General features: G+C 63.2%; 37 protein-coding genes and 1 pseudogene. 23 read left to right on the forward strand and 15 right to left on the reverse strand.

What is annotated here, in order from left to right:
* Positions 1-88: 88 nt before the first annotated feature.
* Positions 89-1,738 carry an asparagine synthase-related protein gene (locus HMPREF0058_RS06840; RefSeq protein WP_006549024.1) on the reverse strand — a complete coding sequence of 550 codons (1,650 nt, stop codon included), beginning with the start codon at positions 1,736-1,738 and terminating at the stop codon, positions 89-91.
* 117 nt (positions 1,739-1,855) lie between these two features.
* Here HMPREF0058_RS06840 and HMPREF0058_RS06845 point away from each other — a divergent pair, with 117 nt between their 5' ends.
* The 9 genes from HMPREF0058_RS06845 (at position 1,856) to HMPREF0058_RS06880 (ending at position 14,245) form a co-directional block, all read left to right on the forward strand.
* On the forward strand, positions 1,856-3,112 hold the full coding sequence (locus HMPREF0058_RS06845; RefSeq protein ID WP_248597010.1) for a glycosyltransferase family protein: 1,257 nt from the start codon (positions 1,856-1,858) through the stop codon (positions 3,110-3,112).
* A complete protein-coding gene (locus HMPREF0058_RS06850) occupies positions 3,109-4,518 on the forward strand; it encodes a glycosyltransferase (RefSeq protein ID WP_006549026.1) in 1,410 nt (469 codons plus the stop codon). The genes HMPREF0058_RS06845 and HMPREF0058_RS06850 overlap by 4 nt, the downstream gene beginning before the upstream one ends.
* Positions 4,515-6,677, forward strand: a complete 2,163-nt coding sequence (locus tag HMPREF0058_RS06855; protein WP_006549027.1) for a DUF6541 family protein — start codon at positions 4,515-4,517, stop codon at positions 6,675-6,677. Before HMPREF0058_RS06850 ends, HMPREF0058_RS06855 begins: the two co-directional genes overlap by 4 nt.
* Before the next feature lie 89 nt (positions 6,678-6,766).
* Positions 6,767-8,062, forward strand: a complete 1,296-nt coding sequence (locus tag HMPREF0058_RS06860) for a nucleotide sugar dehydrogenase (RefSeq protein WP_006549028.1) — start codon at positions 6,767-6,769, stop codon at positions 8,060-8,062.
* Positions 8,059-10,059, forward strand: a complete 2,001-nt coding sequence (locus HMPREF0058_RS06865) for a DUF6541 family protein (RefSeq protein ID WP_006549029.1) — start codon at positions 8,059-8,061, stop codon at positions 10,057-10,059. The genes HMPREF0058_RS06860 and HMPREF0058_RS06865 overlap by 4 nt, the downstream gene beginning before the upstream one ends.
* Before the next feature lie 85 nt (positions 10,060-10,144).
* Complete coding sequence (locus HMPREF0058_RS06870) at positions 10,145-11,995, forward strand: LTA synthase family protein (RefSeq protein ID WP_006549030.1); 1,851 nt, start codon at positions 10,145-10,147, stop codon at positions 11,993-11,995.
* Between the two features lie 146 nt (positions 11,996-12,141).
* The gene (locus HMPREF0058_RS11820) at positions 12,142-12,444 is read left to right on the forward strand and encodes an MBL fold metallo-hydrolase (RefSeq protein WP_006549031.1); all 303 of its coding nucleotides are present in this window, start codon (positions 12,142-12,144) and stop codon (positions 12,442-12,444) included.
* A gap of 174 nt (positions 12,445-12,618) precedes the next feature.
* Positions 12,619-13,617: an MBL fold metallo-hydrolase gene (locus tag HMPREF0058_RS06875; protein WP_006549032.1), complete on the forward strand. Its 999-nt coding sequence runs from the start codon at positions 12,619-12,621 to the stop codon at positions 13,615-13,617.
* 238 nt (positions 13,618-13,855) lie between these two features.
* Positions 13,856-14,245: a hypothetical protein gene (locus tag HMPREF0058_RS06880; protein ID WP_006549033.1), complete on the forward strand. Its 390-nt coding sequence runs from the start codon at positions 13,856-13,858 to the stop codon at positions 14,243-14,245.
* Between the two features lie 83 nt (positions 14,246-14,328).
* Here the strand turns inward: HMPREF0058_RS06880 and HMPREF0058_RS06885 are convergent, their stop codons facing one another.
* Together HMPREF0058_RS06885 and rfbB are read right to left on the reverse strand one after the other, a co-directional pair.
* Positions 14,329-16,194: an NlpC/P60 family protein gene (locus HMPREF0058_RS06885; protein WP_006549034.1), complete on the reverse strand. Its 1,866-nt coding sequence runs from the start codon at positions 16,192-16,194 to the stop codon at positions 14,329-14,331.
* Positions 16,195-16,232: 38 nt separating this feature from the next.
* Entirely contained in the window at positions 16,233-17,228 is a 996-nt protein-coding gene (gene rfbB / locus HMPREF0058_RS06890) for a dTDP-glucose 4,6-dehydratase (protein ID WP_006549035.1), read from the reverse strand.
* A 285-nt stretch (positions 17,229-17,513) separates the two neighbouring features.
* On the opposite strand from rfbB, the gene HMPREF0058_RS13365 reads away from it, so the two are divergent.
* The 5 genes from HMPREF0058_RS13365 (at position 17,514) to HMPREF0058_RS06925 (ending at position 26,219) form a co-directional block, all read left to right on the forward strand.
* A complete protein-coding gene (locus HMPREF0058_RS13365; RefSeq protein ID WP_006549036.1) occupies positions 17,514-20,279 on the forward strand; it encodes an N-acetylmuramoyl-L-alanine amidase in 2,766 nt (921 codons plus the stop codon).
* Positions 20,280-20,363: 84 nt separating this feature from the next.
* Positions 20,364-22,280 (forward strand): rhamnan synthesis F family protein, encoded by a 1,917-nt coding sequence (locus HMPREF0058_RS12095; protein WP_006549037.1) that lies wholly within the window; start codon positions 20,364-20,366, stop codon positions 22,278-22,280.
* 13 nt (positions 22,281-22,293) lie between these two features.
* Positions 22,294-23,127, forward strand: coding sequence for an NAD-dependent epimerase/dehydratase family protein (locus HMPREF0058_RS06915; protein WP_040319751.1), 834 nt, complete (start codon positions 22,294-22,296; stop codon positions 23,125-23,127).
* Between the two features lie 72 nt (positions 23,128-23,199).
* Positions 23,200-25,080, forward strand: coding sequence for a rhamnan synthesis F family protein (locus HMPREF0058_RS06920; RefSeq protein ID WP_006549039.1), 1,881 nt, complete (start codon positions 23,200-23,202; stop codon positions 25,078-25,080).
* Positions 25,044-26,219, forward strand: coding sequence for an acyltransferase family protein (locus HMPREF0058_RS06925; protein WP_244902006.1), 1,176 nt, complete (start codon positions 25,044-25,046; stop codon positions 26,217-26,219). The genes HMPREF0058_RS06920 and HMPREF0058_RS06925 overlap by 37 nt, the downstream gene beginning before the upstream one ends.
* 43 nt (positions 26,220-26,262) lie before the next feature.
* On the opposite strand, the gene HMPREF0058_RS06930 is transcribed toward HMPREF0058_RS06925, so the two are convergent.
* The 6 genes from HMPREF0058_RS06930 to HMPREF0058_RS06955 form a co-directional block, all read right to left on the reverse strand.
* Entirely contained in the window at positions 26,263-27,891 is a 1,629-nt protein-coding gene (locus HMPREF0058_RS06930; protein WP_211205891.1) for a glycosyltransferase family 2 protein, read from the reverse strand.
* 2 nt (positions 27,892-27,893) lie between these two features.
* A complete protein-coding gene (locus HMPREF0058_RS12100) occupies positions 27,894-28,943 on the reverse strand; it encodes a class I SAM-dependent methyltransferase (RefSeq protein ID WP_040319752.1) in 1,050 nt (349 codons plus the stop codon).
* 43 nt (positions 28,944-28,986) lie between these two features.
* Positions 28,987-30,183, reverse strand: a complete 1,197-nt coding sequence (locus HMPREF0058_RS06940) for an ABC transporter ATP-binding protein (RefSeq protein WP_006549043.1) — start codon at positions 30,181-30,183, stop codon at positions 28,987-28,989.
* A 1-nt stretch (position 30,184) separates the two neighbouring features.
* Positions 30,185-31,108, reverse strand: coding sequence for an ABC transporter permease (locus HMPREF0058_RS06945; RefSeq protein WP_006549044.1), 924 nt, complete (start codon positions 31,106-31,108; stop codon positions 30,185-30,187).
* A 127-nt stretch (positions 31,109-31,235) separates the two neighbouring features.
* Complete coding sequence (locus tag HMPREF0058_RS06950; protein WP_006549045.1) at positions 31,236-32,213, reverse strand: glycosyltransferase family 2 protein; 978 nt, start codon at positions 32,211-32,213, stop codon at positions 31,236-31,238.
* Entirely contained in the window at positions 32,210-33,358 is a 1,149-nt protein-coding gene (locus tag HMPREF0058_RS06955) for a glycosyltransferase family 4 protein (protein WP_006549046.1), read from the reverse strand. The genes HMPREF0058_RS06950 and HMPREF0058_RS06955 overlap by 4 nt, the downstream gene beginning before the upstream one ends.
* A gap of 68 nt (positions 33,359-33,426) precedes the next feature.
* Between HMPREF0058_RS06955 and HMPREF0058_RS06960 the strand changes: the two genes are divergently transcribed.
* The 5 genes from HMPREF0058_RS06960 to HMPREF0058_RS06975 all read left to right on the forward strand — a co-directional run bounded on the left by HMPREF0058_RS06960 (position 33,427) and on the right by HMPREF0058_RS06975 (position 38,823).
* Complete coding sequence (locus HMPREF0058_RS06960; RefSeq protein WP_006549047.1) at positions 33,427-34,554, forward strand: glycosyltransferase family 4 protein; 1,128 nt, start codon at positions 33,427-33,429, stop codon at positions 34,552-34,554.
* A 141-nt stretch (positions 34,555-34,695) separates the two neighbouring features.
* The gene (locus tag HMPREF0058_RS06965; protein WP_040319754.1) at positions 34,696-36,120 is read left to right on the forward strand and encodes a sugar nucleotide-binding protein; all 1,425 of its coding nucleotides are present in this window, start codon (positions 34,696-34,698) and stop codon (positions 36,118-36,120) included.
* Positions 36,120-37,682, forward strand: coding sequence for a DUF2142 domain-containing protein (locus tag HMPREF0058_RS12105; protein WP_141560507.1), 1,563 nt, complete (start codon positions 36,120-36,122; stop codon positions 37,680-37,682). Before HMPREF0058_RS06965 ends, HMPREF0058_RS12105 begins: the two co-directional genes overlap by 1 nt.
* Positions 37,682-38,419 (forward strand): glycosyltransferase family 2 protein, encoded by a 738-nt coding sequence (locus tag HMPREF0058_RS06970; protein ID WP_006549050.1) that lies wholly within the window; start codon positions 37,682-37,684, stop codon positions 38,417-38,419. The genes HMPREF0058_RS12105 and HMPREF0058_RS06970 overlap by 1 nt, the downstream gene beginning before the upstream one ends.
* A complete protein-coding gene (locus tag HMPREF0058_RS06975; RefSeq protein WP_006549051.1) occupies positions 38,416-38,823 on the forward strand; it encodes a DUF2304 domain-containing protein in 408 nt (135 codons plus the stop codon). The genes HMPREF0058_RS06970 and HMPREF0058_RS06975 overlap by 4 nt, the downstream gene beginning before the upstream one ends.
* Positions 38,824-38,833: 10 nt before the next feature.
* On the opposite strand, the gene HMPREF0058_RS06980 is transcribed toward HMPREF0058_RS06975, so the two are convergent.
* The 4 genes from HMPREF0058_RS06980 to HMPREF0058_RS06995 all read right to left on the reverse strand — a co-directional run bounded on the left by HMPREF0058_RS06980 (position 38,834) and on the right by HMPREF0058_RS06995 (position 43,693).
* On the reverse strand, positions 38,834-39,943 hold the full coding sequence (locus tag HMPREF0058_RS06980) for a glycosyltransferase family 4 protein (RefSeq protein ID WP_006549052.1): 1,110 nt from the start codon (positions 39,941-39,943) through the stop codon (positions 38,834-38,836).
* A 45-nt stretch (positions 39,944-39,988) separates the two neighbouring features.
* Positions 39,989-40,852 carry a LicD family protein gene (locus HMPREF0058_RS06985; protein WP_006549053.1) on the reverse strand — a complete coding sequence of 288 codons (864 nt, stop codon included), beginning with the start codon at positions 40,850-40,852 and terminating at the stop codon, positions 39,989-39,991.
* Between the two features lie 64 nt (positions 40,853-40,916).
* Positions 40,917-41,870, reverse strand: coding sequence for a DMT family transporter (locus HMPREF0058_RS06990; protein ID WP_006549054.1), 954 nt, complete (start codon positions 41,868-41,870; stop codon positions 40,917-40,919).
* A gap of 2 nt (positions 41,871-41,872) precedes the next feature.
* The gene (locus HMPREF0058_RS06995) at positions 41,873-43,693 is read right to left on the reverse strand and encodes a phosphotransferase (protein ID WP_248597016.1); all 1,821 of its coding nucleotides are present in this window, start codon (positions 43,691-43,693) and stop codon (positions 41,873-41,875) included.
* A 269-nt stretch (positions 43,694-43,962) separates the two neighbouring features.
* Here HMPREF0058_RS06995 and HMPREF0058_RS07000 point away from each other — a divergent pair, with 269 nt between their 5' ends.
* The 3 genes from HMPREF0058_RS07000 to HMPREF0058_RS07010 are packed head-to-tail and all read left to right on the forward strand — an operon-like array spanning position 43,963 to position 46,969.
* A complete protein-coding gene (locus tag HMPREF0058_RS07000) occupies positions 43,963-44,802 on the forward strand; it encodes a LicD family protein (protein ID WP_006549056.1) in 840 nt (279 codons plus the stop codon).
* Between the two features lie 7 nt (positions 44,803-44,809).
* A complete protein-coding gene (locus HMPREF0058_RS07005) occupies positions 44,810-45,703 on the forward strand; it encodes a glycosyltransferase family 2 protein (RefSeq protein ID WP_006549057.1) in 894 nt (297 codons plus the stop codon).
* A gap of 12 nt (positions 45,704-45,715) precedes the next feature.
* Positions 45,716-46,969, forward strand: coding sequence for a lipopolysaccharide biosynthesis protein (locus HMPREF0058_RS07010; protein ID WP_024036833.1), 1,254 nt, complete (start codon positions 45,716-45,718; stop codon positions 46,967-46,969).
* A gap of 212 nt (positions 46,970-47,181) precedes the next feature.
* Here HMPREF0058_RS07010 and rfbA read toward each other — a convergent pair whose 3' ends face one another.
* The gene (rfbA, locus tag HMPREF0058_RS07015; protein WP_006549059.1) at positions 47,182-48,054 is read right to left on the reverse strand and encodes a glucose-1-phosphate thymidylyltransferase RfbA; all 873 of its coding nucleotides are present in this window, start codon (positions 48,052-48,054) and stop codon (positions 47,182-47,184) included.
* Positions 48,055-48,167: 113 nt separating this feature from the next.
* Between rfbA and manA the strand changes: the two genes are divergently transcribed.
* Positions 48,168-49,358: a mannose-6-phosphate isomerase, class I gene (gene manA, locus HMPREF0058_RS07020; RefSeq protein ID WP_006549060.1), complete on the forward strand. Its 1,191-nt coding sequence runs from the start codon at positions 48,168-48,170 to the stop codon at positions 49,356-49,358.
* 11 nt (positions 49,359-49,369) lie between these two features.
* Here the strand turns inward: manA and HMPREF0058_RS12715 are convergent.
* A pseudogene (locus HMPREF0058_RS12715) lies at positions 49,370-49,646 on the reverse strand (hypothetical protein); the annotation flags it as partial.

Genomic DNA, 49,646 nt, shown 5'->3' on the forward strand with positions numbered 1-49,646 from the left:
AGCTACCACGAGGTCTACGCCGGCCTCCTGGCCGGGGCCTGAGCCAGGGTGTGCTCGGTCTAGGCCTCGGCCGGGCTGACAGGCGGGGTCACTCCCCCTCGACCACCGGCAGGTTGCAGAAGAGGCGGGCGCTGCGTGACCACGAGTCCGCCAGGAAGGCGCGCGTCCAGAACCCCAGGGTCTTGCGCCCGGCCATGAGCTCGAGCGCGGCGCGCGGGCGCGAGGTGTCGGTGATGAGGGCGTCGAAGGCCATTGAGGAGTGCAGCGAGGACCAGGTGGAGAAGCTCCGCTCTGCCGCGCCCAGCAGGTGCGTGGCGGCCAGGGCCTGCTTGAGACGCGAACGCGTGGCCTGGGACACCTGCGTGACCTCGTAGTAGTCGTCCTGCCCGCTGGTGGCGGAGCCGGTAGCCTCAGCCCACAGTCGGTCGATGAGCGCGCGGTACAGGTTGCGGTCCGCGGTCAGGCGGGCCGAGCCGGCGGACCAGGCCTGCCACACCTCGTGGTCGAGCATGGGCAGGGCCCAGTCCATCCCCAGGTGCTCGTAGGTACGCATCGAGTTGTTGATGTACTTCGTCTGGCGCTCACGCAGGTTGTACCCCTCCACGGCACTGCGCAGGCTCCGCTCGCTGGTGTCGTAGCCGGCCAGCGTGAGGGCCTCACGTACTCCCTGGGTGACCCAGTGGTCGTGCCAGGCACGCTGCGGGTGCCCCTGAAGGTTGTGGTGGTACCACACGACGGCGCGGGCCACCTGGCTGCGGGGCAGAGGGACCTCGTCCAGCAGCTCGAGGTTGTGCATGTTGCCGACCACCGTGTGACCGGGCAGCAAGACGTCGCCCTCGCGCACCACGCCCTGGTCGCGCAGGGTCGACAGGGCGTACCAGTCCTGGATGTGCGGCAGCGCGGACCACTGGTGGGCAGCGTCCAGGAAGCGGCCGGTGGCGGGGGAGTGCCAGTGCTCGAGCACCGCACGGCGCTCGTAGGGCACGGTGTGCCACTCCAGACCCACCTGCTGGGCCACCTGACGCGAGACCTCCACCTCACGGGCCCCCGGGACGCCGTAGGTGAAGGCCAGGGCGCGTCCGGGACGGATCTGGTCGTGCAGGGCCAGCCAGGCCACGAGCAGGCGCGAGTCCAGGCCACCAGACAGCGGGATGACGAGGCGGAGCCCCTGGCTGGCCTCCACGAGGCGGGTCATCGAGCAGTCCAGGGCCGCCAGGAAGCGCTCAGCCATGACCTCGGGGTCGTCCAGGGACTCAGAGGTGTAGGTGAAGAAGGAGTAGTCCTCCTGGTGCGCCTGGCCGGTGGCGCGGTCGATCCGCACCACGGCGCCCTGGGGGACCTGGTGGACCCCGGAGAGCAGCGTGCGCGCCCCGGAGACGAAGCCGGCGTCCGCCAGCTCACGACGCGCCGGGGCCAGCAGGGCCGGGGCGTCCAGGGAGCCGAGCAGCTCGGAGGGGGAGTCGGTGACCAGCAGCCGCGAGCCGAAGTCGGTCAGTGCCCAGAACAGCGGCCACGAGCGCAGGCGGTCGACGGCGAGCTCCACGGTCGAGGCCGTCACCCGGACAGCCGCCAGGCGCCCGGGGTGGGAGCGCAGGACCTGTGGGTCCGTGGGGGCCGGGCACGGGTAGTCGGCTCGCACGTGCACGGACGACTCCGGGGCGACGGCGCAGGGCCCACCACAGTCTGTGGGCGTCAGGGCCGCCCACTGCGGCGCACGCAGCGCCAGGTCGATCTTCACGGCTTCCTCCCTCGGGTGGCGAGCTGGTGCTGCTAGTGTGTCACACGGCCTGAAGGGTACTGACGGCCTCATCGTCCACCAGGGCAGCTCCCGCAGCGTGGGGCGGAGAGGTGAAGCGTGAGCCAGCGAGAGACGAGGCCGGCAGCCACCAGTACGCAGCGCCCTCTTATGGTCTTCCACGCCCCCTACCCGCTGGTGGAGCGTGCGGCCGCCTCCCGGCTGCGCCCGGTGCGCATGCGTCAGGCCTTCGCGGCCCTGGGCTACGAGGTGGTCGAGGTGACGGGCTACGCCGCCGCCCGGCGCCGTGCCATGAGGCGTGCCGAGGAACGGCTACGTCGCTACCAGGCGCAGCGCGAGGCCGACCCGACTCTGCCTCCGGCCTTCATCTACTCCGAGAACGCCACCATCCCCAACGCCCTGACCGAGCCGCGTCACCTTCCGCCGCACCTGCTCATGGATGCCGCCTTCTTCGCCCGTGCCCGCAGGCAAGGCGTGCGCACCGGCGTCTTCTACCGCGACCTGTACTGGCGCTTCCCACGCTTCCGTCAGGACATCAACCCGTTGGTGGACCGGGCGCTGAGCGCGCTGTACCTCACCGAGCTGCGCCAGTGGAAGCGGGCAGGGGTGAGCGTGTACCTGCCTAGCGCCGCGATGAGGGCGCATATGCCGGTCCTCGCCCCCGAGGCGATGAGCGCGCTGCCGCCGGGCGCGGACCCGGCCGCCGTGCGTACCCCCTCGCGCTCCGCCCTCGAGCGCGACCCCGGTGCCGGGATCGACCTGCTGTTCATCGGCGTGCTCGGCGACAACTACCACCTGGAGGCTGTGTGCCAGGCTGTGGGCGAGGTCGAGGGCTGCCACCTCACCGTGTGCACCCGCCCCGAGGCGTGGCAGGCCACCGCCGAGCACTACACCCCGCTGCTGCCTGACGGGAGGCACGAGGTCCTCCACGCCTCAGGTGCCGACCTCGAGCCGCTCTACGAGCGGGCCGGCCTCGGGGTGCTACTGGTCGAGCCTAACGAGTACTGGGACTTCGCCGTGCCCTACAAGCTCTACGAGTACCTGGCGCACGAGCTGCCCGTCATCGCTACGCAGGGCACCGAGGCCGGCAGGATCGTGGCCGAGCTGGGGATCGGCTGGACGCTGCCCTACGAGGCCGGCGCCCTGGCGGCGCTGCTGCGGCGCCTGGGCGCTGACCCTGGGGAGCTGGCGCAGGTGCGCGCTCGCATGCGTCAGGTCCTGCCTGGGCAGACCTGGTCGGCCCGTGCTCGTCAGGTTGCTCACGATCTGTCAGGACGTGAGGTGCCACCGTCTACCATCGGGGCAGCAACACGGGGCGAGGCGCACGACGAGCCTGTCGGGAAGGACCAGGGATGAGCACAGCGAGGCTGCGGGACCGAGTGCGCCAGGTGCGCCGGCAGCTGACCACCGCTCCCGACCTCGCCCGCCGCCGTGGAGTCCTGCTCGCCACCCGCATCCACCTGCCCGAGGCTGCTGCCGCCTCCTTCCGCCTGGACGGCGTGGAGAAGGCGCTCGCGGGCCACGACGTCCCGGTCCGGGTCCTGACGACCACGCCCCCGGCAGCCGCCGGAGCCGGCAACGGCACAGCCAAGGACAGCCAGGAGGCGCAACCCGCCTACCGTGACCCGGAGGGCGTGAGCGTCTCGCGGTGGCCGGCGCTGCGTGACGCCTCGGGCTACCTGCGCGGCTACGTGCCCTACATGTCCTTCGACGTCCCGCTGCTCGGCCGTCTGCTGGTCCAGCCTCGCCCTGACGCGGTACTCGTCGAGCCGCCGCCCACTACTGGCGTGGTCGTGCGCGTGGCGGCAGCCCTGCGAGGCCTGCCGTACGTGTGGTACGCCCCGGACGTGTGGTCCGTGGCCGCGACCTCCACCTCCGCTCCCGGGGTGGTGCTCGCTGCTGTTCGCGCCATGGAGTCCTTCGCCGTGCGCGGCGCCCAGCGGGTGATCGCCGTCAACGAGGAGGTGGCGGACAAGGTCCGTCAGCTCGGTGCCCACGACGTCGAGGTGGTGCCCAACGGCATCGACACCTCCGTCTTTGACACGGCCGGGGACCTGCCCCGCGCCCAGGAGCGCCAGGAGATGGGGATCACCGGTCCCTACGCCGTCTACGCCGGCACCGCCTCAGAGTGGCAGGACGCCGGCGTCTTCGCCCGCGCCCTGGCCGCCGTGCGCCGCGACCACCCGAGCGCTCAGGTCCTGTACCTGGGTCAGGGCTCGGACTGGGAGGCCATCGCGCAGGCAGCGGCCCAGATTCCGGCGGGGGCGGACGGTGCCCCCGCCGTCGTCATGCACGGGCTCATGCCGCCGGAGCAGGCCGCTCGCTGGCAGCGAGGCGCAGCCTGCGCGCTGGTGTCCATCAAACCCGGACTGGGCTACGACTTCGCCTACCCCACCAAGGTCCTGGCCGCACTGGCGTGCGGCACCCCGGTGCTCTACGCCGGCCCCGGACCGGTCACCGACGACGTCGCGGCGCACGACCTAGGCTGGGTCGCCCGGCACGAGGACGGCGACGTCGCCCGGGCGCTGAGCGAGGCCTTCGCGGCTGACGCCCGCCTGGACCCGGCCGGCCGCCAGGAGCGTGCTGCGAGGCTCCACGGCTGGGTGGAGGCCCACCGGTCGCTGCGCGCCACCGGGGAGGCCGTGGCCCACCTCATGCGCGAGGTCGTCCTGGAACGGCGCGCCCGCCCCGACCTGCTGACCCGGCTGGGAGAGCGCCTGCGGCAGGTGCGGCAGGCTCGCGACGTCAGGGAGCGCCGGTGACCGTCTGGGCCCAGGCCGTGCCCACCCTGGCGATGCTCGTCGTCGTCACCTGGGCTCCCGGCCTCGTCATCCTGCTGGCGGCTGGTGCGCGTAGCCGGCTGGCACGCCTGGCCTGTGCGCCGGCCCTGACCTTCGCCGTCTACGGCGTGGGCGCGATCGTCTTCGAGAAGCTCGGCGTGTGGTGGCGGGTGCCGACGGTGGCCACCTACGTCCTCGGCCTGGCTGCGCTCATCGCGGCCGGCCGGCGGGGAGTCCTGGCTGCGCGCGGGCGCCGGCTGACCTGGCGGACCTGTCTGGCTGTACCGCTGGACCGAGCCGGGTACCCCGAGCAGGGCAGCAAGGGCGGGGCTCCTGGAGAGCCGACCGGCTCCATCCCCGCGCTCGCCGGCCCCAGGTGGCTGCCCACGCTTGCCGTGGTGGTCACCTGGTTGGTGATGATCAGCCCGATCCTGCCGGGCACCGGGCCCTCGGTACCGATCCAGTCTGCGGACTCCATCTACCACTACAACCAGGCCTGGCTCATCGAGCACACCGGCAACGCCTCCTCGCTCAACGGCAACGCCGGCATGTACGGCCTGGACGGGCGCTACGCCTTCTACCCGCTGGTGTGGCACGAGATCACCACGCTCGCCTCCTTCGGCTGGGACCAGGTCGTGATCTCCACCAACACCATGCTCCTGCTGGTACCGCTGGTCTACCTCATAGGCCTGGTCTACCTCGTGCGGGTCATACTGCCCGAGATCCGCGGCGCGGCCTGGACGGCGCTGGGAGCCAGCGCCCTCATCCCCATCTACCCGATGCGGCTGCTCATGGACACGGCCGTGTGGCCCTACACGCTCGCCCTGGCGGCGTGCCCGGCGATCGCCGCCAGGACGATCGCCCTGTGGCGGCGCGGCCTGTGGCTGTGGAGAGCCCACCGGCGCCGCCGTGCCGTCGTGGCCCTGGCCGCGGTCGCGCCAGCCTACCTGGGACTGCTCCTGACCCACCCCGCGACCCTCATCATCATCGGCTGGCCGCTGGCCGCGGTGGCCTGGACCGGCCTCCTCCTGGCCGCGTGGCGACTGTGGCGCCACGGTGGTAGCCAGCAGCGTCGGTTTGCGGTGGCTCTCCTTGCCCTCACCGTGCTCGCCGTCATCGCCTTGGCGGTGGTCGTCCTGGGGCCGGGGCCGCAGCAGGCGCACTTCGGACGCCGCCCCTTCCGCACCTGGGACTACAGCTGGAAGAAGGTCGTCTCCGCACTCGTGCTGTTCTACGGCGGCGGCGGCTGGACGATGAAGGCCACCCTGGTCGCCATGGCCCTGCTGTGCCTGGGTGGCGTGGCCGTGAGCATGAGGCGGGCGCGTCACCGTGGCGCCGTCGTGGCCTGGCTGGCGTGCCTGCCACTCATCATCGCGGCGATGGCTCCCGTTCCCGTGCTCTCGGCGCTGACCGGCGTCTTCTACAACAACCCGCACCGTATCAAGGCGATGACGGCTGCCCCGGCGCTCCTCCTGGTCACCATCGGTGTGTCCGCCCTCGGCCCCTGGGTCGTGGTGCACGGCCAGCGGCTGGTGGCCTGGGGCGTGACCCGCGTGGCCGCGAGGACGGGGCGCCGCCCTGACCTTCGTGCCTGGGAGCCCAGGACGAGGGCGTGGACCGGCTCGGTACGGGCCGCGGTCACCGGTAGTCTCGTGGGCCTGCTCGTGGCGACGACGGCGACCTGGCCGGGCGTGAGAGCAGACGTCAGAGGTGCCTTCGCCCCACGGTCCTCCAACCAGCGTTACGTCGCCTCCGTGTACGAGAAGGAGATGATGGACCGGCTGGCGGACGAGCTGCCGCCGGACGCTGTCGTCATCGGGGACCCGGTGGCCGGGACCGCGATGCTTCCTTTTATGGCCGGTGTGCGCTCGGTGTGGATGTTCGCCGGGCAGGCTGAGTCCGATGAGGACGGTCTGTACCTGCGTGAGCACTTCCGTGACATCCACACCGACGCTCACGTGTGCGAGATCCTCACCAGCCACCGCATCCGCTACTACTACGAGGACGCCTCGACCTTCTTCAACGGTGCCTGGCTGGCTGGCCTGCGCCCCGGTCTGTACTACGTGGACACCCGTGAGGGGTTCCATCTCGTTGACGTGGGGGGTGCTGCGCGAGTCTGGGAGATCACGGCCTGTGACTAGGGCGGCCTGTAGCCTGCGGCCCTGGCACTGGCCGCTATCCTGGTGGCCGTCAGGCAGAGCGCCTGACGGCCTGGAGACAAGGAGCTCGGATGCGTATCGCCGTCGTCGCCCTGGGAAAGATCGGGCTGCCCCTGGCCGTCCAGTACGCCGAGAAGGGCCACGAGGTCATCGGGGTCGACGTCTCCGAGCGCACCGTCAGGCTCGTCAACGAGGCGACCGAGCCCTTCCCGGGTGAGGCCTTCCTCCAGGACAAGCTCAGCGAGCTGGTCCCGGCCGGCCGCCTGCGTGCCACCACGGACTACTCCGAGGCCATCCCCGGTGCGGACGCGATCGTCCTCGTGGTCCCGCTCTTCGTTAACGACGAGACCTGGGAGCCGGACTTCGCCTGGATGGACGCCGCCACACGCTCGCTGGCCGAGCACCTGACGCCGGGAACCCTCATCTCCTACGAGACCACCCTGCCCGTGGGAACCACCCGTGGGCGCTGGAAGCCCATGATCGAGGAGATCAGCGGCCTGCGCGAGGGCAGCGACTTCCACCTCGTCTTCAGCCCCGAGCGGGTGCTGACCGGCCGCGTCTTCGCGGACCTGCGCCGCTACCCCAAGCTCGTGGGTGGACTAACCGAGGCTGGCACCCAGGCCGGTATCGCCTTCTACGAGCAGGTCCTTGACTTTGATGAGCGCCCTGACCTGCCCCGCCCCAACGGCGTGTGGGACATGGGTACGGCTGAGGCTGCTGAGATGGCCAAGCTCGCCGAGACCACCTACCGCGACGTCAACATCGGGCTGGCCAACCAGTTCGCCGTCTACGCGGACAAGGCCGGCTTTGACATTGAGCGTGTCATCGACGCCTGCAACTCCCAGCCCTACTCCCACATTCACCGCCCTGGTATCGCGGTCGGAGGCCACTGCATCCCGGTCTACCCGCGTCTGTATCTGTCCACGGACCCCGACGCCTCGGTGGTGCGCACGGCCCGCCAGTTCAACGCCACGATGCCGGCCTACGTCGTCGACCACGCCGAGCAGGTCCTGGGCTCGCTGGAGGGCCTGCGTGTGGTGGTGCTGGGCGCCTCCTACCGCGGCAAGGTCAAGGAGACCGCCTTCTCCGGAGTCTTCCCCACCGTGGAGGCCCTGCGCGCCAAGGGCGCCGAGGTCCTGGTCCAGGACCCGATGTTCTCCGACGACGAGCTGGCCGGCTTCGGCTGGACCCCCTACCACCTGGGTGAGGCGGTGGACGTGGCGATCGTCCAGGCCGACCACCCTGAGTACCGGACCCTCACGCCGGCAGACCTGCCCGGCGTGCGCCTGCTGCTGGACGGTCGGCGCGCCACGGACCCGGCGCTGTGGGTGGGCACCCCGCGCTTCGTCATCGGCGGAGGCCGGTGACGACGGCGCTAGCCTGCCTCACCGCCCTCCTGCTCCTTGGAGGGCCCGGGGCCCTGATCGGGCGTGCCAGCGGCCTGCGCGGCGCGGTGCTCGCAGCAGCCAGCCTGCCGCTGAGCTGCGCCGTCATCGGCCTGGCAGAGATCACCGCCGGATACCTTAGGCTTGCCTGGCTTCCTTGGGGCTGGGAGGTCACGGTCGTGCTGGGCGTGGCCCTGACGGCCCTGACCTGGGGGGTGCTACGCCTGCCTGCCTGGCTGCGACAGGGGAAGATCCAGTTGGACAGACCTGCGCAGACAGCCTCCGTCGGCCACGCGGTCGTCCTGGATGGAGCCGCTCCGTCCTGGGCACTGCCGCTGGCCGCAGCGGCAGCCGCCTGCCTCGTGGGGGCAGGGCTGCTCGTCGGCGGAGGCGCAAGCGGCCCAGCTCAGGCCTTCGACGCGATCTTCCACCTCAGCGCGGCCCAGGAGATCCGCCAGGGTGGTAACGCCTCGAGCCTGGGTGGGCTCGCTGCGCTCTACCACGGGCAGAAGGTCTACTACCCGACGGTGTGGCACGGCGTCGTTGCGCTGCTGCCGGGCACGGTCCCTCAGGCTTCCAACGCACTGGTCCTCATACTCGCCGCAGTGGCATGGCCCGTGGGAGTGGGCGGACTCGTGACGGCGGTGCTAGGGCGTAGGCAGTGGGCGAGTGTGGTGACGATGCTGGCGGCGGCAAGCACCGTGGGTGCACCGACCGTGCTTCTCACCACCCTGAGCGTGTGGCCCTACGCGCTGTCCGTGGTCTGCCTGCCTGGGGTACTTGCCCTTGTCGCGTGGGCCAGGCGCTCAGCACAGTGGGGCCCAGGGCTGGTCCTGGTCGCGGAGGCGGCTGCAGGCACTGTGCTGGCACACGGGTCCGGGGCCTTCAACCTCCTGGCGCTCGCGGTGCCGGTGGCGACGACGGCGACGGTACGGGGTGCGCGTCGACGCCTCCGTGTGACGGCGGGACTGGTGAGCCTGGCGCTGGCGCTGGCGCTGGCGCTGGTGAGCGGCGTCTGGGCGATGCGTGCACCGATCGCGTCCCTCCTCGGCTACGAGAGGCCTGGAGGTAGCGCCGTAGGCACCCTGGCCCAGGCCGTGGCTGACGCGCCGATGTACGGGCCGCTCGCCTGGCACGGTGTGCCGACGGGGCTGGTGGTAACGGCCCTGGCCGTTATCGGATGGCGTCACAGACGATCGCGCGCTGGTGTGGTGACCTGGACGGCAACGGCGCTCACGGCCCTGGCACTCGTGACGTTGGTCGGCGGTCCGCAGTGGGGTGGACGCCAGATCGGCAGTCTGTGGTACCTGCAGAAGTCGCGGGTGGAGCCCTTAGTCATCATCCCGGGTCTGGTTGCGGCCGGGCTCGGGATCCAGGTACTGGTCGCGCGTTGGCGTGACCGAGGACGCGACACACGGTGCGTGGCCGCCGTGCTGTGCGCTGGTGCGCTCGCGATGGGGGCAGCCCGCCTCCCGCTGACAACGGGGTTGAGCCAGAGCGTGCACGCAGAGGACCAGATCGCCTTCGGCACCCTGACCACGCGGGAGGAGCTGGCCTTTTACGACCGGGTCGCTGACAAGCTGCCCGAGGGTGCCGTGGTGGTCGGAGCGCCGTCGCTGGGCGCCTCCTACCTGTGGTCGCAGGCGGGGGTGCGGGTGGTGTACCCCATGAGGTCAGGACCGGAGGACGGTACTGCTGAGGACGTCCTGGCGGCGGCTGAGCCTGAGCTCGTGCCGGGGTCACGCACCTGCGAGGCCCTGACTGGGCTCGGAGCCCGCTACTACCTGCGCGTTGAGCGTGAGAGTGCTGGTCTGCGCTACGGCAACGCTCCCCTGCGCTGGGACAAGAACCTGGCCGCCTGGCCCGATGACGGTCTGAGGCTGGTCGACGCCCAGACCACCTCCCGAGGTCAGGTGAGCCTGTGGGAGGTCACAGGATGTGACCGGGGACAGGGACCACAGGGCCCACAAAGGCCGTAGCAACAGCCGTGACAGTGACGGGTTGCCCCGTGCTCAGCTAAGGTTGACGCAGATTTTACGGCGGACAACGGAACGGCTTGAGCTGATGGCGCTTCTCATTCAGCTGGTGGTGGCAGCGGTGTCTGCCGCTGCTCTCGCTCCGGTCCTGCGGATGCGGCGCTCGTGGGAGGCTGCGGTCCGTCGCTCCGTGACGACCTCATTGGCTGCAGCTGTCGTCGTCACTCTCATAGTGGCCTTCGGTGCGAGCGACCATCTGCTCTACACCGCGAAGCGGCTCCCGTACGTCTACAAGTACACGGTGGTGTACCTGGCGGTGTGGATCCCTCTTGCTCTGTGGTCACTGGCCTTGGGCGGGGTCCTGCGGCTGCGTCGAGACCCGGAGGGTCTTGTGTGGTGGAAGCGTGTGCTGTGGGCGGTCGGCAGCGCGCTCGTGTACGCCGTGGCCGGGCTACTGGGCTTCGGCACGAGGTGGGTCTCAACGTACTTCGGTGAGGTTGATGCCGACGAGGTGGTGTTCACCCTCACCACCGGGCGGACCAACTCGACGTCTGAGGTGACCAGCCAGGTCATCAACTACGTGGTGGCGCCCACCGTGTGCGCGGCTGCGATCGGTCTGGTGATCGGGTTGTGGGACATGCGTCTGGTGCTGCGCAGCGCGACGGGGCGTGACAGGGTCATGCCTGCCAAGGCGGTGCGTCGCGTGGCGGCTGTCACCGGGGTCCTTGCGGTGGCAGCCACCGGCACCTGGTTTACTCGGGCTCTTCCGGTGAAGGAGATTCTCTTCCCGGCAGCGCCGTCGACCTTTATCGAGGACAACTACGTCGACCCGGGCTCCGTGCAGCTGTCCTGGCCGACGCAGAAGCGAAATCTCATTCAGATCTTCCTTGAGTCCTATGAGAACACCTTCTATAGCACTGTTCAGGGTGGCGGGATGCCAGTGGACCTCATGCCTGATCTTGCGGAGCTGACGGAGGAGAGCATCAGCTTCTCCAACACCGAGCTCAAGGGAGGGTTTCACCAGCTGCCTGGAGCGACCTTCACGGTCGGGGGCCTGCTTGCCCAGACCTCAGGTGTGGCCTTGAAGTCGCCTGTCCTGGCAACTGATATCCAGCAGTTCAACTTCCCTGACTTTGCGACCGTTGGTGACCTGCTTAAGGAACAGGGGTACACCAACGAGATCATGATGGCTGCGAACGCTGACTTTGGTGCCAAGCGCGACCTGTTCCAGGATCATGGAGCCTTTAAGATCTTTGATCACGTCTATGCGACCCAGAACGGTTACCTCCCTGAGGACTACTCCGTGTGGTGGGGGTACGAGGACGACAAGATGTATGAGTTCGCCAAGCAGGAGCTCACACAGCTGGCGGCTCAAGGCGATCCCTTCTATTTCATCCTCGAGAACGCGGACACGCACTTCCCCGACGGTTATCTCTCCGAGGAGGTGACGGAACGGCCCCATGCCGAGCAGCTGTCTAACGTGGTCCTGCACTCTCAGCAGCAGGTGACGGCTCTGGTTCGGTGGATCCAGGAGCAACCCTTCTACGACAACACGACCATTGTCATCACTGGTGACCACCTTTATATGGATGACTCCTACTTTGAACGCGTAGGGGTGAGCGCAGACTATGATCGGACGGTTGTCAACCTCATCGTCAACCCTGCGCCCGGAGTGACGGCGGAGGGGCCAGTGACTAACCGGAGCTTTACCTCGGTCGATATCTTCCCCACGACCCTGGCCGCGATGGGGGTGGGGATCAAGGGTGATCGTCTGGGCCTGGGGACCAATATGTTCTCGTTGAGCCAGACCCTGGCCGAAGAGCTTGGTGTTGACACGCTTAGCGAGAGGCTCAATGACTCGTCCGAGTTCTATAACGCGCACATCAAGGTCAAGATCGTTCCCAGCGCGGATGAGGCACAAGGCACGATAACCGGCTAGCGGTGCCAGCAGTCTGTAGGAAGAAATCTGGTTCCCCAGCCGACCTGATCCCGACAGTGCTCTATGGTTGCGGACCTTGTCGCGTCATTGTTTGTCGTCTTTCCTGCGCCTGGGGCTGTAGCAGCCAGCGGGAGGCGATTCATGTCATGGCCTTCGCGGGATCTGATGCCATCATCCTGGAGAGTAACGGCCGCTTTGCGTTTGTGGACTCGGGTGAAGATCGTGACTATCCGAACGGCTCAGATCCTCGCTACCTTCTTCGTCCGCATACCGTCACCTCGGGCCCGGACTATGAAGGAGAGCCCTGGCGGTACCTAGGACAGATCGGCGTCAACGCATCAGATGCCGACTTCTATATCGGTACGCATCCTCACTCGGATCATATCGGCACGGCAGACACCGTCATCGAGCGATACAGGCCGAAGAGGATCTACGCTCCTGAGTACTGACCTATGGATCTCCGACTCGGCGCGGCTGTGGGACAAGCAGTACATCTACGACCAGCTCGTCGAGGCAGGGAGCAAAGCGGGGAAGGATTATGGTGCCTTGCTGATCCAGCGGCGCCGGTTGTCCCTGATCCTTCTGCGTTCCATACTGCTTTCCCGGTCTTTGAGCTCGGAGACATGCAAGTCGAGATCGTCAGCTACTCCGAGGACTACAAGTATCCCGGCGCGTTGTCGGACGCCAATCTCATGTCCTGGGGCGTCAAGGTCACGGCGCACGGCAAGACGGCATTCTTGTCGGGCGATATCGAGAAGACCGATGGGGATGAGAGCCGTCTAGCAACTGAGATCGGGAAGGTCGACTTCCTCAAGCTCGGGCACCACGGTCTCGCCACCTCAAACAGTGAGGAGTTCCTCGAGGCTCTTGATCCGGAGTTTGCTGTTCAGACGGGCTCATACTCCTACATGTTCAGCGACACGGTTGATGTCCTCAATCGTCGTGGTGTCAGCTGGTACCCGGCAGACGAGATCCGCTCGAATGGCAGTAAGGCCGTGGTCCTCACCATGGATGAGAGCTCTGTGGCTATCGCTGGGGTCAAGACGTCTCTCGTCTATCGCTGGCGAGCCTCGCCGGGACCTCATGTCACGGCCTATCTAGGAGGAAAGGCCGCTCCTCAACAGGGATGGAAGAAGCTCTGGGGGCAGTACTACTGGTTCAACGGCAAGCCTGACGCAAGTGAGAACACGTGGGTCCAGGACCAGGGACGGTGGTACTACCTCACCGACACCGGCGTGATGGCGACTGGGTGGGCCAAGGACGGTGTGACGTGGTACTTCTTCGAGGCCTCTGGCGCGATGCGCTCCGGCGGTTGGATGAAGCAGGGAGGTACCTGGTACTACCTGGGCGCTGACGGCGCTATGAGGACTGGGTGGCAGGATATCGGTGGGGCTCGTTACTACCTGCAACCCAGTGGTGCGATGGCGACCGGTTGGGTGAAGGTGGACGGTGCCTGGTACTTCCTCCATCCCAATGGTGCGATAGCAACCGGGTGGCAGAGTGTCGCTGGCACCTGGTACTACCTGGGTACGGATGGTGTGATGGTCGACAAAGACACCGTCGTCATTGATGGCCGTGAGTCTCGTTTTGCTAGCAGTGGAGCATGGCTCGGGTATGCCTGATGTTGTTTTGGACGTGAAGTCTAGGCACCGACCGGCTTCAGGACGCTAGCCTCGAGTTGTGAGGCATCATGTTCTTTCCGCAGCCCTTAGCGTCGCACTTCTCGTCCTTGGCTCTGCAGCCTGCACAAGTCCCGGCTCTGATCCGGTAGGGGCTCAGCGGCCAAGTGCAGCCTCCTCGGCGGCTCCTGTTCCATCCGGGCCTCCCCAGACCATCGCACCGACGAATGGATGTGCTGCGATGGATTCGATTCTCGCTGAAGCCCTCTCGACGACCTCGGAGGGCCAGGCATTTTCAGCAGATGTTGCCGCTGGACAGGACTCGCAGTCGCACTGGCTGGCCTTCGTGACACTGGTTGACGGCCAGTACCGGTCGCAGCTGGAGGACGCGGCTGGAGGTGATGAGACCGCACAGGCCGCCATCCAGGCTCTCGATGACTATGTCATGATTACTACGCGCCTGTCTCAGGGGGAGATCCCGGAGTTCGCTGATGAACGAGAAGCGGAGATGGCTGTCAAGGAGGGGCGAGACCCGGAAGTGAATCCGGCACATCAGGAAGCCGCTGACACCCAGGTCGCCGCACACACCACCTTGACGGCCTGCATGCCGTCCTGGCCTGTGGTCTTCTAGACGACGTGAACGAGAAGTGCTATGAGGGGGCTGTCCGGAAAGCTCCGGGCAGCCCCCCTCATAGCATTGTGGGTGCGCATGGATCACGGGAAGGGACGAACCACCTCCGGGGCAATGGCTCCCCAGGAGTACCCTGCAGTGACGTTGTCAATTCGTGCAGGCCGCCCCATGTAGTCGGTGTGGATCACCTGGTCGTTGCCAAGGTAGATCGAGACATGGACGACGGTCCCTCTGCTGCGATAGAAGACGATGTCCCCGCGCTGTCGCTGACTGAAGGGGACGTGCATGAACCCCTGGTAGGCGTAGAGCTCGCGGGACGTGCGGTAGGCCGGCCACGCGTGCTTGATGACGTTGATGGGCTGAGGGTCCATGCCACCGTGGTACAGCGACTGGAGCACCAGTCCGGAGCAGTCAAAGCCAAGACCGTAGGTACCCGCTCCGCCCCACGTGTATGAGGAGCCGAGCTGGTTCCAGGCATAGCCGATCATCGCCTCGATGCGCTCACTCCTGGTCGCGCTCAGCCCGATCGGTGTGGCCTGGTACTGGTCCACCCACCAGGAGAAGCCGGTTCCCATGGCGTTCCAGGTCTGCTGGTCAACAACACCAGTCTGAGGGAGCCCTGCTCGCCTCTGAAAGTTTCGGACAGCATTCTGAAAGGTCCCGTTGGCGGTTGCCAAGGCGCTTCCATTACTAATGCCTAGACGCTGCTGGACGATACGGACCTTGACACCGTTCATCCCCGGCGTCAGCTCGTTCGTGGCCCAGCCAAGGGGAGTAATACGATCGGTCGGCTGCAGATAGCCAGCAGGAGCGGTGTACCCGATCCACGCCCCGCTCGGGCTCAGGTTGTAGGTCCCGCCGTTTACGGTGATGGTGCCGGTGGCCATCTTGCCGGTGGTGGGGTCGAGGTAGTACCAGGTGCCGCCAAGGTCCAGCCAACCTTTAGCGAGATCCCCCGAAGAGGTGTAGTAGTACCAAGCACCGTCGATCTTGGTCCACCCGGTAGCCATGGCGCCTGAGCCGGTGAGGTAGTAGGTCTTGCCGTCCACGGTGATGGTGCCGGTGGCCATCTTGCCGGTGGTGGGGTCGAGGTAGTACCAGGTGCTGCCGAGCTGGAGCCATCCGGTAGCCATGTGACCGTCACCGTGGAGGTAGTACCAGGTGCTGCCGAGCTGGAGCCATCCGGTAGCCATGTGACCGTCGCCGTGGAGGTAGTACCAGTGCGAGCCCACCTTTGCCCAGCCGCTGTGCATGTGTCCGTCGGAGGGGTCGAGGTAGTACCAGGTGCTGGCGACCTTGGCCCATCCCCTCGCCATGGCGCCGGAGCCGGTGAGGTAGTACCAGGCGTCACCATCCTTGAACCAGCCGGTGTGCATGGCTCCGGAGGCGGTGAGGTAGTAGGTGCTTCCGCCTGTGTCGAGCCAGCCGGTGGCCATCTTGCCGGTGGCGGGGTCGAGGTAGTACCAGGTGCTGGCGACCTTGGCCCATCCCCTCGCCATGGCGCCGGAGCCGGTGAGGTAGTACCAGGCGTCACCATCCTTGAACCAGCCCGTCCGCATCCATCCGGAGCCGTCAAAGGCGTAGAGGCTGCCCTCAACCTCGCCCCACACGCCGTGCGGGTACGAGCCGTCATTGTCTCGCCACCACCAGCGACTGCCTGAGGCTATCCATCGGCCTTGCCCGGTCAGCCTGACGGGTGACTGGGCGCTACCGTCAGCCTCAGGGGCCTGGGACGGGACCGGAGGCTGAGAAGTACTGTCCGATCCAGTGCCGACCGTCTCCTGCTGCTGGGGGGAGATGGTGGTCGTAGGCATCGGTGTGGACGCCACGTCATCGGCGTGCGCCGGGATAGCGACGCCGAGGGCGAGGGTGAGGACAGCAAGCGGGACGTACGCTGTGCGCAGGCGTCGAGACGATAATGTCACTATATCGGGCGTGATTGTCATCATGCAGTAATTCGGGGCGTCTCCTGACAGGCCTGGAGCTGTTACTGTCCCTGTGCGGCGTACTTGGCTTCGACCTCGGCCTTGAGGGGGCGCCACCAGGCCTCGTTGGTGGTGTACCAGTCGATGGTGGCCTGGAGGCCGGAGCGGAAGTCGGTGTACTTCGGTGACCAGCCGAGCTCCTCGACGAGCTTGGAGTTGTCGATGGCGTAGCGCATGTCGTGGCCGGGGCGGTCGTTGACGTGCTCGTAGTCGTCCTTGTCGTAGCCCATGAGCTCGAGGATGAGCTCGACGACCTCCTTGTTGTTCTTCTCGCCGTTGGCGCCGATGAGGTAGGTCTCGCCGATGCGGCCCTTCTCGATGATGTCCCACACGGCGTCGTTGTGGTCCAGGACGTGGATCCAGTCGCGGACGTTCTCACCGGCTCCGTAGAGCTTGGGCTTGACTCCGTCGATGAGGTTGGTGATCTGGCGGGGGATGAACTTCTCGATGTGCTGGTAGGGGCCGTAGTTGTTCGAGCAGTTGGAGATGGTGGCCTCCACGCCGAAGGAGCGGACCCAGGCGCGTACGAGCAGGTCCGAGCCTGCCTTGGAGGAGGAGTAGGGGGAGGAGGGGTTGTAGGGCGTGGTCGGCTCGAACTTGGCCGGGTCGTCTAGCTCGAGGTCTCCGTAGACCTCGTCGGTGGAGATGTGGTGGAAGCGCACCTTGTGGCGGCGTACTGCCTCCAGCAGGGTGAAGGTGCCGACCAGGTTGGTACGGATGAAGGGGGAGGGGTCCAGTAGCGAGTTGTCGTTGTGGGACTCGGCGGCGAAGTGGACCACGACGTCCGCCTCGGCGACCAGCGGGTCGACGGTGTCAGCGTCGGCGATGTCGCCGACGACGAGGGTGACGCGCTCGCCCAGGTCCGCCAGGGATCCCTTGTTGCCGGCGTAGGTGAGCTTGTCCAGGACCGTGACCTTGGCGTCTGGGTGACGTACGAGGGTCTGGTGGACAAAGTTGGCACCGATGAAGCCGGCACCTCCGGTGATGAGGACGTTCATGTACAAGCTCCCTGAACGATCGGGTACGGCGCAGCAACGCCGTTCTGCCGCTCGCCATGATGCCACAGGGGCCGTGTCCGGGGTGGAGTGCTGCAGGTGGGTTGATGGTCGATCCTGTCATCCGGTACATGAGCATGAACAACATGCATGTAGTTACGTGATCCTCCTCAATTGGCCGTTTCTTGCGGTGGAATCTCAGTATCGTTCCCACTAGTCACATCAGTCACGGCTGCCCCACACGTCTCGGCGATGTGGGAACTCCTTCACGTGCCGAAAGGACCCTCCATGCCGGCGTCTCGTTACCTCCGTGTCGCATCCGCTATCTCCCTGGTACTCGCGGGTGCTGGACAGGTTGCCGCGGTTCAGGCTCAGCCGGCTGCTGGCGAGGCAGCCCCCGCACCGGTCCAGCTCATCGAGCTCACTACTGCCAGTGGTGAGACCACTGAGCTGGCGCAGGCGGGGCTGAGTGAGGAGGAGCCGGGCTCTGGGGCCGGTGCTGAGGTACCTGCAGGGACGGTCGAGGGAAACGGGGTCGCTCCTGCCCGCGCATCTCTGCTGGCTGCAGCCACAGATGCTCCGGACCTGGAGCGGGACGCTGATCTCCTCACTGAGCCTCTGGAGGTTGACGGCTTCCTCGTCGCAGGCTTCACGTGGAGCGGTAGTGAGGCCCTTCCCACGGGGACGCAGATCTACCTGCGAGTGCGTGAGAGCGGTGTCTGGTCATCCTGGTACCTCAATGAGGCTGCCGATGCTGGTCCGGATGACGCTGAAGGCAACGGAGGGACGGATGAGTTCGTGACCGGCGGTGCTGATGCGATTCAGGCGGCGGTCGTCAGTGGAGGCCGTGCGCTGCCCACGGACCTCACTCTGGCGCTCGTTCCGGCGAAGCCTGCTGGCGAGGAGGTTCTGTCCGACGATGACGTGACAACTACTCAGGCGGATCCGACGGAGATTGCTCAGGACACTGCGGTCACGCAGGAACAGCTGGTGGATCGGTTGGTGGACGCCACTGCGCCGGTTGGCTCTGAGGACGGGACGACCGCCGATGAAGGAACGGATGTCTCTGAGACGACTGGTGCGACTGCTTCTGCCGCGACGAGCGCAGGTCATGGTGTCAATCTCGACCTGCCAACGGCGTTGGCTGCGACAACGACCGCCAACGGCTTGCCGGTGCCCGTCGTGACGCGCGCCGAGTGGGGAGCCAATCAGGCCTACATGACGTGGTCCCCCAAGTACGCCAACGCTGCGCACGTGGTTGTGCACCACACGGCTGGAACCAACAACTACACCGCAGCGCAGTCAGCGTCGATCGTCGCAGGAATCTACTACTACCATGCCGTGACGCTGGACTGGGGGGACATCGGATACAACTTCCTCGTCGACAAGTACGGCCAGGTCTTTGAAGGCCGCTATGGCACCCTCTCATCGGCCGCCGGGAAGATGGTCATCGGCGGGCACGCACGTGGCGTAAACACGGGCACCATGGGCATCTCCATGATGGGGAACTACGTCTCGACAAGCCCCACCGACGTGCAGATTGACCGCGTAGGGAAGATGGCTGGTTGGTTCCTCAAGCGCTCTGGCGTCACCAACGCGTCAGCGTCGGCGAGCTTCACGATCCTGACGACGGAGAAGTACAAGGCTGGTCAGGTGGTGAACCTGCCCAGGATCCTTGCGCACCGCGATGTCGGGTACACAACCTGTCCGGGTGACGGGGGCTACTCCAAGATGGGGCAGATTCGCTCTGTCGCTCAGAGCCAGATCAGTAGTGGATCGACTGGTGGCGGCTCATCGACTCCTGCCGCTCCCACGTGGAGGCTTGTTGACAAGACGTGGTACCTCTACGGCGCGGACGGCGCACGGCTGACTGGCTGGCAGAAGGTCAACGGGAGCTGGTACTACCTCTCGCCGGTCAATGGCGCTATGGCCACCGGATGGCAGGCAATCAGCGGAAAGTGGTACTACCTCACCGGGTCTGGTGCCATGACGACCGGCTGGGTTGAAGTTAGCGGCAGCTGGTACTACATGAGTGACTCCGGCGCGATGGTGACGGGGTGGCTGCACCTGGGCTCGACCTGGTACTACCTGCATCCCAGCGGTGCCGCAGCGCTCGGGTGGCAGTTGATCAACGGCACCTGGTACTACTTCAGGCCAGGCAACGCCATGGTTGTTGGTTGGGCTCATGTCAACGGACGCTGGTACTACCTCGGCTCCTCTGGCGAGATGATGACCGGCTGGCTGAGTGTCAACGGCACCTGGTACTACCTGGATCGTTCTGGCGTAATGCTCACTGGCTGGCAGAAGATCGGTGGCTCGTGGTACTACCTCAACGCCTCCGGAGCGATGTCCACGGGGTGGATCAATCTCTCCGGCACGTGGTACTACCTGCGTGGCAGCGGTGCCATGGTGACTGGTACGCAGCTGATCGACGGTCGGTACAGCGAATTCGCTCCATCGGGAGCCTGGAAGGGCTACATCTCTGAGGCGGAGGCCAAGGGACTGCACCTCGTGATGGCCGCACCGACGAGCACACGATCAGTGACGGTGGCCAAGATGGTGGCTGCCTACCAGCGCTCAGGAGAGACCTACCCGGCCTCTGTGCTGGGACGTGGTGGGGCCAGCACGATCTCAGCTTTCGCCGGGCTTGCCTATGACGAGGCTGCCGCCGAGGGCGTGAGTCCTGAGCTTCTCTTTGTCCAGGCGATGAAGGAGACCGGCTGGCTTCAGTACGGCGGGGACGTCAAGGCCACTCAGTTCAACTTTGGTGGACTCGGTGCGACTGGTGGAGGTAACCCGGGAAACAGCTTCGCGAGCGTCCAGATCGGGCTGAGGGCACAGGTACAGCACCTACGGGCGTACGCCGACCCGACTGTGACGACGGCCAGGCTGGCCCATGACGTGGTCGATCCTCGTTTCTCCTACGTGAAGAAGGGGAGCGCCCCCTACATCGAGTACCTGGGCACCCAGGAGAATCCGAGTGGTGCTGGGTGGGCCACGGCGAAGGGGTACGGAACTGACCTGATGGCGATGGTGCGCAGCCACTTCGGCTGAGAGACGGAGCTGCCTTATGCTGCCGATGGTGTCCGGAACCTGACGGTTGGACACCGTTACTCTCAATCGCGTGGATAGGTGAGCATGAGCGGAGCTGAGGTCGAAGGTCTCTCGAGTGAGCTCAGAGCGTGCCGGCGAGCGGGTATCTACCTCTTCTATGACCGAGACGGTGTCGTTGATGACTACGTGGTCCAAGTGATCAGGAGCTTGCTCCCCTTTCTTGACCACATTCTCGTCGTCGTTAACGGTGCTGTGTCAGTGGCTGGCAAAGCACGGCTGGATGCGGTTGCCCATGATGTGCTCGTACGCGGTAACGAGGGCATGGACGTCGGCGGATATCAGGACGGCTTGGCTCACCTCGGTTGGAACCAGATCGGAGACCTTGATGAGCTTGTACTGCTTAACAACACCTTCTTCGCGCCGGTGCGTCCTTGGGAACCGGTCTTCAAGGAGGCTGCTGAACGGGTAGAGGCCTCGTTCTGGGGACTGACGGAGCACGCGGAACAGCGTCCTCACCCCTTCTTAGGTCAGGCAGTGATGCCTCGGCATCTACAGTCTCATTTCCTCGCTGTGCGCTCGCCTCTGCTGAGGGATCCGGCTTTCCGCCGCTACTGGGAGACCATGCCGCCTGTCAGCAGCTATCACGACTCCATCGCACATCATGAATCGCGTTTCACGCCATATTTCAACGCACGCGGGTACAGCTCCTTTGCGGTGTACCCGGCGGAAGAATTCGCCAGCCTCAATCCGTCTCTCGAAGAACCCATGGCTTTGCTCCAGGCGGGCTGCCCGGCACTCAAACGTCGCATCTTCTTCCACGACCCGCTCTATCTGGACGCCTGTGGTGCCAACGGTGCCGACATCCTGAGGACGGTGAGTCAGACTCCGGACAGCGCGGTGAGTGAGTCCATGATCCTCTCCGGCCTGGTCCGTTCGAGCGAACCACGCACTCTGCTTGCGAACGCTGGGCTCACTGAGCAGCGTCCAGACGACGTAGCCTCACCCGAGGTTGAGATGCCCTTCTACGCGCACCTTCATGTCGGAGATGGGGCGTCAGCTGAGCAGATTGTCGCGAGGCTGAGGGTCCTCAGCGATGCCCGCACATGCGTACGCGTGATCCTCACCGTCGATTCCCGCGTTGAGAGTGAGGCAGAGGCTGCTCTTTCACAGGTCGGAGAAGACCTGCGCGGGCGGGCGGAGCTGCGTGTGGCAAGTCAGCCGGATCTGGGCGCGCTCGCAGCGCTCCTGAGCGACGCTGCCGACCTTCTGGATGATGACGAGAAGGATCGTGTGCTCCTGCGCCTGACATGCGCTGGGGGAGAAGAGACCCCGGAAGAGTGCACCGCACAGGTTCCTGACGGGGAGGGTGAGCAGCCGGTCACTCGTGATCTGGCTATCCTGCTGGCGGCGCGATCGTTGTTCTACCAGCATCCGAGCCTGGGCGGCCTGGGCCTCCCAAGCCCCGTGCGTGGCAGCTCAGCGCTGGGACACGGCTGGCAGGGCCTCCGGGATGCTGCTGTTGACTGCGCTTCGGCGCTGGGCCTGAGCGTTCCGTTGGATGCTCACAGCCCAGTCAGTGCCTATCGCGCTCCTATCCTTGTGCGTCCAGCAGGTCTGACAGTGCTGCGTTCCTGTGATCTGTCTGCGCTGAGGACCGCATACGGTGCCCGCGATGCTGGTCAGCTCCTTGAATTCCTTGAAGTCCCAGCCCTCCTTAGTACGGGTGCCCACTATCGTCAGCTTCTGACCGGCCGAGCTCAGCAGGATTACGCTCTGCTTGAATATCGTTACCAGGCGCTCGCTGCCTTGCTGCCCGAGGATGTTGAAGAGGCCCAGCGCTATCTCGCTTCCCGCAGCGGTCCGCAGGCGAGCCTCGGCGCGATGGTTCGACGCGAGCTTGAACACCGCCTACCAGGTCTCGCTGAGACTCTCAAGCCTGCCTACCGACGTCTAAACGGTGGTATCACGCGACTCCTCCCCAAACCGCGCCGCCGCCCCTGATACGATCCTGGCCGTGGGAAAGTCTGTTCTTGTGACTGGTGCTGGGGGATACATCGGTCGGCATGTGGTGACGGCGCTTTTGGACCGTGGCCTGGAGGTCACTGCTGTTGACCTGCGGCTCGACGGCGTGGATGAGCGAGCGGACCGTCTGCCTCTTGATCTTTTCTCTGGTGGTAAAGACATCTATGACCAGATGGGACGGCCGGATGCTGTGCTCCACATGGCCTGGCGTGATGGCTTCAAGCATGGATCTCCCGCTCACATTGACGACCTTCCGAGACACTATGAGCTCATTGAGAACCTCTACGCAGGAGGTCTGAAGCAGCTCGCTGTCATGGGCACGATGCATGAGGTCGGCTACTGGGAAGGCCCTATCACAGAGGACACTCCGTGCTCGCCGGCGTCCTTGTACGGCATCTCAAAGAATGCTCTGCGCGAGCTTGCTTTTCTCTCGGCCCAGGCGCACGGTGGCATTCTGCAGTGGATCCGTGCCTACTACATCGTAGGGGATGACAAGTTCGGCTCCTCGATCTTCTCCAAGCTGCTTGACGCCGCTGAGCAGGGGCGTAAGACCTTCCCCTTCACCACGGGCAAGAACAAGTACGACTTCATCTCTATCGATGAGCTGGCCCAGCAGATCTCTGCCATCCTCGCTCAGGAGGAGGTCAACGGCATCATCAACGCCTGCACAGGCCGTCCGGTGGGCCTCGCTGAGCGAGTCGAGCGCTACATCGCTGAGAACAACCTCAATATTACCCTTGAATACGGGGCTTTCCCGGACCGGCCCTACGACTCGCCAGGCGTGTGGGGTGACCCGAGTAAGATCAACGAGATCCTCGCTCGCTGACCTTGTGACCGAGCCCTAGGGTGCTTCATATGTGATTCCCTGGGGTCCTGTGCTGAGTACGAAGGGCTGTCCATGATCCTCGGTACTGATTCTCGCCGTCTAGGAATCTTCTTCTTCTACGACGGCGAAGGCATCGTGGACCGTTACGTCGAGGTCATGCTGGAAGGCATGAATACCCAGCTTGCCGAGCTCGTCGTCGTCGTCAACGGGAAGCTGACTGATCAGGGTCGTGTCGCCCTGACCCGCTATGCCGATCATCTTCTTGTGCGTGAGAACAGAGGTCTGGACGCATGGGCGTACAAGGCCGCTCTTGACCACTACGGGTGGTCCGCCTTGACGCAGTTCGATGAGATCGTCCTCTTTAACGCCACCATCATGGGGCCGGTGTACCCCTTTGAGGAGATGTTCTCCGAGATGGCGGGCCGAGACCTAGACTTCTGGGGCCCCACATGGTTCCACGCCGCGCCGTCGGAGTATCGCGGTGAAATTGACGAGCTTCACCACCCTCGCCACCTGCAGTCCCATTTCCACGTCTACCGCCGCTCCCTGGTGCAGAGTCAGGCATTCCAGGACTACTGGGACAACCTGCCGGAGATGGAGACCTACCTCGACTCTGTCACCAAGCACGAGATTCCCTTCACCCGCTACTTCCAGGACCGCGGATTCAAGGCAGAGGCGTACGTCAACACAGACGACCTCGAAGGTTTCACCTACCAGCCTATTGTCTTTGCGCCGGTCACCCTGATCAAGGACAAGCGCTGCCCGATCTTCAAACGCCGCTCTTTCTTCCACGACTACGGCGATGTCCTGGACCAGTCTGTTGGCACCACCACGCGCGAGCTCTACGACTACCTGCGCGACCACACCGACTTCGACACGGACCTCATCTGGGAGAACCTGCTACGAACCAACAACCTCGCAGATCTCGTCAAGAACCTTGAGCTCACCTACATCCTGCCCACACAGGCGGTCGCGGTGCAGCCCGAGGAGAGCAAGATCGCGCTGGTCATGCACGTCTACCACATGGACCTGCTGCCCCAGCTTCTTCACTACGCCGCTTCCATGCCGGCTGGCTGCGACCTCATCGCCACTGTTGATACTGAAGCGAAGGCGCAGCAGGTGCGCGAGGCGACAGCAGGTCTTTCACTCAATGTTGAGACCATCCTCATTGAGAACCGAGGGCGCGACGTCGCTGCGCTGCTCGTGGGTGCTCGCCCACGCCTGCTGGACTATGACCTCGTCTGCTTCATCCATGACAAGAAGGTCACGCAGATCCGCCCCGGTTCCGTCGGTGAGGGCTTCGCGAAGCGCTGCTTCGAGAACGTCCTGGCAACGCCAGAGTTCGTCTGCAACGTTATCGCTACCTTCCAGGCTGAGCCCAGGCTGGGTGTTCTCACCCCTTCGGCTCCCCACCACGGGGACTACTTCCCGATCTCGGCCTTTAGCTGGGGCCCCAATGACAAGAACACCAAAGAGCTCTTGGCGTCCTTCGGGCTGCACGCTCCCATCGATCCGGACAAGGAGGCGATTGCTCCGTTCGGCTCAGTTTTCTGGTTCCGCCCGCAGGCCATTCGACCACTCTTGGAGCGTAAATGGCGATATGACGACTTCCCGGCAGAGCCACTTCCTATTGACGGTACGATCAGCCACGCCATTGAGCGTGTGTACTGCTACATGGCACAGGCTCGGGGCTACTACTCCGGCTGGCTCTTCTCCGACTCGTTTGCCCGCGCTGAGCTCACAGCCCTGGCGTATTACACGCATTCTTTCGCACGAGCGATAGCGAAAAGATGGGGAGGCAGGACAGCGATGGAGATGCTCCTTCGTCTCAACAATATGCGTAGTACACGCCAGATCGTCAAAGCCCAGGTGGCCGTTCTGGTACCGCAGGCGATGCGTCCGAGAGTGCGAGCGCTGTGGCGGTCGGCAAGTTCTATGTGGAGGAAGAGATGATGGGGGACACCGTGAGCGAGACCATGAGTTCGCGAGAAGCAGAGGTGTCCGTGGCCCCAATTGCGGCTGTTACGCAGATGATGAAGCGACGCCCACGCTTGTTCTATCTGGATCTCGTACGTGCGTTGGCAACTTTGCTCGTTGTTCTCTCGCACTTCAATAACCCCTTCTTGAGTGACGGACGCTACCTGCTCACTAACCAGCCTTTTGGTATCTACGTGGGCGACCTCGGTGTGTCCCTCTTTCTTATCATCTCTGGTGCTGCGCTGGCCTATACCTACGAGCGCCCTGTCGATCTTCGTCGCTTCTATTGGAAGCGATTTAAAGGAATCTATCCGGCATTCTGGATCGCCTGGCTACTGGGGACGCTTTACTTCTTTGTGGCCCTCAATGGTGTACCACCGAACGCGGCTCCGGCACGTTCTCTTATCTGGACGCTCCTGGGCGTCGATGGCTTGGCAAGCGTCCTCGGATTCACGACGGCCTATTTGCTGGGTGAGTGGTTTCTAGGTTTCATCATCCTGTTCTATGTGGTGTTTCCCCTTCTATTGTGGTGCGTGGATCGCTTCCCAAAGACGTCAGCAATGAGCCTCCTCCTCATCTTCGCTGTCACCTTCGTCGTGATGAAGACCTATTTCCCGTCAATCCCGGGTTCGGTGATCCTTACGATGCGCCTGCCAGAACTCGCCTTCGGTATCTATCTCGTTCGTCATATTCGCCGAGTCCACCCGTTCTCAGCCATAGGTGCCGGCCTTGTCCTCCTGGCAAACTCGCTGTGGCCTGCGGTACTGCCCAAAGATGTGGGTACGGCGCTCGTAGGTATCTCGACTTTCCTGATCCTCGTCGCCGTGGCCCGATATGTGGCCATTGGTCCAGTCCGCCTCCTCATTGAGTGGGGGGCAAAGTACTCCTACCCGATCTTCCTGGTACACCACGTCGTCATCATGCGTTTGTTTATGGTGATGGATACCAGCGCTTTCCTCCCCATTCAGTTCGCCATGATGTTCCTGGCCTCCCTGATCATCATCGCGGCTCTGGCTGTCGCCCTTGATCACTTGGTCAAGGCCGTCGTCGCTTTTGTCACCAAGGCCTTTGAAGGTCGGTGGTGGAGACCTCTCGATAGGGCTGTGCTTTCCTAGGCCACTGAACTCATCCCCTTGAAGCGATGCACGACCCTCTTTCCTATTGAGGGCCGGCGGCCCCTGTCAACAGTCGTAACGCCTTTTGAATCTCCGTCAGTTCTGTGGTCGCGAAAGGCATATAGGGGTCAGTCTTTGGCTGCTCCCAGCGATCCAGAATGAACTGGTGCTCCCATCCGTGCACTGTATTGACCCGCGACTTGGATTCAAAGTGATAAGCTTGCACGTCGTGGAGCCATATCATGCGCTTACCCTTATGCTGCAGTTTAAAGGCAAAGTCAACGTCGTTGAAGTTGCTTGGCAGGTCAAGCGTAAATCCTCCGATCTCCTCGAAGGTTTCGCGACGTGTAGCCACAGCAGCACCGGTCAGGCCGCTGACTTCGTGATCGACACATAGTTCAGCAAAATGACCGGGATCTGTCTTTTGGGCGCCGAGATAGGGGTGAACGAATTCGTTGTCTTGGAATCCAAGGCCTGCGTGCTGAATCGTGGAGTCCTCATAGAAGAGCAGAGCACCTGTTGCTGCGACATCTTCTTCAACGAGCGGGGCACATAGTTCCTCAACGAAGCGATCAGAGATGATCTCCGTGTCATCGTTCAAGAAGACAACAACATCACCTGAGGAGGCGAGGAAGCCTCGGTTGCACTTGTCGGAGAAATTGAAGGGAGCATCGTAAGGAAGCAAAGTGAGCGAGGCGCCTGCGACTTCTTTGAGCTCAGTCAGGACTTCTTGGGGGGTGTCGAGGTCATAGACGACGACGATCTCCAGCTGCTCATGCGAGGTATGAGTCAGCAAAGAGCGAATAGCGTCGACGACGAGGACACGACGCTTGCCCCAGATCCTGCCTTGTGTTCCGCGCGTTGGAATGACCACGCTTACGAGCGTGTCTTCAGGAAGCTCACGGTGCAGGTTATAGGTGTATGGAATTGTAGGGTGTGGTTCAGCGGTCATCGTTGCATCCAGGCCTACTCGCTCCAAGTGTGCTTGGACTGCCTTCAGCCCTGCTACGCTGGCGTAGTCCTTGGCGGTGGAATCTCCAGCGGTGGAGCCAGGGACGATACGCCAGTGATATAGGGTGCGGGGGACATGGACCACTTCCTCGCTGATCTCGGTCACGCGTAAGGCGAGATCATGGTCCTGAGAGCCATCGAACCCTTCATGAAACCCTCCGACCTGTGTGACAAGATCGTGGCGGAGTCCTGAGAGATGTCCGAGATACATCTGGTGACGTAAACGTTCTGGCGACCAATCTGGCTTGCGAAATTCCTGTGACAGGTTGCCGTCGTTGTCGATTTTGTCTTCATCGGTGTAGATGTAGCCCGCTCGAGGATGAGCGTCAATGGCTGCCTTGATGACCGTCAAAGAGTCGGGAACAAGAAGATCATCATGATCGACCAGGATTATCCAGTTGCCCTTGGCGCGGGCAAGCGCATCATTGGAAGCAGCGACGATATGACCATTCGTCTCTCGCTCGACGACGTGAATGCGCGGGTCACGCTGTGCCGCTCGGCGAAGCACCTGAAGGACTGCCTGATCTCCTGAGGCATCATCGACAAGGATCCACTCCCAATCCTCACAGGTCTGGGACCGGACAGACTCAATAGTCAGTTCCAGGTGATCGGGGCGTGGCTTGTAGACCGGTGTAAGGATGGAGAAAAATGGGGCGCTCATGTTCACTCGCCCTTCTTAAACCTACGCAGAGTCTTGCGTACTGCCCGATAGGTAACGCCCTCAATGGTCCTGTCTAGTCGAGAGTGAGCACGCACGAGCTGATCGTGCAGCGCAATGGCCTCGATCTCGCGGTCATTAAGCTGTTTCTTGAGCAGAGCAACCTGAGCCTGAAGACCAATGATTTTGTCGCGAGTCGTCAGCGTGTCGTATCGCTGCTGGGCTGTTGTCTCAAACAAGTGCTCACGGCGCTGGCTCACAAGGTTTTGATGGGCTTCGAGGCGGTGGCGTTCAGCATGTTGGTCATAGGGGCGCGACGCAGGTGCCTCGCGGATGACAGCAGGCAGGGGAGCATTAGGTGGTGTCTGAGGTGAACAGGTGAAAACGTACTGATAGTCGCTTGTCCCGTCCTGGTTGCGAACCCATTCAACAATCGACCCGGGCAAGCCTGCGTCGTCAATCAAGACCTCGGTGTCTAAGACCTCACGGCTAGTCGCCTTGATCTCACTAATCCCCAGGCCGCATGAGCGGATGAGCTCAGCAGCTGAATTCAGCGTGAAGAAACGCGTGTGAGTGCTATCAAGCAGTCCCTCCTCAGTATATCTCCACTGGCCCTGAAGCAGAGAGAGACGCAGCGCGCCGTGAGCAACATTTGGCACTGAGATCAGAACAACACCCTCAGTGGCTAAGAACTCAAGGGCCTCACGAAGAAAAGTAGCAGGCTCGGTGAGCTGGTCGATAAGGTCTCCCAGACAGATCGCGTGAAAGGACTCGTTGGGTGCCACATCACGAAGTGCTCCCACCCACGAGCGCTCCGCCAAATCTGCCTCGAGGGTGCGTGCCATGCGGTCCTTAGCAATTGCGAGCGCCTCAGCGTCTCGATCGATACCTGTGACATGAAAACCTTGCTCAGTGAGAGCCGCGCCGAGGTCTCCTGCTGCACAGCCAAGATCAAGGACGCGGGCTCCCCGCGGGCACAGGGCGTCAATCTGTCTGGCGATGATGGCTTGACTCGAATTCGGTTCGCTGAGGTCGACAATTGTGCGGTATTTCAAGGTGGGCTCCTAATGAAGTGTTCAAAAGATCGTAGGAGAAATATCAGGCTGGTGAGACAGACAGCAACGGAATTGAATTGATATTTCCGATCGTGAGGCCTGGTCCGTGCACAACGAAACTCAGGGCATCGTTTGCTTCGGCGATGGGAGTCATCGTCTGGTCGAGAACAGCGAGGGTTACCTTGTACTCGCCGTCACTGAGCTGAAGATCTTGGAGAACGACCTCAAAACTGCCGCTCTCGTGGAGCCGGGGCAAGCGGTGATTGAGCAGCTGTGAGTTTGTGCCAATCACGGAGGCGCCCTCCGTGTTGGATACCATCATTGACAGCACCCAGCCTTCAGGTAGACCGGAAGGCGCAAGAATCGTGCCGCGGATGATCAGCGGATTTCCTGGTGCAATCTGTCGCCTGCCGTGCGGGTCAAGAGTTGCGTCGATGTCGACGTTTTTGAAACTCAGACCAGTGGAGGATCTGGTGACAATAGGTGCCACTGTCCTGTTAGCCTCGATGATCTGCTGATACTTATTGCGCAGGCTTGCCATCACCATGTTGGTAGAGCCATCCTGAACAACATGACCGTGATCGAGCATAATTGCGCGATCGCACACCTCGCGTACTTGCTCCTCGGAGTGAGAGACTAGGACGATGGTGCGTCCTTCTTGCTGGAACTGCCGGATCTTTTCGAGGCACTTACGCTGGAAAGGCTCATCGCCTACCGCAAGAACCTCGTCGACCAATAAGATATCTGGGTCGACATGGATAGCGACTGAGAAGGCCAGGCGTACGTACATGCCGGAGGAGTAGAACTTCACCTGGGTGTCGATGAACTCTTCGATCCCGGAAAAGTGGACGATCTCATCAAAGTGTCGCTGAGTTTCTGCTTCCGACAGGCCCAGGATTGCTGCGTTGAGGTAGATGTTCTCGCGGCCAGTGAGGTCTGGGTGGAATCCGGCCCCAAGCTCTAGCAGTGCGGCTAGACGACCTCGCAGGCGTACCGAGCCACGATCGGGGGTGAGAATGCCCCCGATCACCTTGAGCAGAGTCGACTTGCCCGAACCATTAGCACCTACCAACCCCACGCTCTGGCCTGCAGCGATCTCGAGAGAGATGTCATCGAGGGCCCAGAAGTCCTCACGATGTCTCCGTGAGGCCCGGGCGTTGACAACACGTTCTTTGAGGGACTTGTCCTTATGGACGACGAAGCGTTTTCCAATGCTTTCTGCGGAGATGACAGTGGTCATGTTAGAGCTCCTGAGCAAAGTTGCGCTGAAGGACGGCGAAAAGACGCTGCGCCAAGCCGAGGCTGATCAAGCCGATTACCAGGCTAACGCTCATGCGAGTAAGGAGGTGCGGCGCGAGAACCTGGTCTGCCCCCGCTCCCCACATGGAGCGTTGGAAGCCCATGACGACTAGGGTGACAGGGTTAGCGAGGTAGAGACCCTCAATCCAGGACGAGCCGTGTGCCACCTTTGTCACCATCTCCCAGGAGTAGACGATAGGAGAGGCCCACATGCCGACTATGAGAGCAATCTCGACGAGGTACTGAATGTCTCGCAGGTAGACATTAAGAGCAGACAGGGCTAGGCCCAGGGTGAGGGCCCAGACAAGTAAAAGCACCAGAGCGTAAGGCAGGTAGAGGAGATTGGCTCCAAGCTGTGGTGGCGTCGCATTGCTGGTGAGAGGCAGGATCGTGACGGCGAGAACGAGGATCATGAATTGCATCAGGAAGTTAAACAATGAGGCGCCGGCCGCGGAGATTGGAAAGATCTCCCTGGGGAGCTGAATCTTCTTGATGATCCCTGAGTTATTGATAATTGAGGCAGTGGAGGTCGAGATGATGTCTGAGAACAACTGCCATGCGGTGAGACCGGTGAAGACATAGATAGCGAAGTCTGGGATAGAGCGCTCGGCACCCATAATGCGCCCTAGGACCAGGACGTAGATGAGGAGGTTGACGAAGGGCTTGAGAAGGCTCCACAGGACACCGAGGACTGAGTCTTTGTATTTGGCCCGAATCTCACGTCGAGTAAGGCGTCGAATGAGATCTCGGCGACTCCAAATATCATGAAGGGATTCACCAGTACCCTTGAAGAAACCTGCTGGAGGGGTTGCTGCACGCATTGGCTCCAGTGCTAAACGCTCAGCGCGTTCCGAGGCGGTGGTCACCTGCGTTCCTCCTTGACCTGAGCTTGTGCCGTCATCGCGCTGTCCGCGAGACATTGTGATCCCATGGCGCAGCACTGTTGCACAGGAGCATAGCGGTTTCGAATCTGAGGCTGCGTGCTCGGTTGTGTCAGTGCGGAGGCTTGAGGCTCTTGTCCGTGAGGCGCCTCAGGGCTTCTCGGAGACCCTGAGCGACGGGACCTCTCAACCCCGTGCGGAGGGCCCGCACGATGGTGCGGACCAGTGCATCGAGGAAGACCACGCGCGAGGCGTGGTCGGCGGCCACGAGGAGCCGGTTTCGGGTATTGACACGGATGAACATCTCCGAGTTCGTGCCCGATGACGCCGAGTGCTCGTGCTGCGCCACTGCTTCCTCCACGAAGCGCACTTCATAGCCTGCCTGACGTAAACGGTAGGAGAAGTCGCTGTCCTCGTAGTACATGAAGAGGTCTTCGCGAAGCCCTCCGAGTTCTTTCCAGGGCTGTGCGGCGATGGCGCAGGCCCCGCCACAGATGCCGAAGACCTCCGCTGGTGCGTCGAGCTGGCTCACGGGAGTGAGCCAATCACGGTCATATCCGTTGCCGTGCCGGTCGACGACATTGCCCGTGGAGTTCACGAGCTCTACGCCTTCTCCCTGCTCACCAACAGTGGTCCTGGTGCCCTCATCCACACGAGTCCACAGCCGACCGTCGAGGGCGCGCTCGCCTTCTTCGCCTGGTAGCGCAAGGCGCCAACGGCCCGTGAGCAGCAGGAGCGCCGTCGTCGCCCCGACAGAGCCGCCGAGACCTCCCAGCAGGGCAGAGAGGAAGCCCGGTCTGGCCACAGCGTCGTTATTGAGCAAGACGAGTGCGTCTTCCGTGAGATCTTGCGCTCCGAGATTGACGCCGGCCGCAAAGCCACCATTTGTGGCGGCTTCAACGACCTCGAAGCCGGCCTTGCGGATGCGTGGGGCAGAGCCGTCCCCAGATCCGTTATCGACGACGACGAGACGGTCCCCCTCACTCAGCTGCGACTGAAGTGAGCGTGCAGCCTGGATAGTGAGATCGCTCTGGCGCCAATTGACGATGACGATGCGCGCGCTGGGGCGCCTGCCCTGTACGTCCTTCACCGGGCGATCTCCTCATAGAGCGCGAGATGGGAGGCCGCAGAGGCTTCCCAGGTAAAACGAGCGGCCTGTACCCGCCCTGCCTCGACGAGCTCATCGTGGGCACTGCCCGCCGCTAGGACGAGCTGCGCGGCAATATCTTCTGGTGAGGAAGGATCAGCGAGCAAACCAGCATCTCCCACAACTTCCTCCATGCATGTACCGCGACTGGTGACCACCGGTGCCCCGTAGGCCATGGCTTCTAGGACGGGGAGGCCGAATCCCTCCCAGTGCGAGGGAAAGGCGAAGGCACGTGCTCCACGGTAGGCGCCAGCAAGGTCGTCATCAGACAGCCGGCCCAGCACATGGACTCTTGCGCGCAAGGCCTCTGGTACGGGCTGCTGGTTCGAGTCTTCGCCCCATCCGGCCGGGCCCACGAGGACCAGGTCGAGATCAGGTAGATGCGGCGCAGCTAGCTCAAAAGCAGCCAGTAAACCCCGCAGGTTCTTACGTGGCTCACGTGTGCCGGTCCACAACAGGTACGGACGGGTGAGGCCGTAAGTCTGCCGGAAGGACTCCACATGCGCTGAGCTGACCGTCCGGGGGCGAACACCATGTGGGATCACCTCGATGCGCTCGGCCGCAATACCGGCATCGACACAGTCGTCAGCGGTGGCCCTAGACGGGGCGATGACGGCGTCGGCGTGGGCGATGGTTCGAGCCAGGCAGCGGCGGAAGTAGGCGTTGCCTCGGTGAGTGAAGTGCTCGGGTGATCGGAGGAAGGCCAGATCATGGACAGTGACTGCCAGGGGCAGGGTAGTGCCCGGGATGGCCCACGTCGTCGCGTGCACCACCTCACTGCCTGGCAGGAGGGCCTCTGCACGTGGGTAGCCACCGTGGTTCCAGGATTCATAGAGGGCCAGGCGAGGCAGGCGTGAGGAGCGCAGAGGCATGGCTGCCGGCAGTCCGACGTCGGCGGGGTCGAGCGAGTCCCCATGATGCGCTGTTAACCCGGCGATTCGTGCCCCACGTGCCAGTGCGGCCTGAGCGAGCTCGGTGATGTACGTGCCGCTCCCGCCAGGGACGGGTTGGTACATCTGCTCCACCACCATGGCGACACGCGGCGAGGCGGCAGAGGGCGAGGGCGTCGTCGAAGGCGAGAGGCACATGACCCTAAGGGTACGGGCAGGGTGTGTGCCCCAGCACTGTGCCTCGTTTCCTCGCTAGTCTCAGGTCCATGAAGGTTCTTCTCGACGCCACGGCGATCCCCGCCAATCTGGGCGGTGTCGGCCGCTACGTGGATGATCTTGTGCCGGAGCTGGTGGCAGAAGGCGTCCAGCTAGCGATGGCTGTGCAGGAGCGCGACGTCGAGCACTTCTCCGCCAAGGTGCCCCAGGCCAGGCTCTTCGCTGTACCGCCGGCCTTCACCAACCGTGGGGCGCGCATGGCCTGGGAACAGACGGGACTACCGGAGCTCATCCGCCGCCTGCGGCCCGATGTACTGCATTCTCCTCACTACACCTACCCGGCCTTGCACCGGGTACCGCTGGTGGTCACCTTGCATGACGCCACCTTCTTCTCCCACCCACAAGCCCATACGCGTCTCAAACGTCGTTTCTTCACCCGTGCCATCCGCCGTGCTGTGCGTGGCGCGGATGCCCTGGTCGTCCCTTCGGCTGCTACGCGGGATGAGACCTTGCGCTTCGTCGACGGCGACCCTTCACACTTCTACGTGGCCTATCACGGAGTGGATACCGAGGTCTTCCATCCTGTCGACGATGCTGAACGGGCTCGTGTGGCGGCCTCTCTGGGCTTGGAGGGAGGCGACTACATCGGCTTCCTCGGGACGCTAGAGCCGCGCAAGAACGTGCCGAACCTCGTCCGAGGGTGGGTGCAGGCTTTTGAACACGCTCCCGAGCCGCCTGCCCTGGTCCTGGCTGGTGGCAAGGGGTGGGATGAGGGGATCGAACCAGCGTTGGCTCAGGTTCCCGGCCATATGACGGTGATCCGTCCCGGCTACCTCCCGCTTGAGGACCTGCCAGGCTTCCTGTCCGGCTCTCAGGTGCTGGCCTACCCCTCAATCGCTGAGGGCTTCGGGCTGCCTGTGCTGGAAGCCATGGCATGCGGTGCGGCAGTGCTCACCACGCGAGAGACCAGCCTGCCGGAGGTCGGGGGAGAGGCCGTCGCCTATTGCGGCACGAGCGCTGAATCCATCGCGCAGGCCCTAAGTGACTTGGCCGCTGATCCATGTCGGCGAGCAGCACTTGGGACCGCGGCGCAAGAGCGGGCCGTCAGCGGACAGTTCACCTGGCGTGCTTCTGCTCGCGCCCATCTTGAGGCATACCACGCGGCTGCGGCTGCGTGAAGCGATTATGCTGACGCAGTGCCACGGGGTCTGCACGTGCCCCATGTGCGCAGGGACGTAAAGTTGGCACGTGCATGGATTGCTCCCAGATCTGTGCAGGCCTTCGATGAGCAGCCCACGGATTTACTTCGGATGGAGACTATGAGCGACACCAAGCCCTTGGGGATCGAGACCACGCCCATTCCGGGCTTCCTGCGCATCGACCTCAGTGTGCACGGGGACAACCGCGGCTGGTTCAAGGAGAACTGGCAGCGGGAGAAGATGGTTGCTCTTGGCCTTCCAGACTTCGGTCCTGTCCAGAACAACATCTCGTTCAATGACGAGGTGGGCGTCACCCGCGGTATCCACGCTGAGCCCTGGGACAAGTTTGTTTCTGTCGCGACGGGCCGAGTCTTCGGTGCCTGGGTGGATCTGCGCGAAGGCCCTTCTTTCGGAACGGTCTACACCACCGAGATTGACCCGTCTGTGGCTGTCTTCGTGCCTAAGGGTGTGGGTAACGCCTACCAGACCTTGGAGCCGAACACCGCCTACACCTACCTTGTCAACGACCACTGGTCGCCTGAGGCGCGCTACACCTTCTTGAACCTTGCCGATGAGACGGCCAACGTACCGTGGCCTATCCCGTTGGAGGAGGCCGTCCTCTCTGACAAGGACAAGGCGCACCCGCGTCTGGCTGAGGTCACGCCTTTCCCGGCGCCTGAGACTGCTGGCCGTCGCGTCCTGGTGACTGGTGCGAAGGGCCAGCTGGGTCGAGCTCTGATGGCTCAGCTCCCCAAGGCTGGTTTCAGTGCCACTGGTGTGGACCTGCCGGAGATCGACATCGCTGATGCTGCGGCCCTGGCCGAGATCGACTGGTCTGACTACGACGTCATCGTCAACGCCGCGGCGTGGACTGCTGTCGATGCCGCTGAGACGGCTGAGGGGCGCCCGGCTGCCTGGCGCGCTAACGCTACAGGTCCCGCGAACCTGGCTCGTGTCGCCTCCGAGCACGCACTGACCTTGGTGCACATCTCCAGCGAGTACACCTTTGATGGCGCGCAGAAGATCCACACCGAGGACGAGTCTCCGAGCCCCCTGGGCGTCTATGGCCAGTCGAAGGCTGGTGGCGACGCTGCTGTGGCTGCCACCCCGCGCCACTATCTGGTACGTACTAGCTGGGTGGTCGGCGATGGCAAGAACTTCGTCAAGACCATGGCGGGCCTGGCCGAGCGCGGCGTGAAGCCCTCAGTGGTGGGGGACCAGACTGGTCGACTCACCTTCACGACGGATCTTGCTGCCGGCATCATCCACCTGCTCACCACACAGGCCGAGTACGGTACCTACAACCTCTCCGGTGAGGGGCCTGTGGTCTCATGGTTCGAGGTCGCGCGCCGTGTCTACGAGCTGCTGGGCCACGACCCGAGTGAGGTCACCAGTGTGAGTACGCAGGAGTACTACGCCGGCAAGGAAGGTATCGCCCCGCGCCCCGCTCACTCCGCGCTAGACCTGAGCAAGATCAAAGCCGCCGGCTTTACGCCGGCGGACTCGATGGCGCGTCTGGAGGCTTACGTGGAGACACTTTCGTGATGGTTAAGTCTACTGTGGAACTGTGTGAGGAAGTGAGTGCAAGACCTGTCGTTGCTCGGCGAGCGCAGGGTGAGAAGTCTGGGCGGCGTTCCTACTTCCTCTATTTTGCGGCGCTTCTTGCCATGTTGCTGACCGGCCTCGGATGGGCGGTTGCTTCTCCAGTTGCTTCATCGCCTGACGACGACTATCACCTGGGCAGTATCTGGTGTCCGCGACCAGTTGCGGAGCATTGCCAGACCACAGAGGGGCAGGATGGGACTTGGATCAGTGTTCCTGAGGGTGTGAGTCCCCGGGCGATGACTTGCTATTCCTTTGAGACCGCTAAGTCTGCTGCCTGCGCTTCGGGCATGAAGGATGATCGATACACCTATTCATTCCGCTATGACGATGGTGGTTATCCCGTTGGTTACTACCAGTTCCACCACTTGTTGATTGGTAAAGATATAGAGAGCTCCGTCGTCCGGATGCGAGCGGTAAATGTGCTCATCTCCGTGATATTGATCGGGGCGATCTCGGCGATGTCTCGGCCTTCCGTGCGCCGCGCCATAGGGCTAGCGGTTGCGGCGTGCTGGTTTCCGATGGGTGTATACTTTATCGCCTCCAACAATCCGACCTCGTGGGCAATCGCCGGTCTTTTTTCCTTCACGACGGCTGCCTTTTCTGCCGCGCAGTCGCATGGATGGCGGCGCTGGGCGCTCATTTCTGCGGCAGCGATAGGGGCGATTCTGTGTCTTTCTTCACGTTTTGACGTGAGTTTTTACATGCTTGTCGTGGCCCTTGCCCTCACCTTCGCGATCCGATGGAACTTCAGGTCGCGCTGGCCTGAGTTTGCTTTTATGTGGATGGCGGGCCTGTGGGGCGTGTATTCAATGCTCGGAACCACCAATCAGACCGCCCTCCCGACCAACGGTGGAGGTAGTGGAGGCGGAGCGGGGTTCTCTCTACCAAACTTCCTCTGGGCACTTGCTTCAGCGCCGCGTTACCTTGCTGGATTCTATGGTTCCAGTTGGTCGCCTGGATGGGTTGACGTCCCCACTGGCGAACACGCTCCTTACGCCTTGTCCTTGATTGCAGCAGGTGCTGTTCTCATGGTGGCTCTCAGGCGAGGCAGTCTAAGGAAGTGGTTCGCGGCTCTCGTGATATTTGGTGCTCTTGTCTGCTTGCCGGCTGTTTTCCACGGGGCTGGCGTGTTTCCTGTCCTCTTTGGTTATCAGGCGCGTTATATCTTGCCTCTGTTTGGAGTTCTTTTCTTCTTGCTCCTTGCTCTAGACCTTGACGATACGGCTCTGCTCAGCCGACCGCAGCACGTGGCCATAGTGCTTCTTATCGGTGTTGCACACTCGCTGACTCTATACATCACGATTCTTCGTTTTACTCGCGGTGTTTTAGGGGGGCAGCCTCGCACGCTCTTGAATGGGATCGAGTGGTGGTGGGATATGCCAGTCTCACCTTTTGCTGTGTGGGTCGGCACCAGCCTTACGGCTTTTGTCTTCCTGGCGATTGCGCTGTCTGTTGCGCGACAGAATTTGTCCTTCAACACTAACTCGGGGACGAGGGTCTGATGAATCACGTTCTCGTCATCATTCCTGCCTGGAACGAGGAAGCAGTTCTGGGATCCGTCCTGGACGAGATAAAGGAGCGTGCACCTGAAGGGGCCGAGATTCTTGTTGTCTCTGATGGGTCCACGGACCGCACCGCGCGCATTGCTCATGAGGCAGGGGTCAAGGTCCTTGACCTACCGTTGAACCTCGGCGTTGGCGGAGCCATGCGTGCTGGCTATCTCTACGCCGAACGTCACGGCTATGACTATGCCGTCCAGCTCGACGCTGACGGGCAGCATGATCCGGCCGAGATCCCCGCGCTACTGGCTGCTGCTGAGCGCGAGGACGCAGATCTCGTCATCGGTGCGCGCTTCGCCGGCAAGGGAACCTATGAGGTACGCGGCCCACGCCACTGGGCCATGGTCGTGCTCGCGGTGATCCTGTCCCGTATCTGTGGCACACGGCTCACGGACACCACCTCCGGGTTCAAGCTCGCTGGCCGCCGAGCAATCGCCCTCTTCGCCCGTGAGTATCCTGCCGAGTACCTCGGCGACACTATTGAGGCTCTCGTCATCGCCGCACGTTCGGGACTCACCATTCGCCAGGTCGCCGTCGAGATGCGACCGCGTGCGGGTGGTACGCCGTCGCACAATCCTCTTCAGGCCGCACGATTCCTTCTCCGCGCTTTCCTCGCTCTCGGGATTGCCCTCACTCGCCGCTATGACGCCAACCTGCGTGAGGACGGTGACCAGATATGAGTCCTACCTTCTCGACCTACCTGCTGGGACTTCTTTTCGGCCTCATCGTTCTCGGCGCTGTCTTCCTGCGGATGCGCAACTCCGGGATGAAGGAGGGCTATGCCACGTGGTGGATCGTCATTGCGCTCGGCAGTCTTTTCTTTTCTGTCGTACCCGGAGCCCTGAAGCGCCTTTCCACCCTCTTGGGCGTGCAGGTGCCTCTCAACCTCGGTTTCTTCACTGCAGGCATCATTCTGCTTCTGCTTTCCCTGCGCTTCAGCGTGGACTTGTCCCAGGCGAGTGAGGACCGTCGTCGCCTCACTGAGGAAATTGCTATCTTGCGGGCGGAAGTCGATGAGCTTAAGGCGTGCTCCGCCGTCGAGAATGAGGGTAGTCAGGAAGATACGGCTGACGGCGCAGCCTGAGCGGGTCGACTCAGCGAACCTGCGCCGCGATGACCTGCTCGGCGATCGTGGCGTACTGCGCCGCACGTACTGGCCACGTCCACTGCGTGATGAAGGACGGATCCGCAGGACCAGGCGGTGCACTCAGCATCTCGATCAGCGCTTGAGACAGTCCCGCGGCATCTTTGCTTTCACAGATCGTGACCGGCGCACCTTGCTTACGGAGAAGATAGGCTCCCGGTACATCAAAGGTGACGACACGCCCACGTTCAGCGATGGCCTCCAGCAGGGTGGTTTGGAAACCCTCCGAGAGGACGGTGGGGTTGACGAGGGTTGAGCCGCGCAAGGCCTGACGTACCTGCTCCTGGCTCACTCGACCGCGCACGGCGACGACCTCGCTCACGCCCAGCTCCTGAGCATATGCAACGGCACGTTCTCGCTCCGCTCCGTCACCCAGTATCTCGCCCGTTACCTCCGTGCCGCGCTCGCGTAGCCGGCGTACTGCCTCAAGGAAGGTGTCCCACCCCTTTCCTGCGACGACGCGGCCCACAAAGACAAGGTGAGTAGGACGGTCGGGGGAGGGGGGCGTGGGCTGGGGCGGAGTAATCGCGTTGTAGAAGACCTCTGCCGCAGGGGCACCAAGCTTTTCTGCGAACCGCGCAGCCGGCTCGGAGACCCCGAGCACCTTGTCGGCATGCGTGAGCACGTAGCGGCCCATCGTGAGGTCGACAGCACGCGAGCCCACGAAGATGACGGGAGAGGAGTTAGCAACGTAACCGCTGCCGTGTTCGGTATGGATGACGGGAATCCCAGCGCGGCGTGCGGCCTGAAGGCCCACGAAGCTCATCGGGAAAAAACGTGTATGGGTCGACACGAGGTCGATCCCGTGTTGGACGAGGAATCGGGTGAGTGCCTGTGTCGTACCCAGGCTCGGCAGCGTAATGACATCCGCGATGGGCAGATGGGCGCGGCCTGTGAGTACCCGTACCTCACCATCGATACGGCGGCCCGGCGTGGAGGAGATCGTGAGCACCCACACCTCATGGCCGAGGTCGCTCAGTCCCTGGGCGAGATTCTCGATGTGGTACTCCAAGCCACCCACGCGAGGCGGGTAGCTGTTGACAACCATGGCGATCTTCATGTCCCTCGCTTCCTTCGTGGCGATCCTGAGCCGTCTCGGCGCTCGTTACTGCTCGGGGTCCTGCCAGACGCCGAAGCTCACCTCGACCGCTGCGTGGTTCACCCTCTGGTCCTCGGGTGGCAGGTTCATGTAGTCGCCGTAGCCACGAGTGAGGACTGCGTCGAACTTGCGAGCGACCTCCACCTCAATGTCTCCAAAAGGCATGCGGATGGAGGGGAAGAGCTCATCCTCGCGGGCCGACCAGCGCAACGGATCCTGTGTGCAGTAGTCACCGAGCACCGGGGAACCAGTGTTGTTGTAGCGAGTGGCCACCTTCTCCCATTGACGGTAGAGATGGGATGCGGACACGTGGAGCACTTTGAGACCCTGATGTGTGGCGTGGAAGACGGCCTTAGCCAGAGTCTTGGCGGGGCCGGTCAGGCCAGTGTCTGGCGTCGGCGTGCCGTGGAGAAACATGAGGCGCCCCCAGACCCAGCTCTCAGCGCTCTGGCGCTTGAACGCGCGGCGATCCTTGGGAATGCGGTCCAGCGGGAACAGGTCGATGCCAAGAGGCACCTGGAAGGCGCGGTTTCGAGCCACGCTGGGTGTAAAGACCGAACCTACAATGCCCAGTACGCCGAAAGGACGGGGATAGTCGGGATGAGTGAGCTGGGAGACCACCTCAAATTCCGGGGCTAGGAGTGGCGGTGCCTCGCGCAGGAAGCGTTCATAGTCCTCACGTGGCATGCAGACGTCGACGTCGTCGTCCCACGGAATGAAGCCCTGGTGGCGTACCGTGCCAATCGCGCTGCCGCCATAGACGACGTAGCGAATGTCCAGCTCATGGCAGACACGGTCGAGCTCAGCGAGCGTATCCGTTGCTGCGCGCTGAATCTTTGCCAGGAGTTGCGGATCGCCAAGCTCTGCCACAGATGTGCCCCTTCGGTGAGACGTCATGCAGCCTGCGCTGCGCTGGGGTCATTGTGTCACGGGCTCATGAAGGCGGCTCGGAAGCCGCACCCTGCGCCCGAACGCGCAGCAGGCTGGCCCAGTGGGGCGTCGCCGCGAGGACGGTTGCGGTGAGGATCACTACGCAGCACACGACCTGGTAGGCCGTGGGCACGGTGTGCTGGAGCAGGAAGGCGAAGATCACGGCCCACGCCGAGTAGGAGATGTTCAGAGCCATCCCTCGTGAGGCGCCAATGGTGTTGATCGCCTTGTAGTAGAAGAGGTAGGACACCGTTCCTGCCAGCGCCGCAGCCGCAACCACCGCGGCCGCTGGCGTGACTGAGGCACGTAGTCCCAGCCCCAGCGCGCCAGCCACGGGGGCGACGACCACCAGGTACACCAGCGCCGAGGTGGTCTCACGCAGCTGAAGCGCCGTCTCGTTGTCCACCGTCTCGTCGCGCATGCCCCAGGCGAGGATGACCGCCTCTGAGCCCCAGCCGATGACGCACGCCAGTGCTGCGAGGGTCCCCAGCACGGCCGAGCCTGGGACCTCGGCGCCTGAGGAGGACCATCCCACCATGATGACGGCGCCCAGGGCCACCATGAGCGCCACGACCTGCCGCGGACGCATCCGCTCCTTGAGGAACAATGCTGCCAACGCCGTCCCGACTGCGGGGTAGAAGGTGGAGATGATCGCGGTGTAGGCCGGTCCGATGTTGTCGATAGCGATGAGATAGCCAGACATTCCGAGCGGTCCGCCAAGGAGCGCAGCCCCCATGACCGCCCGGCCGCTGCGGGTGCGAGCCGCCCGGAGCGTGTGCCTGAGCCTCCCACGCACCCCCATGTACACTAAAAGGATCAGCGCGCAGGCGAGGTCGTGAAGAAGGGCTGAGGCGATTGAGGACTGGCCCGCCCCCAGGAACGGGGCCAGCAGCAGTGCCATACCAAGAATGACGGTGTCCAGTCCCCACAGGGCGCCGCTAAGAATTCCGTAACGCATGGTCAGCTCTCCTTGCTTCCTGCCAGGACACCTGTCAGGACCGGGGCGCTGCCTCTCTCGTAGGCCTCGAGCAGCTGATCCACGTAGGCGGCAGCGTGACGGTAGTAGATAAACAGCCACTCGCCGACGTCGTCGCCCTCTGCCTCCTTGAGGAGCGCCCACACGTACCAGCACCAGCCTGCGAAGACCACATAGGCCCAGAAGTGGCGTCGCTCAGCATCAGTAGGTGTCCGACCGAAGTAGTAGCCCAGGGCCTCCTCGCCGTGCGCGGGCGTCATCTGTGTGCACACGACCATGGTTCCAAAGTCGCTGGCGACGTCGGACATGCCGGCGTACTCCCAGTCGATGAGCTCTATCGTCCCGTCCTCGATCACGAGGAAGTTGAGCGGGAAGAAGTCGTTGTGGCTCGGTCCGGTGGGGAAGCCGTCCGCACTGGCGTGGTCCTTGAGCCGCATCACCTTGTCTCGCAGCTCTTGGTAGCCGGGAACATCGATCGGTCCGAGCTGCTCCAGCAGGGCCTCGTAACGCATCCCCTCACTGACGAAGTCGAAGGTACGGGGAAGCGTGCGTCCGCAGCCGTGCAGCTCGCGCGCCATCTCCATGGCGCGCCGAAGCTCCTCAGGACTTGAGACGTCAAGGTTGCGAGCACCAGGGACAAAACGAGAGATCTTCCAGCCGTGTGTGGCGTCGCCTTGGACGAAGGTCTCATCCAGCCCCAGCTCGCTGGCGAGCGTAAGTGCCTCGAGCTCTGCCTGACGATTGACAAGCTTCTCGGTACCGATACCGGGGTGGCGGTAGACGTACTCCTTGTCGCCCACGGCGAAGTGACACGACAGGTTTGTGATGCCCTGCTTGAGGGGATAGAAGTCGGTGATCTCGGACTTGGCGCAGTCCAGGGCCCTGGAGATCGTGTCAAAGACCTCGGAGTCCACGTTCTCCATGAACAGCGGGTCGAAGGAGCGGATCTCGTCCACTGAGTCGAACTCGTTGATGACGCCGGCGGGGTACTTGCGCATCACCATGTCGAGCTCCTTGACGTGGTCCAGGTAGATCGACTCCCACAGCTTTCCCTCGGTCTCTGGCAGGTCGTAGACCTGCTCCAGGATCTGGACGAACCTGGTGGAGAACGCTCGGTCGAAGTAGACGTGGCCCAGCATCGTCCACGCGTCGGCGCCCCCGACGCTCGCTCCGGTGATGCGTCCGCCCTTGCCGGTGGTGATGCACCACTCCTGAGTAGGGCCCTCGACGTACTGGGCGGAGTAGTAGGCCTGGTAGACGTAGAGCTCGAAGGGGTTGGTGGTGAAGTAGTCGTCAGAGGAGCACACGTAGGTGTTTCCCAGCTGCTCGCGGACCCGCCACAGTGACCCGTTGTTGTTGCGGGTGAGGTAGTCGTCGTTGACGACGATCGTGGCGCCGAAGCGCTCGGCGAGGTAGAAGAAGTACTCCTTCTTGTAACCCACAACCACCGTGATGTCAGTGATACCGGCCTCGTGCAGCTGTCTGATCTGGCGCTCGATGAGGACCTCGCCGCGGACCTTGAGAGTGCCTTTGGGACGCTCGTAGGAGATCGGAGCGAAGCGTTGTGACAACCCTGCGGCCATAATGACAGCGTTGTCCACCTTGTAGGGGGCCAGGGCCTCTAGGCCCGACGGCGTCAGGGCGCCTTCGGGGGAGAGGTAGCCCGCTGCCTGCAGCTCACGCAGTCGTGAGTTCACGGTGCCCAGGGAGACTCCTACTGCCTCAGCGAGTTCGCGTTGCGTGAGTCTCTCGCTGCTCGCGCGCACGGTGTTAAGGATGTGGAACTGGGTGTGCCTGAGCGGCATCATGGTCTCACTCACTACTCTTGCCTCCCTTGTTCAGTTCTTAAACTGAAGGGTTCGTGTTTGAACTCAATGTACCGCACTCGTCAAGTGAACACGGGATCTTCGTCGAGAGCCGGTAGTGGATGGCCCCTCGGTGATGTGCTAGGCCTCGGCCAGGTCCTGCGAGCAACGCGCGGGTAGTTGCGGCGACTTGCTATGACCTGCGACTAACATGGCGGCGGCACGGTGAGTCCAGGAGCGACGTAGTGGAATCTGCGAGAGGGTCGGTGATGGCTGCGTTAACGATGGAGGAGATTCGAGAGGTAGAGCTCGGGTGTCTACGCGAGCTGGATCGTGTCTGTCGAGCACATGGGCTGCGCTACGCCCTGGCCTATGGCACCCTCATCGGCGCGATGCGCCACAAGGGCTTTATTCCCTGGGACGATGACATCGATGTCTACATGCCTCGCAGTGACTATGAAGAGCTCTATCGCCTTTTTCGGGTGGGGGAACTGGGCTCTCGTTACACGCTCACTTCCTATCGTGATCACTCCTCGATCTACCCCTTCTTCAAGCTTGTTGATACTCGGACGCGTGCCGAGGAGTCTTTCCTCAATGAGCGTCATGCTTCGGGCTTGTGGGTCGATATTTTTCCTCTCGACTATGTCGATATTGAGTCGCCGCGTCTGAAGCGCGTCGCTGCCCAGGCGTATCGCCTCGTCTATTGGCGACACGTGGCGGCCACCGACCCACGCTTTGCGACGTCAGCTCGGGCACGAGCTCTCAAATACGCCATCTATCCGCTCACTCGCCGCATTGATCAGTATCGGCTGGCGCGCCGAGCTGACGAGCTTGCTCGGTCGGTGAACCTAGATCCGGCGGCGCGCTCCCCGCGCGCGCGTTATGTCCTGCTTGTTGACGACCGTATGGAGCGCAACATCCTTGCCCCCAGTGACCTCTTCCCTGTGGGGGAAGCGTTCTTCGAGGGCGAACGCTTTCCGGTTCCTGCGAAAGCCGCCGATGTCCTCACCGCCTACTACGGGACGTGGGAACAGATCCCCCCCCCCGATCAGCGGCCTCCAGCCCACCTGAGAAGAGTGGTGTGGGTAGGTGGGGACAGTGAGAAGTGAGGACACGATGACTGATCGACCACCTGCAACACCGCCCACGGTCTGCGTCTTCACCCCGACCTACCAGCGTGCGTATACCCTGCGCAAGCTCTATGAAAGCTTACTTGCTCAGACCTCCCACGATTTTGAGTGGCTGATCGTCGACGACGGCTCAAGCGACGGCACCGACGAGCTCGTCCGCTCCTGGCAAGAGGAAGCACGCATCCGTATCGACTACCTCCACGTGGACAACGGCGGAAAGCCTCGGGCGATCAATCGCGGCGTCAAGCGCACGGGAAGTCCGCTTTTCTTCGTCGTCGACTCAGATGACTGGCTAGTGCCCACTGCGGTTGAGCACATCCTCAAGGTCTGGAAGCGTATCGAAGGCCAGGATCGTTACGCAGGCTTCGTCGCACTGCGCGGGACAGATGAAGCCACTCCTATGGATACCTGGATGCCCGCCGATGGTATCGACGTGAAGTACTGGGATCTGTTCGAGACGATGGGCTTTCGTGGCGACACCTCTCTCATCCACCGCACTGAGGTGCTGCGGGACTACCCCTACGACGTGGCTCCAGGTGAGATCTTCATTGCGGAGACCTCCGTGTATTACCGGCTCGACGAGCACTACGACATGCTCACCGACAACACGATTCTCACCATTTGCCACTACCTGCCCGATGGGCTCACCCACAACTTCGTGGCCAATGCCAAACGCAACCCCATTGGCTATTGGAAGCACAAGCGATACTGTGCCCAGCGATCCACCACTGTCAAGGGACGCATCCGTGAAACCATGCTCTACCTGGTGGGCTGTGATCTTGCTGGGAAGAAGGACCCGGTCCGTAGCGCGCCCTCGCGGCTGCTGGCGGCCTCCCTCTTCCTGCCCGCCAAGGTCGTCCGCCGTACGCTTTTTAGATGAGGAAGTGGTGCCGTGCCTGCTAGTTCCGAGCTGAACGGATCTCAGGACGGCCTGTCTCTGCGTACCAATATGCTGTGGAATACCACAGGCTCGATGGTGCGACTGGCATGTAATTACCTTGTCACCATCGCCGTCGTACGGCTGTCGACGGGCTTTGATGGAAACGGTGTACTTACCTTGGCCTCCACAGTCTCAAGTCTGGCGATTCCGTTTGCAGAATTTCGTCTGCGTACCTTGCACGTTACCGATATCAGGGGTGAGCGTGCTTCGGGGGAGTACATCGGTCTACGGATCCTTAGCTCGACGATCGCCTTCGTTCTGGGCGTCGTCTACTCGCTGCTCACCAATGGTCTTGCCTCCTTGGGCGTGGTGACGCTCTACCTCATCTACTCCATTGCGACGGCCTTTATTGAGGGCTTCCATGCCATCGATCAACGTCATCGACGCATGGACTACATCGGTCTGTCCTACATCCTGCAGGGCCTTAGTACGTTGGCTGTCTTCTGCCTAGGCCTGTGGCTCACCAACTCCCTGGAAGTCGCGGTGGGCGCCATGGCGCTCGCGGCAGTCGCCGTCGGAATCTTCTATGACGTACCGCGCACGAGGCGCTTTGACTCCATCACGCCCATCCTCGATTTGCCGACAGCGGTTCGGACCCTCCTCGCCCTGCTGCCTCTCGTGCTTGCTCAGGTGGCGAGCTCTGCCGTTCTCGCTATTCCTCGCCAGCAGCTTGCTCGGGAAATGGGGGAAGCAGCGCTCGGTATCTACTCCTCGATTGCGGCACCCGTTGTCATCGTCCAGATGGGGGCGGCCTATGTCTATGGCCCGCTGATGGGAGAGTTCGCGGAGTCCTTCTATCGTGAGAGACGAGCGGGCTTGCGCCTCCTGGGTAAGACAACTCTCGCTGTGCTGGCTCTGGCTGCGGTGCTGGCTGTGGCGCTCCTGATCTTTGGCCGTCCCTTGCTGTGGCTCATGTTCGGAGAGAAGGTTCTGCCCTATATTTCGCTGCTTCAGCCCACGATCATCTGCACGGTCTTCACGGCATTCGCCTGGTTCTTCAACGATCTGCTCCTCGCCCTGCGCGATTTCAGGGGGGCCTTGATCGGCAATATCGCAGCCGTCGTGACCACGGCTGTCTGCTCGACGTATACGGTGCGTGCCTTCGGCATGAATGGTGTGAGCTGGGCGGGTGTTGCCTCCTATGGCGTCGCCCTGGCGGTCATGGCGCTCTTCTTCGCGCGCGACTACCGGCGCCTGGGGCGCTAGATCTCAGCACCTGCATGATGCGAAGTTGTTCTCTTCTTGAGGGGAGGGTTTGAAGGACTCTCAACTACGGATATTTGTCGTCATGGTAGGAGTCTCACGGGGGAGGGGCTCTCGGCTCACAACGACTGCGGTACGAGGGGTTCAACAGAGCCTGAGAGCGGGCTCCGCAGCAGTGCAGAACCCGCCCTGAGGGTGTCGTCAGGCCTCTCTGCTCAGCGCCGCTCGCGCTCCAGCAGGTCCAGCAGGTACTGGCCGTAGCCGGACTTGACCAGGGGCTCGGCGCGCTCACGCAGGCCGTCGTCGTCAATGAAGCCCATGCGCCAGGCGATCTCCTCGGGGCAGCCGATATTGAGGCCCTGACGGTGCTGGATCGTGCGGATAAAGCTCGTCGCGTCAGCCAGTGAGTCAAAGGTTCCCGTGTCCAACCAGGCGGTACCGCGGGGGAGGACCTCCACCTCAAGACGGCCGGCCTCTAAGTAGGTCCTGTTGACGTCAGTGATCTCGTACTCGCCACGCGCCGAGGGCTGGAGGTTCTTGGCGATCTCCACGACGTCGTTGTCATAGAAGTACAGACCGGGAACGGCGTAGTCGGACTTGGGGTGAGCGGGCTTCTCCTCAATCGAGATGGCCTTGAAGTCCTGATCGAACTCCACCACGCCATAGGCCGTGGGGTCCGCCACCTGGTAGGCGTAGACCACACCGCCAGCGGGGTTGGTGTGGCGGCGCAGGCGCGTGCCCATGCCAGGGCCGTAGAAGATGTTGTCTCCCAGGACCAGCGCGGCGGGCTGATCTCCAATGAAGTCCGCGCCCAGGACGAAAGCCTGTGCCAGACCGTTGGGGACCTCCTGGACGGTGTAGGACAGGTTGACACCCAGCTGTGAGCCATCACCAAGCAGGCGATGGAAAGCCGGAGCGTCGTGCGGGGTGGTGATGACCAGGACGTCCTGGATCCCTGAGAGCATGAGGGTGCTCAGGGGGTAGTAGACCATCGGCTTGTCATAGACCGGCACCAGCTGCTTGGAGGTGCCAAGCGTGATGGGGTTGAGTCGCGTGCCGGAGCCACCGGCCAGGATGATGCCTCGCATAGGGGCAAGTGTGGCCTACTTTGGCCAGTTGTGGGGCGAGGCGCGAGTACGAGTGCCGGGAGAAACCTGGCGGGTCCCGCGTATTCGGCGCGCCGTCGGCTAGCGTGGCGTTTATGGAGCGACTCGACGGTGCCCGTCAGTCCTATGACTGGGGCTCACGCACAGCGATCCCGCAGCTGCTCGGTACTGAGGCGGACGGCCGGCCCTGGGCTGAGCTGTGGTTCGGTGCTCACCCGGCCGGCCCCACACGCTTGACCACTGGGGCCACTCTCGCCTCCCTCCTGGAGTCCTCGCCTGATCGGCTTCTGGGGGAGGACGTGGTACGGCGTTTTGGCCCGCAGCTGCCGTACCTGCTCAAGATCATCGCTCCGGACAAGGCGCTGTCTCTCCAGGTGCATCCCTCCCTTGCTCAGGCACAGGAAGGCTATGAGCTGGAGAGTCAGGCTGGTATCCCGGTGGATTCGCCAGTACGGAATTACCGAGACTCCAACCACAAACCGGAGATGGTGCTGGCGCTCACTCAGTTCGAGGCGGTCGCCGGTTTCCGGGCTCCGCGCCGGGCAGCCGAGGTGCTCGGAGGGCTGGGCTCCGGGCTGGCACGGCGCATCCGCCGCGGGCTGCGCCTCAATCCCACGCGCTTTGGCATCCGTCAGGTCTTCTCCGAGCTGGTCTCCGCGGGCACGCGACCCTCGGCCCAGGAGGTGACGGAGCTGGTCGAGGAGCTTGGCCAGCGTCTGGAGGCGGGAGACTCACCGTCCCGCCGAGTGGATTCCAATGCCCTCACCATGGCGCAGGCCTTCCCTGGCGACCCAGGCATCGCGGCGGCTCTCCTGCTCAACCCGGTCACGCTGCGGCCTGGAGAAGCGCTCTTCGTCCCGGCAGGAGCTGTTCACGCCTATATCTCCGGTCTGGGTGTGGAGATTATGGCTAACTCGGACAATGTGCTGAGAGCTGGGCTGACCTCCAAGCACATTGACATCCCGGCCATGCTTGCCTGCGTTGACTACGTTGCGGCGCCGCCAGTGCGTCCGGCTCCCGAGTACCTCTCGCGCGCCACCCGGGTCTACTACGCCCCCGTGGACGACTTCGAGCTCATGGTCACCACGATCGTCCCGGAGGACGATCGCTTGGCTCTCCCTGGACGTGGACCGAGGATCTTGCTGGCCGTTGAGGGGGTGACCACAGCCACAACCTCAGCTGGTAGCGCCGAGCTGAGCGCCGGTCAGGCCCTGTTCGTCGGCGCTGACGAGCGCACCGTGTGGCTTGAGGGGCATGGAACGGTGATCCAGGCTGACGTGCCCTAGGGCGAGGAACGTCAGCAGCCAGCCGATGGGCTCATTCGTGCGGCCCGCTCCTGGCGCGCCGCGGTGGCCACGAGGGACTCCTCAGCATCGGGCGCCACGAGCACGGCCGTGCGGCCGGCGCGCCAGGCGGCCAGGACGGCCAGCATTGCCGTCGCGCTCGCGGACTCCTGGATGAGCACGGCTGGCCCCTCCTCAGGCAGCCGGGCGGCCTCGTGGGCTGTCTCCTGCCGGCTGAGCGTGGCCCAGGTCGGCTCGCCTACCGCCTCGTGCTCCTTGTCCGCCTCGCTG

The organism is Actinomyces urogenitalis DSM 15434 (assembly GCF_000159035.1).
Classification (GTDB): Bacteria; Actinomycetota; Actinomycetes; order Actinomycetales; family Actinomycetaceae; genus Actinomyces; species Actinomyces urogenitalis.

Bases quoted from the DNA above. Each gene is read 5' to 3' on its own strand.
- HMPREF0058_RS06850 (WP_006549026.1), top strand. From the start codon at position 3,109: ATGAGCACAGCGAGGCTGCGGGACCGAGTGCGCCAGGTGCGCCGGCAG.
- HMPREF0058_RS06860 (WP_006549028.1), top strand. From the start codon at position 6,767: ATGCGTATCGCCGTCGTCGCCCTGGGAAAGATCGGGCTGCCCCTGGCC.
- HMPREF0058_RS06870 (WP_006549030.1), top strand. From the start codon at position 10,145: ATGGCGCTTCTCATTCAGCTGGTGGTGGCAGCGGTGTCTGCCGCTGCT.
- HMPREF0058_RS11820 (WP_006549031.1), top strand. From the start codon at position 12,142: ATGGCCTTCGCGGGATCTGATGCCATCATCCTGGAGAGTAACGGCCGC.
- HMPREF0058_RS06875 (WP_006549032.1), top strand. From the start codon at position 12,619: ATGCAAGTCGAGATCGTCAGCTACTCCGAGGACTACAAGTATCCCGGC.
- HMPREF0058_RS06880 (WP_006549033.1), top strand. From the start codon at position 13,856: ATGGATTCGATTCTCGCTGAAGCCCTCTCGACGACCTCGGAGGGCCAG.
- HMPREF0058_RS06885 (WP_006549034.1), bottom strand. From the start codon at position 16,194: ATGATGACAATCACGCCCGATATAGTGACATTATCGTCTCGACGCCTG.
- rfbB (WP_006549035.1), bottom strand. From the start codon at position 17,228: ATGAACGTCCTCATCACCGGAGGTGCCGGCTTCATCGGTGCCAACTTT.
- HMPREF0058_RS13365 (WP_006549036.1), top strand. From the start codon at position 17,514: ATGCCGGCGTCTCGTTACCTCCGTGTCGCATCCGCTATCTCCCTGGTA.
- HMPREF0058_RS12095 (WP_006549037.1), top strand. From the start codon at position 20,364: ATGAGCGGAGCTGAGGTCGAAGGTCTCTCGAGTGAGCTCAGAGCGTGC.
- HMPREF0058_RS06920 (WP_006549039.1), top strand. From the start codon at position 23,200: ATGATCCTCGGTACTGATTCTCGCCGTCTAGGAATCTTCTTCTTCTAC.
- HMPREF0058_RS06930 (WP_211205891.1), bottom strand. From the start codon at position 27,891: ATGAGCGCCCCATTTTTCTCCATCCTTACACCGGTCTACAAGCCACGC.
- HMPREF0058_RS06940 (WP_006549043.1), bottom strand. From the start codon at position 30,183: ATGACCACTGTCATCTCCGCAGAAAGCATTGGAAAACGCTTCGTCGTC.
- HMPREF0058_RS06955 (WP_006549046.1), bottom strand. From the start codon at position 33,358: ATGTGCCTCTCGCCTTCGACGACGCCCTCGCCCTCTGCCGCCTCGCCG.
- HMPREF0058_RS06960 (WP_006549047.1), top strand. From the start codon at position 33,427: ATGAAGGTTCTTCTCGACGCCACGGCGATCCCCGCCAATCTGGGCGGT.
- HMPREF0058_RS06965 (WP_040319754.1), top strand. From the start codon at position 34,696: ATGAGCGACACCAAGCCCTTGGGGATCGAGACCACGCCCATTCCGGGC.
- HMPREF0058_RS12105 (WP_141560507.1), top strand. From the start codon at position 36,120: ATGGTTAAGTCTACTGTGGAACTGTGTGAGGAAGTGAGTGCAAGACCT.
- HMPREF0058_RS06970 (WP_006549050.1), top strand. From the start codon at position 37,682: ATGAATCACGTTCTCGTCATCATTCCTGCCTGGAACGAGGAAGCAGTT.
- HMPREF0058_RS06975 (WP_006549051.1), top strand. From the start codon at position 38,416: ATGAGTCCTACCTTCTCGACCTACCTGCTGGGACTTCTTTTCGGCCTC.
- HMPREF0058_RS06980 (WP_006549052.1), bottom strand. From the start codon at position 39,943: ATGAAGATCGCCATGGTTGTCAACAGCTACCCGCCTCGCGTGGGTGGC.
- HMPREF0058_RS06990 (WP_006549054.1), bottom strand. From the start codon at position 41,870: ATGCGTTACGGAATTCTTAGCGGCGCCCTGTGGGGACTGGACACCGTC.
- HMPREF0058_RS06995 (WP_248597016.1), bottom strand. From the start codon at position 43,693: ATGCCGCTCAGGCACACCCAGTTCCACATCCTTAACACCGTGCGCGCG.
- HMPREF0058_RS07000 (WP_006549056.1), top strand. From the start codon at position 43,963: ATGGCTGCGTTAACGATGGAGGAGATTCGAGAGGTAGAGCTCGGGTGT.
- HMPREF0058_RS07005 (WP_006549057.1), top strand. From the start codon at position 44,810: ATGACTGATCGACCACCTGCAACACCGCCCACGGTCTGCGTCTTCACC.
- rfbA (WP_006549059.1), bottom strand. From the start codon at position 48,054: ATGCGAGGCATCATCCTGGCCGGTGGCTCCGGCACGCGACTCAACCCC.
- manA (WP_006549060.1), top strand. From the start codon at position 48,168: ATGGAGCGACTCGACGGTGCCCGTCAGTCCTATGACTGGGGCTCACGC.